Annotated in this window: 49 protein-coding genes (2 of these 49 cut by a window edge); 34 read left to right on the forward strand and 15 right to left on the reverse strand. The window is 59.8% G+C overall.

Annotated features, from left to right (window positions below):
• Both ICL81_RS00235 and ICL81_RS00240 read left to right on the forward strand, forming a co-directional pair.
• A protein-coding gene (locus ICL81_RS00235; RefSeq protein WP_188033020.1) for a TadE/TadG family type IV pilus assembly protein crosses the window boundary here: on the forward strand, positions 1-245 show its 3' portion. Its footprint begins 133 nt before the window's first position; 245 of the gene's 378 nt are visible here — the last part of the coding sequence; its start codon lies off the left edge, out of view; its stop codon occupies positions 243-245.
• Complete coding sequence (locus ICL81_RS00240) at positions 242-565, forward strand: Rv3654c family TadE-like protein (protein ID WP_188022972.1); 324 nt, start codon at positions 242-244, stop codon at positions 563-565. Before ICL81_RS00235 ends, ICL81_RS00240 begins: the two co-directional genes overlap by 4 nt.
• Positions 566-698: 133 nt before the next feature.
• Here ICL81_RS00240 and ICL81_RS00245 read toward each other — a convergent pair whose 3' ends face one another.
• Entirely contained in the window at positions 699-1,076 is a 378-nt protein-coding gene (locus ICL81_RS00245; protein WP_215394720.1) for a hypothetical protein, read from the reverse strand.
• 812 nt (positions 1,077-1,888) lie between these two features.
• On the opposite strand from ICL81_RS00245, the gene ICL81_RS00250 reads away from it, so the two are divergent.
• The 16 genes from ICL81_RS00250 (at position 1,889) to ICL81_RS00325 (ending at position 26,070) form a co-directional block, all read left to right on the forward strand.
• The gene (locus tag ICL81_RS00250; RefSeq protein ID WP_353055369.1) at positions 1,889-3,535 is read left to right on the forward strand and encodes a helix-turn-helix domain-containing protein; all 1,647 of its coding nucleotides are present in this window, start codon (positions 1,889-1,891) and stop codon (positions 3,533-3,535) included.
• 221 nt (positions 3,536-3,756) lie between these two features.
• Positions 3,757-4,704: a C-terminal binding protein gene (locus ICL81_RS00255; protein ID WP_188033021.1), complete on the forward strand. Its 948-nt coding sequence runs from the start codon at positions 3,757-3,759 to the stop codon at positions 4,702-4,704.
• Positions 4,705-4,723: 19 nt separating this feature from the next.
• Complete coding sequence (locus ICL81_RS00260) at positions 4,724-6,004, forward strand: aminotransferase class III-fold pyridoxal phosphate-dependent enzyme (protein WP_188022969.1); 1,281 nt, start codon at positions 4,724-4,726, stop codon at positions 6,002-6,004.
• A gap of 19 nt (positions 6,005-6,023) precedes the next feature.
• Positions 6,024-6,917 (forward strand): fumarylacetoacetate hydrolase family protein, encoded by an 894-nt coding sequence (locus tag ICL81_RS00265; RefSeq protein ID WP_188022968.1) that lies wholly within the window; start codon positions 6,024-6,026, stop codon positions 6,915-6,917.
• Between the two features lie 54 nt (positions 6,918-6,971).
• Complete coding sequence (locus tag ICL81_RS00270; protein WP_188022967.1) at positions 6,972-9,053, forward strand: hydantoinase/oxoprolinase family protein; 2,082 nt, start codon at positions 6,972-6,974, stop codon at positions 9,051-9,053.
• Between the two features lies 1 nt (position 9,054).
• Complete coding sequence (locus ICL81_RS00275) at positions 9,055-10,818, forward strand: hydantoinase B/oxoprolinase family protein (protein WP_188033022.1); 1,764 nt, start codon at positions 9,055-9,057, stop codon at positions 10,816-10,818.
• Positions 10,819-10,999: 181 nt separating this feature from the next.
• A complete protein-coding gene (locus ICL81_RS00280; protein WP_188022965.1) occupies positions 11,000-12,142 on the forward strand; it encodes a Gfo/Idh/MocA family protein in 1,143 nt (380 codons plus the stop codon).
• 125 nt (positions 12,143-12,267) lie between these two features.
• Positions 12,268-13,722, forward strand: coding sequence for a PucR family transcriptional regulator (locus tag ICL81_RS00285; protein ID WP_188033023.1), 1,455 nt, complete (start codon positions 12,268-12,270; stop codon positions 13,720-13,722).
• Positions 13,723-13,837: 115 nt separating this feature from the next.
• Positions 13,838-15,784: a 3D-(3,5/4)-trihydroxycyclohexane-1,2-dione acylhydrolase (decyclizing) gene (gene iolD, locus ICL81_RS00290; protein ID WP_188033024.1), complete on the forward strand. Its 1,947-nt coding sequence runs from the start codon at positions 13,838-13,840 to the stop codon at positions 15,782-15,784.
• An 85-nt stretch (positions 15,785-15,869) separates the two neighbouring features.
• Positions 15,870-17,273, forward strand: a complete 1,404-nt coding sequence (locus ICL81_RS00295) for an aldehyde dehydrogenase family protein (RefSeq protein ID WP_188033025.1) — start codon at positions 15,870-15,872, stop codon at positions 17,271-17,273.
• Positions 17,274-17,332: 59 nt separating this feature from the next.
• A complete protein-coding gene (locus tag ICL81_RS00300) occupies positions 17,333-18,295 on the forward strand; it encodes a D-2-hydroxyacid dehydrogenase (RefSeq protein ID WP_188033026.1) in 963 nt (320 codons plus the stop codon).
• 224 nt (positions 18,296-18,519) lie between these two features.
• Positions 18,520-19,911 carry an APC family permease gene (locus ICL81_RS00305; RefSeq protein WP_370566820.1) on the forward strand — a complete coding sequence of 464 codons (1,392 nt, stop codon included), beginning with the start codon at positions 18,520-18,522 and terminating at the stop codon, positions 19,909-19,911.
• Between the two features lie 205 nt (positions 19,912-20,116).
• Positions 20,117-20,989: an ATP-binding cassette domain-containing protein gene (locus ICL81_RS00310; RefSeq protein ID WP_188022960.1), complete on the forward strand. Its 873-nt coding sequence runs from the start codon at positions 20,117-20,119 to the stop codon at positions 20,987-20,989.
• Positions 20,986-21,978 carry an ABC transporter permease gene (locus tag ICL81_RS00315; RefSeq protein WP_188022959.1) on the forward strand — a complete coding sequence of 331 codons (993 nt, stop codon included), beginning with the start codon at positions 20,986-20,988 and terminating at the stop codon, positions 21,976-21,978. The genes ICL81_RS00310 and ICL81_RS00315 overlap by 4 nt, the downstream gene beginning before the upstream one ends.
• A gap of 41 nt (positions 21,979-22,019) precedes the next feature.
• Positions 22,020-22,991: a sugar ABC transporter substrate-binding protein gene (locus ICL81_RS00320; protein WP_188033027.1), complete on the forward strand. Its 972-nt coding sequence runs from the start codon at positions 22,020-22,022 to the stop codon at positions 22,989-22,991.
• Between the two features lie 124 nt (positions 22,992-23,115).
• Entirely contained in the window at positions 23,116-26,070 is a 2,955-nt protein-coding gene (locus ICL81_RS00325; protein WP_188022957.1) for an FAD-binding and (Fe-S)-binding domain-containing protein, read from the forward strand.
• Between the two features lie 79 nt (positions 26,071-26,149).
• Here the strand turns inward: ICL81_RS00325 and ICL81_RS00330 are convergent, their stop codons facing one another.
• Entirely contained in the window at positions 26,150-27,922 is a 1,773-nt protein-coding gene (locus ICL81_RS00330) for an IlvD/Edd family dehydratase (protein ID WP_251364434.1), read from the reverse strand.
• Between the two features lie 228 nt (positions 27,923-28,150).
• Between ICL81_RS00330 and ICL81_RS00335 the strand changes: the two genes are divergently transcribed.
• From ICL81_RS00335 to tmk, 3 genes are all read left to right on the forward strand, one after another.
• On the forward strand, positions 28,151-29,332 hold the full coding sequence (locus ICL81_RS00335; protein ID WP_188022956.1) for a Gfo/Idh/MocA family protein: 1,182 nt from the start codon (positions 28,151-28,153) through the stop codon (positions 29,330-29,332).
• Positions 29,333-30,151: 819 nt separating this feature from the next.
• Positions 30,152-32,971, forward strand: coding sequence for a type I DNA topoisomerase (gene topA / locus ICL81_RS00340; protein ID WP_188033028.1), 2,820 nt, complete (start codon positions 30,152-30,154; stop codon positions 32,969-32,971).
• A gap of 12 nt (positions 32,972-32,983) precedes the next feature.
• Positions 32,984-33,616 (forward strand): dTMP kinase, encoded by a 633-nt coding sequence (gene tmk / locus ICL81_RS00345; RefSeq protein WP_188033029.1) that lies wholly within the window; start codon positions 32,984-32,986, stop codon positions 33,614-33,616.
• A gap of 11 nt (positions 33,617-33,627) precedes the next feature.
• On the opposite strand, the gene ICL81_RS00350 is transcribed toward tmk, so the two are convergent.
• Positions 33,628-33,978, reverse strand: a complete 351-nt coding sequence (locus tag ICL81_RS00350; RefSeq protein ID WP_188022953.1) for a multidrug efflux SMR transporter — start codon at positions 33,976-33,978, stop codon at positions 33,628-33,630.
• 248 nt (positions 33,979-34,226) lie between these two features.
• On the opposite strand from ICL81_RS00350, the gene ICL81_RS00355 reads away from it, so the two are divergent.
• Entirely contained in the window at positions 34,227-34,523 is a 297-nt protein-coding gene (locus tag ICL81_RS00355; protein ID WP_188033030.1) for a hypothetical protein, read from the forward strand.
• A 248-nt stretch (positions 34,524-34,771) separates the two neighbouring features.
• On the opposite strand, the gene purL is transcribed toward ICL81_RS00355, so the two are convergent.
• Positions 34,772-37,093, reverse strand: coding sequence for a phosphoribosylformylglycinamidine synthase subunit PurL (gene purL / locus ICL81_RS00360; RefSeq protein WP_188033031.1), 2,322 nt, complete (start codon positions 37,091-37,093; stop codon positions 34,772-34,774).
• A gap of 183 nt (positions 37,094-37,276) precedes the next feature.
• On the opposite strand from purL, the gene ICL81_RS00365 reads away from it, so the two are divergent.
• Both ICL81_RS00365 and ICL81_RS00370 read left to right on the forward strand, forming a co-directional pair.
• The gene (locus ICL81_RS00365; RefSeq protein WP_188033032.1) at positions 37,277-38,380 is read left to right on the forward strand and encodes a hypothetical protein; all 1,104 of its coding nucleotides are present in this window, start codon (positions 37,277-37,279) and stop codon (positions 38,378-38,380) included.
• Between the two features lie 144 nt (positions 38,381-38,524).
• Entirely contained in the window at positions 38,525-39,028 is a 504-nt protein-coding gene (locus tag ICL81_RS00370; RefSeq protein ID WP_188033033.1) for a GNAT family N-acetyltransferase, read from the forward strand.
• 234 nt (positions 39,029-39,262) lie between these two features.
• Here ICL81_RS00370 and purQ read toward each other — a convergent pair whose 3' ends face one another.
• From purQ to ICL81_RS00385, 3 genes are all read right to left on the reverse strand, one after another.
• Positions 39,263-39,964 (reverse strand): phosphoribosylformylglycinamidine synthase subunit PurQ, encoded by a 702-nt coding sequence (gene purQ, locus ICL81_RS00375; protein WP_188022948.1) that lies wholly within the window; start codon positions 39,962-39,964, stop codon positions 39,263-39,265.
• 2 nt (positions 39,965-39,966) lie between these two features.
• On the reverse strand, positions 39,967-40,224 hold the full coding sequence (gene purS, locus ICL81_RS00380) for a phosphoribosylformylglycinamidine synthase subunit PurS (protein ID WP_188022947.1): 258 nt from the start codon (positions 40,222-40,224) through the stop codon (positions 39,967-39,969).
• 91 nt (positions 40,225-40,315) lie between these two features.
• The gene (locus ICL81_RS00385; protein WP_188033034.1) at positions 40,316-41,236 is read right to left on the reverse strand and encodes a phosphoribosylaminoimidazolesuccinocarboxamide synthase; all 921 of its coding nucleotides are present in this window, start codon (positions 41,234-41,236) and stop codon (positions 40,316-40,318) included.
• A gap of 223 nt (positions 41,237-41,459) precedes the next feature.
• Between ICL81_RS00385 and ICL81_RS00390 the strand changes: the two genes are divergently transcribed.
• The gene (locus ICL81_RS00390; RefSeq protein WP_188033035.1) at positions 41,460-41,942 is read left to right on the forward strand and encodes an SRPBCC domain-containing protein; all 483 of its coding nucleotides are present in this window, start codon (positions 41,460-41,462) and stop codon (positions 41,940-41,942) included.
• Between the two features lie 240 nt (positions 41,943-42,182).
• On the opposite strand, the gene purD is transcribed toward ICL81_RS00390, so the two are convergent.
• Positions 42,183-43,457: a phosphoribosylamine--glycine ligase gene (purD, locus tag ICL81_RS00395; protein ID WP_188033036.1), complete on the reverse strand. Its 1,275-nt coding sequence runs from the start codon at positions 43,455-43,457 to the stop codon at positions 42,183-42,185.
• 62 nt (positions 43,458-43,519) lie between these two features.
• On the opposite strand from purD, the gene ICL81_RS00400 reads away from it, so the two are divergent.
• The 3 genes from ICL81_RS00400 to tatA all read left to right on the forward strand — a co-directional run bounded on the left by ICL81_RS00400 (position 43,520) and on the right by tatA (position 44,730).
• Positions 43,520-43,879 (forward strand): sterol carrier family protein, encoded by a 360-nt coding sequence (locus ICL81_RS00400; RefSeq protein ID WP_188033037.1) that lies wholly within the window; start codon positions 43,520-43,522, stop codon positions 43,877-43,879.
• Positions 43,880-44,002: 123 nt separating this feature from the next.
• Positions 44,003-44,428: a hypothetical protein gene (locus ICL81_RS00405; protein WP_188033038.1), complete on the forward strand. Its 426-nt coding sequence runs from the start codon at positions 44,003-44,005 to the stop codon at positions 44,426-44,428.
• Positions 44,429-44,514: 86 nt separating this feature from the next.
• Entirely contained in the window at positions 44,515-44,730 is a 216-nt protein-coding gene (gene tatA / locus ICL81_RS00410; RefSeq protein ID WP_188022941.1) for a twin-arginine translocase TatA/TatE family subunit, read from the forward strand.
• A gap of 141 nt (positions 44,731-44,871) precedes the next feature.
• On the opposite strand, the gene purF is transcribed toward tatA, so the two are convergent.
• A complete protein-coding gene (gene purF / locus ICL81_RS00415) occupies positions 44,872-46,332 on the reverse strand; it encodes an amidophosphoribosyltransferase (protein ID WP_188033039.1) in 1,461 nt (486 codons plus the stop codon).
• Positions 46,333-46,455: 123 nt separating this feature from the next.
• Between purF and purM the strand changes: the two genes are divergently transcribed.
• A complete protein-coding gene (purM, locus tag ICL81_RS00420; protein ID WP_188033040.1) occupies positions 46,456-47,565 on the forward strand; it encodes a phosphoribosylformylglycinamidine cyclo-ligase in 1,110 nt (369 codons plus the stop codon).
• A 105-nt stretch (positions 47,566-47,670) separates the two neighbouring features.
• Here the strand turns inward: purM and ispF are convergent, their stop codons facing one another.
• From ispF to ICL81_RS00435, 3 genes are all read right to left on the reverse strand, one after another.
• Positions 47,671-48,156, reverse strand: coding sequence for a 2-C-methyl-D-erythritol 2,4-cyclodiphosphate synthase (ispF, locus tag ICL81_RS00425; protein WP_188033041.1), 486 nt, complete (start codon positions 48,154-48,156; stop codon positions 47,671-47,673).
• The gene (ispD, locus tag ICL81_RS00430; RefSeq protein ID WP_188033042.1) at positions 48,153-48,944 is read right to left on the reverse strand and encodes a 2-C-methyl-D-erythritol 4-phosphate cytidylyltransferase; all 792 of its coding nucleotides are present in this window, start codon (positions 48,942-48,944) and stop codon (positions 48,153-48,155) included. Before ispD ends, ispF begins: the two co-directional genes overlap by 4 nt.
• 122 nt (positions 48,945-49,066) lie before the next feature.
• Entirely contained in the window at positions 49,067-49,552 is a 486-nt protein-coding gene (locus ICL81_RS00435) for a CarD family transcriptional regulator (RefSeq protein ID WP_188022936.1), read from the reverse strand.
• 162 nt (positions 49,553-49,714) lie between these two features.
• On the opposite strand from ICL81_RS00435, the gene ICL81_RS00440 reads away from it, so the two are divergent.
• Positions 49,715-50,287: a DNA modification methylase gene (locus ICL81_RS00440; protein ID WP_188033043.1), complete on the forward strand. Its 573-nt coding sequence runs from the start codon at positions 49,715-49,717 to the stop codon at positions 50,285-50,287.
• 486 nt (positions 50,288-50,773) lie between these two features.
• On the opposite strand, the gene ICL81_RS00445 is transcribed toward ICL81_RS00440, so the two are convergent.
• Both ICL81_RS00445 and ICL81_RS00450 read right to left on the reverse strand, forming a co-directional pair.
• Complete coding sequence (locus ICL81_RS00445; RefSeq protein ID WP_188033044.1) at positions 50,774-51,472, reverse strand: response regulator transcription factor; 699 nt, start codon at positions 51,470-51,472, stop codon at positions 50,774-50,776.
• Complete coding sequence (locus tag ICL81_RS00450; RefSeq protein WP_188033045.1) at positions 51,469-52,674, reverse strand: cell wall metabolism sensor histidine kinase WalK; 1,206 nt, start codon at positions 52,672-52,674, stop codon at positions 51,469-51,471. The genes ICL81_RS00445 and ICL81_RS00450 overlap by 4 nt, the downstream gene beginning before the upstream one ends.
• Before the next feature lie 184 nt (positions 52,675-52,858).
• Here ICL81_RS00450 and phoU point away from each other — a divergent pair, with 184 nt between their 5' ends.
• From phoU to rlmB, 3 genes are all read left to right on the forward strand, one after another.
• Positions 52,859-53,500: a phosphate signaling complex protein PhoU gene (gene phoU / locus ICL81_RS00455; RefSeq protein ID WP_188033046.1), complete on the forward strand. Its 642-nt coding sequence runs from the start codon at positions 52,859-52,861 to the stop codon at positions 53,498-53,500.
• Positions 53,501-53,573: 73 nt separating this feature from the next.
• Positions 53,574-55,034 carry a cysteine--tRNA ligase gene (cysS, locus tag ICL81_RS00460; protein WP_188033047.1) on the forward strand — a complete coding sequence of 487 codons (1,461 nt, stop codon included), beginning with the start codon at positions 53,574-53,576 and terminating at the stop codon, positions 55,032-55,034.
• Positions 55,031-56,023: a 23S rRNA (guanosine(2251)-2'-O)-methyltransferase RlmB gene (gene rlmB, locus ICL81_RS00465; protein ID WP_188033048.1), complete on the forward strand. Its 993-nt coding sequence runs from the start codon at positions 55,031-55,033 to the stop codon at positions 56,021-56,023. The genes cysS and rlmB overlap by 4 nt, the downstream gene beginning before the upstream one ends.
• On the opposite strand, the gene ICL81_RS00470 is transcribed toward rlmB, so the two are convergent.
• Positions 56,024-56,503 (reverse strand): Rv3235 family protein, encoded by a 480-nt coding sequence (locus ICL81_RS00470; RefSeq protein ID WP_188033049.1) that lies wholly within the window; start codon positions 56,501-56,503, stop codon positions 56,024-56,026.
• 207 nt (positions 56,504-56,710) lie between these two features.
• On the opposite strand from ICL81_RS00470, the gene ICL81_RS00475 reads away from it, so the two are divergent.
• Positions 56,711-57,671: the 5' portion of a sensor histidine kinase gene (locus tag ICL81_RS00475; protein ID WP_188033050.1), read on the forward strand. The gene runs 545 nt beyond the window's last position; only the first 961 of its 1,506 coding nucleotides appear in the window; it begins with the start codon at positions 56,711-56,713; the stop codon falls past the right edge of the window.

Genomic DNA, 57,671 nt, shown 5'->3' on the forward strand with positions numbered 1-57,671 from the left:
CGCTCGCCGCACACCGCGTCGGGCTCACGAGTCTCGCTGCCGAGGTGGCGCGGCTCGAAGCGCGGGGCGATGCCGCGCTTGCCCAGTCGCGCATCGCTTCGTTCCCCGGGAACCCCGGTATTCAGCGCAGCCAGAGCGGAGGCATTCTCTGCGTCACAGCCATCACGAGCCCTGGCTCCGGGCTGCTGCAGGCGATCCGCCTCACTGCTCGTGGCTGCGCAGCCGTGATCGAAAGTGACTCATGAGCGTCCCCATCGCGATCGGCTGCGTGGCCGCGATCGTCATCTGCGGCGGAATCATCCTCGCCGCCACCCACCACTCCATCGCCGCGGCCGCCGCCGCCGGCGCTGCAGACTCTGCTGCGCTCGCTGCAGCCGATGCCCTCGCTGGCTATCTCGACGCAGAACCGTGTGCCATCGCCCAAACGGTGGCCGCCGCAGTCGGTGCCTCGATCACGGAATGCGTTGTGAACGAGGTCACTGCATCCGTATTAATAGGGGCGCGGATCCCGACAGCCCTCGGTGGGGTCAACGGGACGGCGCGTGCTGGCCAGCCGGTGACATGATTATGGCGTGCGTCTAGTACAGCCCTGCGCGCGTCCACCCGAGGCGCCTCATCGCGCCGTCGATGCGGTCGTACACGAAGCGACTGTCGAAGTCGACGGCCTGGACGCCGTCGAGCGTCAGATAACGGCCCTTTTACACGTGGCGGACCACGCCGTACTGCTTCTGGAACGACGCCCCAAATCCTAGGCTCTGGGCCAGCGCGCTCACGTACCCGTACCTGCGGGTGGCCTCGTCGAGGTACACCAGGACGTCCATCTCAACTCGGAGCGGCGACAATACGAGGACGACGCCCTGCGTCGGGTTCACACTGACGACCTGTACCTTCACCGTCGCCGGGTCCTGCCACTCCATCTGCAGGGAGGGGCTGCTGAGCGCCAGCACTGCAGTCGCCGCTTCGTCCGTTGCAGGGCCGCCAGGGCCTGGCCGCATCACCATTCCATCGAGCACGCGTGAGACGATCCAGAACACCAGCGCAACGATCAACGACGTGAATCCTAGGATTCCAGACACCAGGCCCCACGGCAGGAGTCGCTCCCACCGGCCAGAAGTCTCGAGTGAGGCAGCCGTTGCACCGTCAGCGCCAAGCCCCAGCCTTGCAATCCCTGCGAAAGGAATACTGCGAACGCGACAAAGAGCACCCCACCGGCGATGCCGACGATCTTGGCTGCTGTCTTCAAAGTTGGCCCCCACTCCTCGTAATCTCACCAGTTTGGCACAGCGCAAGGCGGTGCTTCGTCCTGCGGCTTGACAGCTTCGAGTTCTAGCTGCGCGCTCGGCTGCGCCTGCCGTCGTTGAGGCCATCGCCAGGTATCTTGCTTCATTGCCCAAGCGGTTGCAGCCGGATTCGGGGCCTTGAGAATTCAGCATCCAAAGAAGCATGGTGCGTCATCGGTTGAAACATGTACACCCAACTGTCCGCACCTCGAAGATCAAGATGCGATGCTCGCCGCCTCGCTGCAGCTCAGGGGTGTAGTACCCGCTCTAACCTGGGCTTTCCGCAGAGCCGCTCTCATCGCCTACCTAGCCTTCACCTCACCAAACTGCCAAATTGGATGTCTCGCTAATCGCCGTGTCCAGTTTTCGATGTTTCCAGAAAGCTGGGCGAAGTGGTTCTGTGTTAATTTCGTCGTATATTCCGTCACTCAGTGTGGAGATTCAGGAGGTACGCGATGAATGGCCTAATCGTCGCTTCGGCCCGACGCATAGATGAGATCCGAGCCGCGGATCGAGCGCGAGACTCGATTCTGGAAGCGTTAGATGCTGAGATTTCTGGGGTGCGCCCGCTGATCGCAAGGTCCTGGTACCGCAGCAGGGCCGCTGGTGTGGACGGTTCGACCGATCGAGGCATGTTCGATGCCGGTCGAGTCGACGAGTACACACTTAGCGCTGCAGAACCTCACCTACGCAAGCTCGACGAGGTTGCGTCGGATCTTGGCGGCTACGTAAGTCTGACTGCTCCGAACGGGGCTCTCATCCATCCAAAGTTCTTACGGTCGGATGACAGCTTTCCTGAAGGGTATTTGCTGCTCGAGGAGAACTGCGGCAGTAACGGTGAGGGTCTTGCTTTAGAGGAAGGGCGGGGCGTCTGGCTCGCGCCTGAGGAACATTTCCGCGAGGATATGCGTGGGAACTGGTGTTTTGGCTCTCTCATTAGAGACCCATTCCACAATCGAGTACGTGCGGTCGTGGGGCTAACCTTTCCAGCGGCAGGTTTGTCCCGAATGGACCCCCGTTCGACGCTACTCATGCTCGAGGGCGTGTCTTCTCGAATCGAACAGGAAATCGCAACCAGGACCTCTTCAAAAGAGCGAGCATTACTTGATCAGTACTTGACGATGACTCGACGACGAGGTGATACTCCGATCATCGCGATGGACGGAAAGAATTCGCTGATGAATGCCACTGCAATCTCGCAGCTTCAGGATAATGACTTAGCAATCATCGAGGGCTATGCGAAATCCGTCATGTCTTCTGGCCGATCGAGCACGGTAACGGCGACGCTGGGGAGTGTTGGGTTAGCTGAACTGACGCTGATTGCGGTGCAGCTTCCAGGTGCAAGCGTTGGGGCTATCGTGACGGTGCGGGCTCGAGGCGTTCAGCGGACACTGCGTCGTATGAAGAGCGCAAACGTGATGCCAGAAACTGAGCCAGAATCATTCGCTCTGACTCAGTTGCGTCAACGCTTTGTAGGTGCAAGCGACGAGTTCGAGGCGATGATCGGCATGGCTGCCCGTGCAGTTGAACAGTCCCGGTCAGCGGTCATCATAGGTGAAGCCGGCACAGGGAAACGCCGACTTGCCGGAGCTATCGCTGCTCTCCGCGGCAGCAGCGTGTTTGTTGACGCGCGTCACCGCAGCGGCTCGATGTCGTTGACAGAAGAAGTGACAAAGTCGCTCGTAGCAAGTCCTGACACACTGGTGATCGGCCATGCTGACGAATTGAATCAGCTTGATGGGATTGATATCGTGCGTGCGCTTGGAGCGCACCCAACGACGAAGGTAATTCTTACCGCCTATCGAGCAACTCCCACCACTCTCCGCATTGCTGAGTTTTGTGGAGCTCTCGAGGTCGAAATTGCTCCGCTGCGTAATCGCCGTGAGGACATCCCGCTCTTGGCGAACGCTATCGCTGCTGATCTCGGCGATAAGACGATCTCACGGAAAACGTTGTCGGCCTTTATGAATTCTGAATGGGAGCGCAACATCGAGCAGCTGCGCTCCGTCGTAATCAACACGGTTGAACGTGCCCGTGGTGTCGAGGCGACAATGGACGATCTGCCGATCTCGTTCCAACGTGTGGTTTCGACGGGGCGGTTGTCCCGACTTGAAGAGGCCGAATACAGCGAGCTGCGCAGCGCCCTGCGGGAGGCAAAAGGCAACCGCCGTCTTGCAGCTTCGATGCTGCAGATCGGTCGCTCGACGCTGTACCGACGGATGGACTTCTTCCGGAGTCGGGGTCTCGACCTCTAACTCGATCTGCATTCGCTGCTGAGGCAGCTTCCCGCATAGGCGTACCGCTGAGACCGTGCTTTCCACGGTCTCAGCGGTACGCCTATTTTTGCGCTTCCAGGTGTACCGATCTGGGACGTTTCGAGCACGCCGGTGGGAGATGAAATAGACACGCCCCGCGAACAGAACATTGTTTCGGCCGCGAATGAAACTCGTCACAGAAGAGAACAGGAATGCTGCACATGAACAGCGAAAGACAGGGAACCATCCTGGTTGCGCCCCACCACTTCCCCGATCTCGACCGCGAGCACGCTCTCGCAGAAGAACTCAACTACGAATTGGTCGCCGCGAGCGATGAGGAGGCGTTCCACGAGAGTCTCGTCGATGCGGATGTCGTGATGATCACGCCCTACGCCAAACTGACGGCCAGCGATTTCCCCACTATGAAGCGTTGCAAGGCGGTGATTCGATACGGGATTGGCTACGACAACATCGACGTTGACGCCGCATCTGCATCGAGCATCCCCGTCTCGATCGTGCCTGGCACTGCTTCAGAAGAAGTCGCCTCGCACGCCTTCTCAATGGGCCTGGCACTTGCTCGACGACTTCCCGCAGGTGATGAGGCGATTCGTGATTTCGCTTGGGGCGGCATTATCGGCTACGACACCCCTGTGCTATCGCAACTCGAAGTAGGTGTTGTAGGACTTGGCCGCATCGGTGCACATGCTGCGCGCATGTACGCTGCGGTAGGCGCTCAGGTGCGCGCCTACGACCCGTTTGTTGCGGAGAGCGAATTCGAACTTGCGGACCTCACCGACATTCTTGAGAACTCGGATGTGGTGTCGCTTCATCTCCCTCTCACTGATAGCACCTGGAACCTGGTCTCGGGCAGTGTACTTGCGCGTATGCGCCGGGGCTCGGTCATCGTGAATGTGTCCCGCGGCGGACTTGTTGACGAAGTGGCGCTAGCTGAAGCACTGATCAACGGCCATATCGCTGGTGCTGGAATCGACACGTTCGCACAGGAGCCGCTTGACGCCGAACACCCGCTGCGAAATGCACCGAACACGATCCTGACACCACATATTGCGTGGCGGTCCAACCGATCTACGGGTGCGCTGCAGGAGGGCGCGGTCGACCGTGTCCGCCGCGCACTCACTGGCAAGCCGCTGATCGACCTCGTGAATTGAAGAACTGGGAGCTAACGACGTGAATACAAACCCCGCCATCGAACGCCGCGCTCATGACGTGCTGGTGGAAGATCCACACCTTCGCCGCGGACCGCGCGGCTTTCCCCTGCTGCCAGGCGGCTACGGCCGGTCGACCTATTTCACCGGAGAACCTAGTCCGTACGCGATTCGCGGCACTGGGTTCCGGGTGTGGGACGATCGCGGACGCGAACTCTTCGATGCAAACAACAACTTCACTTCGCTAATCCACGGGAACGCACACCCTGAGATCACAGAAGCCGCCATAAAAGCGCTCTCGGCAGGCTCCAGTTGGGGCATTCCGAACCTTTGGGAGTGGGAGCTTGCTGAACTTCTACTGAAACGGCTGCCATCACTCGACCAGGTCCGCTTCACGAACTCCGGTACGGAAGCTGTGATGTCTGCGCTGCGTATTGCAAGGGGCGCCACCGGACGTGACAAAATCATCGCCACCAAGGGCGGGTATCACGGCACCTCAGACGTCGCGTTGGTGCCAGGCGGACCTGCTTACACCAAGGGTGTACCGCAGGGGGTCATTGACGATGTGACCTCTGTGCCTTTGAACAACATCGAGTTCATGACACAGGCCATTGAATCGGCCCCTGACGAGTACGCAGCAATCATCCTAGATCTCCTGCCGAACAGGGCTGGCCTGATTAGCGTCTCTGAAGAGTTTGTGCGTGCAGCGCGCGAACTCGCCACCAAGCACGGAATAGTGCTGATCATCGATGAGACGATCAGTCTCCGCCTCGGGTACAACGGTTTGAGCGGCGAATATGGTGTGGCACCCGATCTGCTTACGACCGGGAAGCTCATCGGCGGAGGCTTCCCAGTCGGTGCGGTTGCTGGTCGCGGCGAGCTAATGGCACAAGTCGATCCAACCCGCGCGGGCAGCTTGCCGCATGGTGGAACGTTCTCAGGCAACCCAGTGAGCATGGCCGCAGGAGCCGTTGCTGTGCGCCTCTACGACGAGGGGCAGGTGTCCCGTCTGAACAGTCTCGGCGACGCAGTACGCGAGACCGTCAGCAAGCGCATCACTGATGCAGGATGGGAGGTTCGCGGACGCGGATCCTTGCTCCGCGCGGTACCCGCTGGGGCCGAAAAAATGACCGAAGAGTTGCAGCATCGCCTTTGGTGGGCGAGCTACGAACGTGGGCTGCTCGGCTCCCCAGCGAACTTGCTCTCACTCTCAACAGCTATGGACGGCAATGTTTGCGCGGACATTGCTGATCGACTCGCTGATGCCGTTAACTCCGTAGCCGCTGGCACCGACCGCGTCTGATCAGAAAGCAACGAACACAATGAAACTTGTTTCCTACATTCACACCTCTGGAACACGTGGTGGAGTACTCATTGGCTCAACCGTTCATGACCTTGAACGGCTACTCGCGAGCAGCGATGCAGCCGATCGCGGAGCACCGAGCTCTGTCAAAGAGTTCCTTTTAGTCTATGGAGATCGCCTCTCCGAATTCGGGGATGCCCTAGTCAGCGCCAGCGCGAACGAACTTAGTACCCGTGTTGGCCTGATTTCTGAGGTTGGACTCCTTGGCCCGGTGACAGATCCGGCAAAAGTGCTGTGCGTTGGTCTTAACTACAAAGATCATGTTGCCGAGACAGGTCGCGCGCTGCCCAAGTTCCCCGACATATTCACGAAATTTGCCTCTACGCTTATCGGCGCGTTCGACGAGATTCGCGGTGCTGAGATCAGCGACAATCTTGATTTTGAGGGTGAAGTCGCCGTAGTAATTGGGCGCAAAGCATCGATGGTCAGTGAAGACGACGCCCTCGACTACGTTGCCGGCCTCGCGCCGTTGAACGATGTCACCGCACGTGACCTGCAGTACCGCGGCACACAGTGGACAGCGGGCAAGGCAGTCGACGGATCAACTCCATGGGGCCCGGCGCTCGTGACCCTCGATGAGATCGGCGACCCACAGACGCTCGAACTTGTTACGCGTGTGAACGACGTTGAAATGCAGCGCTCGAACACGAGCCATCAAATCTTTCCGATCGCCACGATCATTTCGTACCTCTCAAGTTTCCTCACGCTTGAACCTGGGGATGTGATCGCCACGGGTACCCCACAGGGGATTGGTGCCAAGCGTACCCCGCCCGTTTGGATCACCCCTGGTGACACCGTCGAAATTGAAATCGAACGCGTTGGCACATTGCGCAACCGCGTTGCCTCGGTCTGATCCGAATCTCGGCAAGCTTCCATTACGTAACCTACCCACGAAAGCGCACACATAATGAGTCAAATTCTCACGGGCACCGACGAAGCCCGATATCGCATCGCCGTCGACACCGGTGGTACCTTCACTGACGTCGTTGTTGGCTCCAGCCTCGGGGGCATTGCTGTCGGCAAGGCGCTCACCACCTACGATCGTGTCTTTACCGGATTCGAAGCCTCAGTCCGTCGCGCAGCCGAGTCTGTCGGCTGGGATAGTGACACTGTGCTCCGCAACGCGGATGTCATCGTCTATGGCACAACCCACGCCACTAATGCCGTGCTCACAGGCAAAGTGGCGAAAACCGCACTGCTCACGACAGCTGGATTTGCAGACACCCTGCTACTCCGCGAGGGGGGTCGTCGTGAAGCATTCGACTCCAAAGCTGCATACCCGCCGGCATACATTCCACGAAACCAGACTTTCGAAATCACCGAACGGCTATCTGCCGAGGGTGAAGTGATCGTGCCCCTCGATGAGGAGCGTACCCGCGAGGTACTGCGCACGCTTGCCGCAGACGGAACCGAAGCGATCGCGGTTGGCTTCCTCTGGTCGATCATCAACGATGCGCACGAGCGTCGCGTCGGCGAGTTGATCGAAGAAGAGCTGCCAGGCATTCCGTATACGCTTTCGAACGAGGCAAATCCAACCATTCGTGAATACCGACGTACATCAGCAGCCGCGATTGATGCGTCGTTGAAGCCGTTGATGGCGGCTCACCTTGGCAATCTTCGAGCTGACTTGCTCGAATGTGGCTTCTCGGGCGACCTACTGGTCGTGACTTCTGAAGGCGCCGTGCTTGATGTAGCAGACGTGCTCAACCGCCCCGTGCTGCTGCTCAACTCCGGTCCCTCGATGGCGCCGTTGGTCGGCGCCGCTGCCGCTCCGGATCGCGACACCGTTGTCGTCTGCGACATGGGAGGCACGACGTTCGACGTCTCCCTGGTTGAGAACGGCCTCGTGCGACACACGCGCGAGGCATGGCTCGGAGAACCGTTCGTTGGCCACCTCACAGGCCTGTCTTCTGTTGCAGTAACAAGCATCGGTGCAGGTGGCGGCAGCATTGCGTGGATCGATAACGGCGGGCTGCTGCGCGTTGGCCCGCAGAGCGCTCGCAGTATTCCTGGACCAGCGGCATATGGCCGGGGCGGTGAAGAACCAACTGTGACCGATGCCTGCGTTGCCCTTGGATACCTCGACGCACAGGGATTCGAAGGCGGGTTTGTTCTTGACCGGGAAGCAGCAACGCGAGCGATTGAGAGCCGGATTTCGGGAGCTCTCGGCCGGGACGCTCTTCAGTCTGCTCAGGCAATCCTCGATGTGTCGGCGAACCACATGGCGACTGCGATCCGTCAGTCATCACTTGAACAGGGCGTCGACCCACGCGGTGCTTTGATTGTCGCTGGCGGAGGCGCTGGCGCGATGGTGGCAGCAGCCATTGGTGCTCTGCTCGAAGCAGACACAGTGTTGATTCCGGCAACCGCTGGTGTGCTCGCAGCTTACGGCGCGCATCGTGCGCCGATTGCGACCGAATTCCTCTCGCCATTACACAATGACACCCGTGCATTCGATGTGAAATCTGCGGCCGAGGCACTGCGCGATCTTTCCGGCAAAGCTGCAGGCTTCGCTGATCGTTTCAGAGGTACCGACGCAGCGATCTCTTACTTCGTCGATGCGCGGTACCCCGGTCAGGCTTGGGACCTCCGGGTAATTCTTGATGAAGCGCCTGCCGCGGAACTCGCGGCAGAGATCGTCGAACAGGCATTCCACGTCGAGCACGATCGCCGCAACGGAACCCATGATCCAGACAGCCGTGTTGAGATCATTACCTGGGGCGTACGCGTCGAGATTCCGCGCCCGGAACTGGCCGCACACACTAGCTCCAGTGTTTCCACGCCCGAGGTTCATCGCACTGACGACATCGTGTTCGGCGGTAAGTCCTACTCAACCGCTCGCTACCGCGGCGTGACATTGAGCCCAGGTGAGCGGATTTCAGGCCCTGCGGTCATCGACCAGCCAACGACCACCATCGTGGTTCCACCGGAGTGGGACGCCCAGCTCGACGACCGATCCAACATTTACCTCACACGCAAGGAGGCGTGACATGACACGCGAATTCGACCCGGTGAAGCTCTCTGTGCTCGCCAATGCTTTTGACGGCATCGTCCGTGAAATGACGAGTGGACTGCTTCGTTCCGCACGATCATCAGTGATAAACACCGCGCGTGACTTTTCGTGTGCGGTGCTCACCGCCGACAACCAGCTGCTGGCAGCGGCCGAAGGGGTGCCAGTGCATGTGTTCGGTGCCGGCCCGTTGGGTGAAGACATGGTGGAACTCCACGACGACATCCGTGAAGGTGACGCGTTTCTCCATAACGATCCCTACCGAGGTAATTCACACGCCGCCGACCACTGCATTCTGGTCCCGATTTTTATCGAGGGACGCCACCTCTTCACCGCGGTGACAAAGGCGCACCAGGCGGACTGTGGCAACTCGCTCCCGACCACTTTCTTCGCGACCGCTCGCGACGTGTACGAAGAAGGTGCGCTCATCTTCCCATGTGTGCGAGTGCAGCGTGATTACAACGACATCGACGACATCGTACGTATGTGCCGGGCGCGGATCCGCGTTCCTGACCAGTGGTTCGGCGACTACCTCGCCTCGGTTGGTGCATCACGTATTGCCGAGCGACGTATCCAAGAACTCGCTGAAAAGTTTGGAGCAGACGACCTGGTCGAGTTTGTTGACGCGTGGTTCGATTACTCGGAGCGGCTGACCCAGGCTGCGATTGAAACGCTGCCAAGTACGGAACTTCACGGAGCATCTGCGCACGACCCGTTCCCGGGCACCGGTCCTGAAGGGGTACCACTGCAAGCAACGATTGCGGTGAAACCGGGAGAAGGACGAATCTCTATCGACCTGCGTGAAAACCCCGACAACTTGCCCAATGGCCTTAACCTAACGCGGGCAACGGCAACCGGGGCCGCGCTCGCAGGCATCCTCTCTGGTATGCCTGAAAACCTTCCGAGTAACGCTGGCACGTTCCGACGAATCGAGGTACAGTTGCGCGACGGTTGCGCCGTTGGCGTACCCCAGCACCCGTTCTCATGCTCCTCAGGAACAACTAACCTCGCAGATCGCGTGGTGAATCTAGTGCAGGCAGCCTTCGCGCAGATCGATGACGGATATGGTGCTGCAGAGGGTGCTGCCGGGCAAGCCCCGGCGAAGTCTGTGATTTCGGGCGTTGATGAGCGCAATGGCAACGCTTACGTGAATCAGATCCTTGTTGGCGGCGTTGGTGGCCCTGCAACCCCATTCGTTGATGGCTGGCCGACTTACCAGCGTCCAGTATGCGGTGCGCTCCTTTACCACGACAGCGTCGAGGTCGACGAGCAGCGCTACCCGATCTTGGTGCACGAGCGCACGCTTGTTGCAGATACTGGCGGCGCAGGTCGCCAGCGCGGTGGTCTCGCGACGCGAGTTGTGTTGGAAGCACGCGATGATGAAGTCACCCTGACATACGGCATTGAAGGAAAGTTGAACCCGCCAAAGGGAGTTCGTGGCGGACACGGCGGTTCTGAGCCAGAAGCGTGGGCTATTGACCCTGCATCGGGCGAGCGAAAGGAGATCCCAATTGTTGGTCGCTATGACTTGCGCCGCGGAGAAAAGGTAGTCTCGATTACCCCCGGTGGTGGCGGCTATGGTGATCCGCTGGAACGCGCAGCAACGGCTGTGCTGATCGATGTCGAGGATTTGCGTGTGACGCTTGAAACCGCCCTCGAGGTCTACGGCGTTGTCATCTCCGATGGCGTGATCGACACTGATGCAACGTTTAAGCGACGACGCGAGCTTTTGGCTGCGCGTTGACGGAGTGTCCCAGAATGGGACATGCACAGCCCGGATAGTTCTGAGACTGTAGTACCACTGAACGGGCGGACCGCTAAGGTTCGCCCGTTCGTTTCTCAGGACAGTGAACACTTTGCTGTCCTTCCCACGAGTCGTAACGAAGTGTGCGGCTCATCGAGAAATGTTATTGACGGAGAAAAACATGGAACCCATTCGAGTCGGAATCATTGGCGTCGGAAACGTTCTGAACCAGTACCTCGACAAAATCGGGGTACACCCTGATGTTCACATCGTTGCCCTGGCGGATGTGAACGAGGCAGCGGTCATCGCGCGTGCGCAGGAGTACGGTGTGAGTAAGGCCTTGAGCCCAGACGAACTACTAGCTGATCCTGAGATTGAGCTTGTGCTCAATCTCACCCCGCCTAGGCTTCACGCCCCGGTGAGTTTGCAGGCGATCGCTGCGGGAAAGCATGTGCTGTCTGAGAAGCCGTTCGCTACCTCTCTTGAGGAAGCACAGCAGATCCTCGACGCAGCTAAGGCCGCCGGTGTATATGTCGGTTCTGCGCCGACCACCTTCTTGGGTTCTGGTGCCCAGACCAGTCGCAAGTTGATCGACGATGGTTGGATCGGCGAACCAATTGCGGCATTCGGATCCTTTGTGAATCGCGGCTACGAGCACTGGCACCCGAACGTTGACCCGTTCTACAGTCCAGGCGCTGGACCGATGCTCGATATCGGGCCGTACCTCATTACGAACCTTGTAAATATTTTCGGGCCAGTGCAACGTGTTTCGGCTTCCGCGGCGAAATCTTCAGAGACCCGGCCTCGTCCTAACGGCACCGGTGGATACGAAGGCGAGATCGTGATTCAAACCCCGACACATATTTCGGGATCGATTGACTTCGAGTCGGGAGCTGTTGCCACAGTGATACTGAGCTGGGACGTATGGAACCACAATTTGCCCCACTTCGAAATCTATGGCACGGGAGGCTCAATCTCGGCGCCGAACCCGGATCACTTCGACGGAGCACCCGTTCTGCGTCGCGGTGAAGCACGTGATTTGTCGCTCGACATGACTCCTCCAGGAGGCGGCGACTGGCGCGAGACCGCGTTGACACATCGTGATGATGCGTATCGTGGGATCGGACTTGCCGAGTTCGGGCATGCGATTCGCGCAGGCGTTGAACCGCGAACGGGCGGAGCTTTCGCTTTTCACGTGCTCGAAGTGCTGCTCGCGTTTGAGCAATCATCTCAGGGCGGTCACCACGTCGACATTGCTAGCACCTGCGAACGCCCGCGTCCGCTTCCCTCGGTTGGGCCGCACGAACCTTATCGATTCGACTGATATTAGAACAGTACGCCCCGGCCTCGGCCGGGGCGTACTGTTCTCTCAACAATGGGAGAAGACCGATGCTACAACGTAGAGTTCAGAACAGGTCAGCCCGTGGTCAACTGACTGTTGGCGAACTAGTGTCTAGGCCGCACCTTGGCCTTGAACTCGCTGCGGGGGCTGCCGGACTTGAACGGCGGGTTCAATGGACGCATACGTCAGAACTCGAAGATCCCGGTCCGTGGCTTGAAGGTGGTGAGCTGCTGATAGTCAATGGCTTTGGGATTCCGGAAGATGCTCCTGGCCAGACTGAGTATGTTCGTCGCCTCGCCCGACATCGGCTTGCTGGTGTTGCAGTGAGTGTTCGCGCCCCGGAGCTTACTTCGGAAATGCTCGCGGTTGCGGACGAACTTGGTTTCCCAGTGATGAGGATTCCACGCCAGGTTCCATTCATCGAACTCTCGTATTTCGTCGCCAATGCGAGCGAACGCTCGACTCGAGATCGGCTCGCCAAGCACCTCCATATATTCGATACGCTCCGGTTGCGGAACACGATCAACAGTGATGTCCCAGACATCTACCGCCAGCTCGAACAAATCTCCGGGTACCGGCTTGCGCTTGTTTCTCCTTCCGGCCAGGCATTGCTTGATGAATGGCCATGGGTACCTGAGATCGATTGGGGAGATCGACTCGACTCGACAGACCTGAGGGTTGTGCCAGGTGGTTATCTAGTCCCGCTCGTTGTCGGGGATCGGGTCACTGCCTATCTTGTGGGCATTGAAGACAACGACCTGTTACCTGAGGGGCTTGCAGCGCTTCAGCACGTGAGTACGCTCGCTGCTCTGGACGCCGTTGAGGATCAGCGCAGGCGTGAGTCTGAACACCGCATCGGGGCTTCAGCTTTGGCCAGAGCGTTGGAACAGGAAACGCCGCAGGAGGAGATCGAGCGGGAGCTTTACGAATCTGGACTTGTCAGGGAAGTGCCGTTCCGGCTGATTGCGTTCGGTCGGATTGCGCATGCAGTTCCCGAAACGCGCGCGCGGGATTGGCTCGCGGATCGACGGATTCGCCATGCGATTCTCTGGCAGGAACAACTCATCTGCATGCTGCAATGTGATGACGCGCAGCTCGCCGAGCTCAGTAGCGCTTTAGACGTCTCCATCGGTGCGAGCCCAACGAGTATGAACGTCGCTGAGATTCCGAGAATGCTGCGGCAGGCACGCTGGTCGTTGAGCCTTGCCGATGAGCATCAGGCTCCTGAGATTATTTTTACCGAGCAACAGCTTGGGCTTGCGCGTTGGCTGAATCCAGATGCCAAGACGATAGATCGGATTGCCGAAGATACCCTACGGCCGTTGTTCGAACACGACACTAGTCACGGGTCCGATCTTGTCGACACACTCGCTGTGTATTTCAAACAGAACGGTCGCATGCGAGCGGCTGCCGGTGTGCTTTTTGTGCATGAACATACACTGCGATACCGGTTGAGCCGAATTGAACAACTAACAGGCAAGAGTTTAAAGACTATGCGTGAATCATTCGAGCTCTGGCTCGCAGTAGAAGTTCAAGATCTGTTCGCTCGCAACGAGGAATAGCGCCCCAAACCGCTGGTATCAAAGTGGGACACTTTCGAGTTCATACGAAGTGGGAGCCTAAACCGGTACGCGTCGTCACCGGTCGACGACCCCGCTTCGAACTTTAGGAGAACCCATGAACAGCACGGCCGCAGCCGTCGCAGGTATTGGTGACCCCAAGGCGCCTGTTCGGCGTCGTACCGTCGCCCAAGCGATTATCGAATATCTACAGGTGCAGTACAGCGATTTCGACGGTGAACGCCGTCGTTTGATTCCCGGCATGTACGGAATCTTCGGCCACGGGAACTCTGTCGGGCTCGCGCAGGGCATTGACGAATATGGCGTTGACTTCCCACATTATCCGGGCAAGAACGAGCAGAGCATGGTGCACGCAGCCATTGGCTTTGCGAAAGCATCAAACCGTGCCGCAACACTCGCGTGTACCGCTTCAGCCGGCCCCGGCTCAACGAATATGGTGACCGGTGCTGCAACAGCCACGACGAACCGGTTGCCTGTGTTGCTCTTCCCGGCCGACACCATTAACAATCGGTTTGGCGACCCAGTGCTGCAGCAGATTGAGCATCCGATCGAACGCGATGTATCGGCAAACGACTGCTTCCGGCCGGTGAGTAGATACTTCGACCGTATTACCCACCCTGGCCAGCTGCTTTCCACGCTTCCTGAAGCAATGCGTGTGCTGACAGATCCCGTCGAGACAGGCGCAGTCGTTGTCTGTCTTCCTCAGGACGTGCAAGGAATGGAGTTCGACTTCCCGGAGGCATTCTTTACTCCACGAGTCTGGCACATTCGTCGCCGTTCCGCAGTAGAGGAAGAACTCATCGGTGCGGCTGAGATTATTGCTGCATCGAAGCGGCCAATCATTGTGGCCGGTGGTGGAGTGCGCTATTCAAAAGCGCAGAAGGCGTTGGCTGATTTTAGCGATCGCTTTGGCATCCCGGTCGTTGAGACCTATGCAGGCAAGGGCGCAGGCCCGATTGGTGCGCTCGGTCTCGGCGCTCTTGGCGTGACCGGTACCGTTGGCGGCAACCAGATTGCAGGGGACGCCGATTGCGTGATTACGGTCGGCACTCGTCTGCAAGACTTCATTACCGCATCGCACTCGATTTTCAGTCACCCTGACGTGAAGATCGTGAACCTGAACGTCGGTTCGTTTGACGCGCATAAGATGGGCTCATATCCAGTAGTTGGTGACGCGAAACGCTCATTGCTGGCAATACACGAGAAGCTTGTTGAGATTAACTTCGCTCCGGTTGATTCATACCCGGAGGAGATTGCGGCGGCTCAGGAGAAGACTCGCAAGGCACGCGAGTACGACCTTCAGGATTTTGCCAACGAGAAAATGAGCCAAGCTCAGGTGATCAATGTGCTCAACGAGCGCATCACCGCACAGGATGCGCTTGTGCTTGGCTCGGGCGGTGTTGTCGAGGGTATCCACAAGGCTTGGGATCCTTCCAACGGCGCTGAGATTCACTTCGAATATGCGAACTCCTGCATGGGCCATGAGATCCCAGCTGGACTCGGCTACAAGCTTGCCCAGCCTGATAGTGATGGCGAGGTGTATGTGCTGATCGGTGACGGCACCTATTACATGCAGCCGACCGAGCTCATCACTGCGGTGCAGGAAAAGCAGAAGATCATCGTGATCGTGATTGATAACCGTGGGCACCAGTGCATCTGGCCGCTCCAGGCTGCCAAGGGCGGCGGGCAGGAATTCGGTACTCAGTTGCGCGAACGTAACCCAGTTTCCGGACGGCTTGACGGACCGATCGTAGACGTCGACATCGCGGCGAACGCTGCGAGCATGGGTGCTGCAGCGTGGTCAACCAACACGGTCGAAGAATTCACAGCAGCTCTCGAAGAGGCGAACTCGGTCTCCGGCCCGGCCGTCATCGTGGCAAACGTCGAACAGTTCCGCTATTTGTCAGGAAATGGCGCGTTCTGGGATGTTGGTGTGCCAATGACCTCCCAGCGTGAAGTTACTCGTGAGGGCGTCGCGAAGCATCTCGCCGGACGCGAACGTCAACGCTATTACAGCGCGACGGTTGCTCCAAGCGAGAACTAGGAGCGCGGTAAGTAAACGCAGGGCGGGCTGAATCTAATCGTGATTCCGCCCGTCCTGCATGTGTTTTAACGAGGAAAGAGAGATTATGGGTTCATTCGTTGTTATTAACCCAGCAACCGGTGAAGAGGTAGCTGCATACCCTGCCGCTACCGATGCTCAAGTCGACGCCGGAATCGCAGCTGCTGATCATGCATATCGTGGCTGGGCACGCAACACGACGCTAGAACAGCGAACGACCGCCGCAGCGCGATTGGCAGAGTTGTTCGAGGAACGAGCGGAAGAGTTCGCAGAGACCATTAACTGTGAAATGGGAAAGCCCATTGCGCAGGGGATCGGTGAGACCAGATTCTCTGGAGCGATTACTTCGGCCTACGCCCGCAAATCGGCAGAATGGCTTGCCGATGACGCGGTGGAAGCCGAAGATGGGCTGCGAACCTTCGTACGTTACCAGGGCATTGGAGTGCTACTCGGGGTGATGCCGTGGAATTTTCCGGTGTATCAGGTCGTGCGTTTTGCTGTTCCCAACTTGATTCTCGGTAATACCGTACTACTGCGCCACGCCTCCCAATGCCCCGAATCCGCTCTGGCGCTCGAACGAATCTTCCGTGATTCTGGTTTCCCGGAGGGCGCCTACGTGAACCTTTTCGCGACCCATGACCAGATCGCAGAGATTATTGCGGACGATCGGGTTCAGGGTGTCTCGCTCACTGGATCGGAGCGGGCAGGTGCTGCCGTGGCCGCACAAGCTGGTAAGCATCTCAAGAAGTGCGTGCTTGAGCTCGGCGGTGCTGATGCGTTTTTGGTGCTCGACACCGAGGACCTCGATCACGCTGTGGAGCACGCGGTGCGCGGACGGATGGACAACAGCGGCCAGAGCTGCACCGGGTCCAAACGCATCGTCGTGCTTGACAAGTACTTCGACGAGTTCTCTGCGAAATTTGTAAGCGCACTCGGTGAGCAAAATCTCGCGAACGGTGACTTCGGCCCGCTTTCGTCGAGCGCGGTGACTCGTGAGCTCGCGGAAATGGTAAATGGCGCGGTTGCACAGGGCGCCGAGATCCTCGTCGGCGATGGGGACCCAGTGTGTAACGTCTTTACCCCAACGATTCTCGCTGGTGTCACCCCGGCCATGGATGTGTACCGTCAGGAGCTTTTTGGGCCTGTTGCGCAGCTCTACCGTGTGAGCACTGATGAAGAAGCAATTGAACTTGCAAATTCATCGCCATTGGGCCTCGGCTCAGTCATCATTTGCGATGATCTTGAGCGAGCAGAGCTGGTTGGATCACAGCTTGATGTCGGAATGGTGTTCATCGGCGCGGCAGGCCTGAGCGCAGCTGATGTGCCGTTCGGCGGCGTAAAGAAATCTGGGTTTGGTCGGGAAATGGGACGAGCTGGGCTCTTGGAATTTGCCAACAGGAAAGTTTTCAGGTTCGCAGAAAGAGCCGATCTGCCCCGTGCTACGGCGCAGATCAATTCAAATTCTGGCTGAGTTCATAGCAGGCAGGAAGCTCAAATGAGCATCAACGAAGAACACACAAGAGGAGCACCATGTCCAAATCACGCGCGATCCTCATCGTGCCAGAGGATCGACCAGCACCGCCATTGGAGTCATTCGCGAATGAGACCGAAGTGACGGTGGTGAGAACTGCGGCGGAGTTTCGGGAGGCGCTGCCAGGAACCGAGATTCTCTTCTTGAATGATTTCCGTACCCAGTTGCTCCGAGAAGTCGGGCCAGGCGACTTGAAGTGGATTCATACCTCAAGCATCGGAGTCGATGCGTTACTCACCCCCGAAATTGTTGACAGCGAGATTTTGGTGAGTAATTCACGCGGCGTCTGTGAGCGGCCGATCGCTGAGTGGATACTCGGGGTCATCGTCATGTTTGCAAAGGATCTGCGACGCACCGTAGAACTGCAACTCCAACGGAAATGGCTACACAAGGAGACTGAGCCAATTCTCGGACGAAAGGTACTAGTAGTCGGCCCTGGCCCAGTAGGACAGGAGACTGTGCTGCTTCTGCGTGGAGCAGGAATGGAAGTCACAGTGGTCGGACGAACTGCAAGGATCGACGACCGAATCGGTGAGATTCACGCGTTCTCGGATCTTGACTGTTTACTCGGAGGCGCTGACGATGTTGTGCTTACGATGCCTCTCACAGAAGAAACGCGTGGGCTTTTCAACCGCGAGCGTTTTGCGCGCATGCGACCGGGAGCACGACTAGTGAATGTCGGACGAGGGGCGGTCGTTGTGGAGGCGGATCTCCTTGACGCTATTGACTCTGGCCACCTCGCTGGAGCTGCCCTTGACGTGTTCGAACAGGAACCTCTCCCGCGCGATCATCCGTTCTGGTTGCGACCAACGATTCTTGTCTCTCCGCACGCTTCAGGTGACCTCGCCGGCTGGCGGGGTCGCGTCGCTGAATGTTTCGCCAAGAATCTGCTGAAGTGGAACGCCGGCCAGCCATTGGACGACGTTGTTGATTTGAAACGTATGGGGATCATCGCTGGTTAATTCGATACATGAAATGATGTGAGCCAGATGAATGGGGAATCTGGCTCACACGTGTTTCAGGCTGGGACATTTAGGGATGCCCTGCGGTGTCTAGGGTTGCTCTGCAAGCAAGATTGTTCAATGATGAGGATTCAATGACGCGCGTAATACAAGACTTCTCAGCGGAAGCGACGAGTGCCGGAAATACAACCCCAGTGACGAGCAAAATCTCGCTCAAAGGCAATATGGGAGTGGGCGAGCTCGTAATGAGTGTGCTCGCATTCTCATCACCATTGACCACAGTTGCTGGAACTCTACCGGTTCTACTTATTTTCAGTGGGCAGACCGCCCCTGCAATTTATATGTTACTCACACTGATGTTGGTGGTGTTCTCCGTGGGGTTCGTTCGGATGAGCCGGAACGTGAAGAACCCTGGCGGCTTTTACGCGTTTGTGACTGCTGGAATCGGGAAGCCTGCAGGTCTGGGTGGCGCCTTGCTGGCGCTCGTTGGTTACGTGTTTATTGGGTTCTTTGCCCCATCGCTGTTCGCGATTACGCTCCAAGACTGGGTTGTTAACGCCTTGAACGGACCTGATATCCCGTGGTACTGGTATGCGCTTGGAATCATTGCTGTAACCACGTATCTTGCATACAACCGAATCGATCTGTCTGCCAAAGTGCTTACGACAGTCATGGTCTTGGAAGTCATCGTGGTCGTGGTGTTTGACGTGCTCGCATTTGTGAATTCCGGGGCGAAAGAGCCCGGGGGCCTAGGGCTTGCATTGCCGAGTTTGACGGACGCGAGTATTGGTTTGGCGTTGCTCTTTGCCGTTGGAAATTTCTTCGGCTTCGAAGCCACTGTGATCTACCGAGAAGAGGTGAAGAACCCAGAACGAACCATCCCTCGCGCGACATATCTTGCCGTCGTTGGAATTGGGCTCTTTTACGCTGTTGCGGCCATCGCCTACATTGCCTTCCTAGGCGGTTCAAATGTGCAGGCCGCCGCCGAAGCCAATACAGTCAACCTGTTCGACGACGCGTTACGTGCATTCGCAGGGAACCTATTCGCTGATATCGCAGTGGTGCTCTTGATGACCTCGATTCTTGCCTCAATGCTCTCAATTCAGAACATTGCCGCACGTTACAGCTTCTCGCTAGCCGTTGATCACGTGTTGCCGCGACGCCTAGCGCGTGTGCACCCGGCGCACGGCTCCCCACACATCTCAGCTCTTTCTGTTGGTGCGCTTTGGGCGGTTGCCACCGTGTTGTTCTCAGTTCTCGGCATCGCACCCGAGAAAATCTATCCTGTAGCCAGCGGTAGCGGTACGTTCTCTGTGCTGCTCCTGCTGTTTATTACCAGCATCGCTATTTTCGCGTTCTTCTTGCGTCCATCAGCACGGAAGGGGACAGCGGCTTGGAAGGTGCTTCTTGCTCCGGCGATCAGCGCGGTCTTCTTCGGTATCGTGACGTTCTTGGCGATCAGGAACTTTTCGGCGTTGATCGAAGGTTCAACGTTGATGACAGGAATCTTTATGTCATTCACCTTTGCACTCTTCATCGGCGGCATCGCTTACGCCCTGTATCTGCGTAGGCAGAAGCCTGACGTGTATGCGCGATTGGGCCGCCAGAGCGTATAAGGCCTCAGCGCAGCAGTGCCCCAGACAGGGATCAACATTCCTGCCTGGGGCACTGCTGCGTGTGGGCAGCGGCTTATTCGTCTGCAGTGTCTCAAAGCGGCACAAACTCCTTCGCGGCACTTGCTCGATAGTTATGTAACCGCAGGAAGCTCGCCAGTAACGGCGTCTTGCAGCGGGCCAGAGATCCATCAACGACGAGGATGATATGACTGACGCGCCCTCGGTGACCACTCCATTGGTCGCCCTGAACAACATCCAGAAAACCTTCGGTGCAGTAACTGCGCTTCGCGGCGTGAGTATCGATGTACTCCCGGGAGAGACATTCGCTCTACTTGGGGACAACGCGGCTGGAAAATCGACGCTCATGAAAGTGCTTACTGGTGTGTACCAGCCCGACCAAGGCACAATTCGCATGGACGGAGAACAAGTCGCTTTCTCGAGTCCTGCAGCGTCACGATCAGCCGGCATCGAAATGGTTTATCAGGACTTCGCCCTGGCCGACAATCTCGATGTGCGCACCAACATCTTCCTGGGGCGTGAACCACAGAGGAACGTCCTTGGGCCTTTGGTTCGTGTTGTTGACAGGAAGAAAATGGAACGCGAAACAAATCGCGTACTTGAGCGCCTCGATATTCCGATTAATCCGCGGTTGAAGGTAAAGCGGCTCTCCGGCGGCCAACGGCAGGCGGTGGCCATCGGTCGTGCGCTTGCCTTTGACGCGAAGCTCATCATCATGGATGAGCCAACGGCGAACTTGTCCGTCGCCAAGGTCGACAAGTTGATCGAGGTTACACAGAAACTCAAAGATCTTGGGATCGCGGTAATCATCATCACGCACCGCCTCGATGAAGCGTTCGCAGTCGCTGACCGCTGCGCCGTGATGCGGCAAGGCGAGGTGGTGGGGCGGTACCGGATGGATGAGGTATCTGAATCTGAGATCGCGCACCTGATTTCCCAGGGAAATCTCGACGCGTATGAGTCAGCCGAAACGGATATTCCCGCCGAACGTCGCCGGATAGGCAGCACCTCGGCAGTCACACACTCTGAACAGATTCCGACGAACGGGAGCGACGCATGAATACCAACACTGTCGCAGTCATGCTGCGTGAGATGAAGCAGGACGGTCCAACGCCAGCAACGCGCTTCAAACACTTCATTGGAGATTATGGAATTCTCCTCATCTTCGCGGCACTGCTGATCTTTCTAGCGTTCGCGGCTCCGAACTTCCTAACGCTCGATAACATCGTGAACGTCGTCCGGCAATCGTCAATCATTGGCATTGTCGCGCTCGGTATGACGTTTATTATGATCACTTCCGGCATCGACCTCTCGGTTGGTTCGGTCGTAGGCCTCGCGGGAATGGTGTTTGCGATTCTCGCCCCAGCGAGCGGGTCAGCACTGTGGATCCCACTGATCGTCGGCCTCAGCGTAGGTCTCCTGGTTGGTTTTCTCAGTGCGGCACTCGTTGTGTGGGGAAAAGTTCTGCCGTTCCTAGCAACACTGGCAACCATGGCGATCGCTCGCACTGCTGCTCTCGTCCTCACGGACGGTCAGGTGGTTTCTGGATTGAGTGGCCCTGCAGAATGGCTTGGCGCCGGTTTCATCGGCCCGATCCCAGTACCTGTGATCATTTTCATTGTCGCCGCGTTTATTTGCGACTTCGTTCTCAGCCGAACGAAGTTTGGATCTCACGTATACGCGGTCGGCGGAAACGAAGAGTCGTCGAGAAAGGTTGGCATTTCGGTCAGCCGTGTTTTGTTCACGGTTTATCTGATTGGTGGCGGACTCGCAGCGCTCGGCGGCTTGGTGCTGACTGCGCGTCTCAACGGAGCTGCCCCAACGGCCGGACTTACCTACGAATTGCAAGTGATCGCAGCGGTCGTGATCGGAGGTACCAGCCTCTTTGGCGGCGTCGGCACGATTCGCGGAACCGTGATCGGTGTCCTACTTCTCGGCGTCGTGATGAACGGCATGAACTTGCTTGGTGTTTCGAGTTATTACCAACAGGGCGTGCAGGGCGTGATCCTCGTTCTCGCGGTTCTGCTGACCCGTTGGAAATCTGACTAGAACGCCCACTTGTAATACCTAATTTTGAAAGGAACAGAACCATGAATATGCGACGACGCATGTCTACGGTAGCCGCTCTGATCGCTGCCGCCAGTCTCATCCTCACCGGATGCTCAAAGGGAGACTCCGGGGAAGCCGGGACTTCCGGCAATGAGGAACAGTACAACATTGGCCTAGTTGCGCTTGACCTGCAGGATCCAGATATTGCGCACATGGTCGATGCCATGCAGACAACCGCAGAATCGGAGAACGTGAAATTCCAGGTCGCTGACTCCAAACGGGACGTCTCGAGCGAGCTCAACCAAGTTGAGGATCTGCTCACACGTCAGGTGGATGCGGTCATCTTGCAACCACTCGACGGTGAGGCCAGCCAGAATGCTGCGAAGCGTGTCATAGACGCTGGTGTGCCGCTCTTTATCTTGTTGACGGAATTCGTTGAAGGTTCTGACATTGGATACGAAAGCTACATTGGCATTGACGATACGCTCGCGGGCAAGATGCAGGCCGAATACATGAACGAGTTGATGCCTGACGGTGGAGACATCGTCTTCGCCGCGGGTGCGTACGGTTCTTCGTGGACGGATCGTCGTAAAACAGGTTTTGCCGATGCGATCAACGATAACTTCAAGATCGTCGCCGAGTTCCAGGCGAAAGGTAGCCGTGACGAGGCAAAGCGCAACATGGAAGACGTGCTGCAGCGTTTTGGTGCTGGCAAGATCGACGCCGTTGTCGCGAACAATGACGAGATGGCGATTGGTGCGGCATCTGCCATTAAGGATGCCGGACGAACCGGGGACATCGGTGCGGTAGTCGGCGTGGACGGCACACCTGCCGCTGTAGCAGCAATTGAAGCGGGCGAGATGTCAGCGACCGTACGGCAGGACTCGGCTGGCCAGGGCGAAGAAGCTGTTCGCGTGGTGCACGCCTTCCTTGAAGGCGAAAAGGTTGAGAACCGGTACACGCTACCATTTACGCTAATCACCAAGGAGAACGCGGCCGAATTCGGTCAGTAGGACTGCGCTTCCGCCAGACGGGGTGCTCTTGCAGCAGCAGGGGCACCCCGTCCTGATCTGGCACAGATGGCACAGGTCTTTCACTGCATACACTGCGTGAGTAGGTAGTGATTGGGGTACAAGGATGTCGAATCAGACGATTAAGGCAATGGATAACACGCAGCTACTCACCAAGCTGCGAGCCTTTGGGATTGAGGTTGATGACGCATCGCGCCGTCGATCTGAGTATTCTTTCGACGCCTCGAACTATCGCATCCGTCCCAAAGCGGTGGTCTTTCCGAGGACTGTCGAAGAGATCAGGAATGTGCTTCGTGCAGCAAATGAAGCCGGCATGCCGGTCACTACGCGAGGTGGCGGCACCTCCATGGCTGGTAATGCCATTGGACACGGCCTCATCCTTGATCTTTCCCGGCGTTTTACTGCTGCTGCAGAAGTCAACATCGAGGATCGCACGGTGTGGGCGGATGCCGGAGTAGTTCTCGGTGAGCTGCGCAAGCTCGTTGAACGTACGACAGGCGGCGAACTAACCTTTGCGCCAGACCCGTCATCGCTCAGCCGTGCGACCGTCGGTGGTTCAATCGGTAATGATGCGTGTGGCAACCACTCTGTAGCCTACGGTCGTATGATGCAGCACCTGCGAGAAATTGAGGTGGTCACTGTTGACGGGGCGCACCTGCGGCTCGCACGCGGGAGCATCGAAGCGGTTGATCCGGAAGACGCGCAGTCGACTGCGCGCGCTAAGCAACTCACCACAGAACTCCGTGAACTGGTGCAGGCACATCTCGCTCCGTTGAGGGTCGAACTGCAGAGGATCCCTCGGCAGGTGTCGGGTTACCATCTCGGGCATTTGCTACCTGAACAGGGCTTTGATGCTGCGGCGGTGCTCGCCGGAAGCGAAGGTACTATTGCGGTCATTACTCGTGCATTGGTCGGGCTAGTGCCGCGCCCGGCGGCGGTGGCGCTATTGTGCCTCGGGTACGAAAGCACTATCGAATCAGCTCGCGACGTCATGAAAATTCTCGAGAGTCAGCCGACCGCAGTTGAAGGGCTTGACCGTTCCATTGTCGAGATCATGCGGCACCGGCGCGGCGCGGAGAGTGTCGCCGGGCTACCCAACGGCGGAGCGTTTCTCATGGTGGAGTTCTCAGCCAATGACGTCGACGATGCTCGGGTTCAGTGTGAGCGACTGCTCGAAGCGCTGAGCGTCGAGGGGCGGGCCATAGACTCCGCGGTCGTGACCGATCCGGCTACCCGTGCGAAACTGTGGCGTGTACGTGAGGACGGTGCCGGTCTCTCCTCACGTCGTGTCGACGGTAAACAGACATGGCCAGGTTGGGAAGACTCGGCCGTGGCACCTGAGCGGCTTGCTGACTACCTGGAGGAATTGCTCCCACTCGTTGAAAAATACCAGTACTCCGCGTTTATGTACGGCCATTTTGGAGCGGGCTGTGTGCATATGCGCCTCGACTACGATCTGAGGAGTCAAAGCGGCAGGAAAGACTTCGAAGCATTCACGCGAGAAGCTGCTGCACTCGTTGTCGCACATAGTGGCTCTCTTTCCGGCGAACACGGAGACGGTCGGGCCCGAAGCGAATTGCTCAGCGTGATGTATTCGCCTGAGATGATTCAACTTTTCGCGACCTTCAAGCGAATATGGGATCCCGAAAACCTGTTAAACCCGGGGATCATTGTTAGTCCTGATGCATTCACCGCTTCGATAGCGCTCGCTGGCATGCCTGCTCCGGGGGCAATACCCGGTGGCCAGTTGATCTCCGCTGAAAACGGGACCAAGGGTCTCTCCAACCAAACGCCAACGCAACTGCCTTTGGCTAGCCCGTATGTTGGCAATGCGCATGCGTGTATTGGCGTGGGACGCTGCCGTGCAACCAGCGGCGGGTTTATGTGCCCGAGCTACCGGGCAACCAAGGATGAGAAAGACAGCACCCGAGGTCGCGCGCGTGTCCTTCAGGAACTCACGCGCGCTAACAAGAACAGCGTTGGAGGCTGGTCCTCACCAGAGGTCAGGGATGCGCTCGATCTTTGCCTGTCATGTAAAGCATGTTCAAGTGACTGTCCAACCGGCGTCGACATCGCTGAAGCAAAGTCTGAGCTGATCGACGAACACTACCGGGGGAGGATCAGACCGTTCACGCACTATTCGATCGGCTGGCTACCACGGTGGCTACCGTTCATCGGATTGTTCTCAGGCATCGCTAACGCCGGATCCCGGATCGGTGTGCTCCGCCGCGTTGCCGATTGGCTTGGCGTAAGCGCCAGGCGGAGCCTGCCCACTTTCCGCTCTCGCAGCGAAATCCGTACACGTCTCAAAGAAGCGGCGTTCGAACCAGACGGAGCAGTCCTTCTGTTTGCTGACAGCTTTACGAAAGCTTTCCGGCCAGAAGCGATCCCTGCCGCGGCACGTGTGCTTGGATCTACCGGAACTACTGTTGGATGCACGGCAGAAGCCTGTTGCGGCCTCACTTGGATTTCGACCGGTCAGCGTGATGCTGCACGCCGGCGGCTTGAACGTCTGATTCGACGTTTCGACGACGGGACGGATCGCGACATCGTTGTGCTCGAACCGAGCTGTGCGGCAGCAATCCGTGATGAGGGACCCAAAATGGTCGGAAGCGCTGCAGCTGATCGTGTTGCTGCGCGAGTGCGTTCGTTCTCGGTTGCGGTTGACGAAGCGGTTCAGCGCGGATGGCTTCCGACCGCGCCTGCGCCGGAAGCCGCTGTGCTCCAAACTCACTGCCATGAGCACGCTGTCTTCGGTTCAGGCGCACAGAAACGAGTGTTGGGGGCGTGGGGTGTCCCTCAGATTGTCGAATCTTCGTCATGCTGTGGAGTCGCGGGAAACTTCGGATTCGAGTCGGAACACTTTGACATGTCGATGCAAGTGGCTGAACACTCGCTCGTGCCAGCACTGAGTCAGGCGCCCGAGGGGGCGATCGTGCTTACCGATGGGTTTAGCTGCACTATGCAAGTCTCACAAATCAATCCAGATCTTTCCGGGCAGCATCTGGCTCTCGCGCTTGATCCCGCCAGAGTAGTGATCTCAGATCCTTCGACGACGTAGAGGCTCTGGACATAGCTTCGGCGCTCACGACTGAAAAGACGTGAGCGCCGAAGCTATGTGAGATGCGAACAAAAGTGCGCTACCAGCCGCCCTGCCACCCGGTGAAGAGTCCGAAGGGAAGACGCTGCGGTTCCTCACCAGGAACCGCATGCAGGAAGTCGAAGTCGCACCCTTCGTCTGCCTGCGTCACATGGTCAAGGAAGAGGCGTCCGTAGCCACGCGTGTACTTGCGCTCCGGTAGCTTGAATTCTGCCAGTCGTCGTTCGAGTTCTTCAGCCGGAATGTCGAGGTCCAACCGTTTCATCGCGACATCAAGCACAATAGGATCGCCATCGCGCACCACTGCTAGTGGGCCGCCCGCTGCCGCCTCGGGTGAGACATGCAAAATCGTAGTACCGAATGCGGTACCGCTCATACGCGCGTCTGAGATGCGTACGACATCGCGAATGCCGCGCTTCAATAGCTTCTCCGGGATCGGAAGCATGCCCCACTCCGGCATGCCCGGGGCTCCCACAGGGCCGCAATTGCGGAGCACAAGTACTGATTCTTCGGTGATTTCTAGATCTGGATCGTCGATTCGGTTGCCGAGGTCAGTCATACTGTCAAACACGACAGCGGGACCGCGATGCGTGAGCAACTCTGGACTCGCGGCACTTCGCTTGATCACTGCGCCATTCGGGGCCAACGAGCCACGCACCACCGCGATGCCACCTGAAGTGTCGAAGGGAGTCTCGAGCTTGGAGATGACCTCGCCATCGGGGTCGGGCGCGTTTGCGAAACCTGCTGAGATTGATTCTCCCGTAACCGTGATCGCATCCTGCTTTAGGAATGGTGATAGCTCCTTCAACACTGCACCAATGCCTCCGGCATTGAACAGCTGCTGCACGAGGTACTCGCCAGAGGGGCGCACGTTGACGATGCGAGGTGTGCGCTCGGAGATCTGGTGGAAGCGATCGAGCTCGAGTTCATAGCCAACGCGGCGGGCGAGCGCGAGCAGATGGAGCACGGCATTCGTTGAACCACCGATCGCCATCAACAGCGTGATTGCGTTGTCGAATGCGTCGGGGGTGAGGATCTCACGCGGCGTTGGGCCGCCGGTCAGTGCCATCTCAACCGCACGGCGCCCGGTTGCTTCAGCTGCCTGAGCTCGCCGCGCATGCACCGCAGGAATCGCTGCGGTTGACGGGAGACACATACCTAGCGCTTCGGTGATTGAGGTCATGGTTGAAGCTGTACCCATTTCGCTGCAGTGCCCGGCAGTGGGTTTTGCTGAAGCTTCGAGCTCGTCGAAATCTGACTGTGTCATCCGGCCCGCGCGGAGTTCGTCGGCGTACTTCCAAGTGTCAGTTCCAACACCGAGCTGTTTACCTCGGAAAATCGCGGGCTCTTGGGGTCCGCCGGTGAGCATAATGGTGGGAATATCGGCGCTCGCCGCACCCATGAGCTGAGCTGGCACAGTTTTATCGCAGCCGCCGAGCAAAACGATCGCGTCTAACGGGTAGGCACGGATTGATTCTTCGACGTCCATTGCCATCAGGTTGCGGAACTGCATCGCTGAGGGCTTCATCAAGCTTTCGCCGAGAGAAATGGTTGGGAACTCGAGCGGCAGACCACCAGCCATCAGCACCCCACGTTTTACGGAGTCGGCCAAAAGCTTGAAATGTATGTTGCAATTGACAAGTTCTGACCAGGAATTCGCAATTCCAATAACCGGTCGATCCTTGATGGCAAAGCCGGAGAACCCCTCGGCTTGAATCGCTGTTCGATGTACGAATCCGGTGAGATCATGCGGCGCGAACCAGCGTGCACTGCGAAGGTCGGCCTTGGGTGAGTCTTCCATTTTGTTCTTCATTCCTTCTCATATCGGTGAGAAGACGAAATGCATTTGTGGAGTCAACATGGCGGGTGAACTCCAACGCAGCATCGCGTCGCCAATTGCAGTTCAGTACAGCAACCTACGAGCACTGAAACCTGTTCCAAAATGAGACATCCGCGTGCATTCGACGCCGACGTAATCTGACCTCAGACGCGGCGAGAGCAACGTCGGAACATCGGATTCGAAGACAAAGGGGTCGAAAAGGTGAGCAGTGAACGCATAGGTGTTGGGTTGATTTCAGTCGGCTGGATGGGACGCCTCCATGCGCGGGCATATCTGGCAACACGACAGTTCTACCCCGAACTCGAACGCTACCCCGAATTGGTAATCGCAGCGGATCCAGATGAGTCAGGGCGTGCCCATGCTGCTGATGCGCTCGGCTTCCGCGACACCACCGCCGACTATCGCGAGTTGCTAAAACACCCTGAGGTTGACGTCGTCTCGATCTGCGCGCCAAATTTCATGCACCACGAGATCGCCCTCGCCGCCATTGCGGCCGGAAAGCCGTTCTGGATCGAGAAGCCGATGGGGATCAGCGCAACCCAGTCCAGAGAAATCGCGCAGGGAGCCGCGGCAGCGGGTTTGATTACTGCGGTGGGGTTTAACTACCGTCATGCTCCGGCGGTAGCTGAAGCACGTCGCCTCGTTCGAAGTGGTGAGCTTGGCACGATCACAAATGTGCAGATGCGCCTGCTGACAAGTTACGCCTCAGACCGCCAACAAGTGTTTACCTGGAGATACGAGAAAGAACGCGCCGGTACCGGCGTGCTGGGCGATGTGCTCTCACACGGCTTCGATCTCGCCCAGTTCGTCGTCGGGCGGGTCGAATCACTGAATGCGATCACCGAGACCTTCATCCCGGAGCGCCCGCTCCCATCCGGGGGATCAGCGAATAGCTTTGCTAAAGGAGAGGCTTCCACGACCATGCGTGCGGTGGAGAATGAGGACTACGCGGCCGCGCTGGCCAGATTTGAAAATGGTGCTGTTGGGTATTTCGAATCGACCCGTGTCGGTGTCGGCCCCCATGCTGAATTTGTTCTTGAAGTGTATGGGACCGAAGGTTCGCTGCGGTGGAATTTTGAGCGCATGAATCAGCTGGAAATCGCAAAGGATCTGCGCGGTTACCAGACAGTGCTTGCCGATGCGACTTTCGGGGAGTTCGGCCGATTTCAACCGAACTCCGGTCCCGGGATCGGGTTCAACGATCTGAAGACTATTGAGGCCGCGCTGTTTATTCGGTCAGTCATCGAGAAAGAACAATTCGCGCCATCGGTCGCGGATGGATGGTCGGCATCCGAGCTGGTTGACGCCTCGGTTCGAAGCGCTGCCTCAGGGGCATGGGTGAAGGTTCCGGAGGTTACTGGAGTCACGACCTACGATCGCTGAAGTCGACGTCTAGGCCAGCGCCACCCTAACGCTTCTTAATAGCCCATCCACCGACGACCTCGTTGGGCGCTGGCAGCCGCATCTATTTGATGAGCGAAGCCAAGATGGCCACGTCGACGATGATGCCCGGAATCCTGACTTACAACTCATTGAAATGGGCCAGCTCGACATCTAAATCCAGGCCGAAGTAGGACTCCGGTGCAAGCGGTCAACCCCTGACCGAACGGAATGGTGGCCCCGTAGCACTCAGATTCCCCGCCAGGCGCCGATACCTCGAAAACGAACCCTGTAGCAAGTTACCCAACTTGTGGCCGCTGTCGTCGGTGCCTCGCTCGCGGTATACGTTGTGAACAAGGTAACTTTTCCGTTATTTATATAGAGGTAGCGGACCGCGGCAGTGTTCGGCGAGGTCGTCGGGGTTTGCAGGCGGACTTACTTGATTCGGGCTGAGCTTATTGCCAGAGAATCTTGCTACAGATATGGTGAAATCAATATGACATTCCCGCTTCTCGAGATGAGAGGCGGGTTTGTTCTTTCCAAGCGGAGTGATTCGCGGGGCCCGCGGCGATTCGGAGCGCTCCGGCCATCCAAAATGAGGCATTTCTGTTGGCAGTGCTGGCTGGACGCAAATGCCCGAGAATCGCAAAAGCACTGGGTCAAGTTCTTTGCACAGCTACACCAGCAGTACTATGCAAGAGTGTGTGACCTGCTCCACTGTTGGGGCGCTTGTGTGAATAACGCCAGTCAAGGGTCGCGTAAGCCCGGCTGTGTATCGTAGCCTTGCAGGCACTGCCTACCGCCGTCGTCAGGAGGGTTCCCGTGGGGGAGACAAAGAAACTCGTCATTGTCGAGTCACCGACCAAAGCAAAAACCATTGGTGGGTATCTTGGCGACGACTACGAAGTCATCGCTTCGGTCGGTCACGTCCGTGACCTCGCTGAGCCTTCGGCGCTCCCGGCAGAGCTCAAGAAGGGGCCCTTCGGCAAGTTCGCCGTTGACGTCGATAACGGTTTCGCACCGTACTACGTCGTCAACGACAACAAGAAGAAGACGGTCTCGGAACTCAAGCGTGCTCTGAAGGAGGCGGACGAGCTCTGGCTCGCAACAGATGAAGACCGTGAGGGTGAAGCCATCGCGTGGCATCTGCTTGAAGTTCTGAAGCCCAAGGTTCCCGTGCGCCGAATGGTGTTCCACGAGATCACCAAGGACGCAATCGAACAGGCAAAGGCGAACACCCGTGACCTCGATCACGCGCTCGTCGATGCGCAGGAGACCCGTCGTATTCTCGACCGTCTCTACGGCTACGACATTTCGCCCGTGCTGTGGCGCAAGGTCGCTCCCAAGCTTTCCGCTGGCCGCGTGCAGTCGGCAGCAACCCGTCTCGTTGTTGATCGTGAGCGCGAGCGTCTCGCGTTCGTCACCTCCGAGTACTGGAGCCTCACCGCACGCTTCATGCCCGGCGATGATGCGGTTGACCGCGTCCCATTCGACGCGAAGCTCGCTCGCCTTGACGGTAAGCGCGTAGCAACTGGCGGCGACTTCACCGACCACGGTGAGCTGTCTGAGAAGGCACAGCGCGCAGGCGTTGTCTGCCTCGACTCGGCGCGCGCCAACGCGCTGCAAGCTGCAGCCGAGAACGCGTCGGCAACCGTCGCGTCGATCGAGACGAAGCCGCATACTCGTCGTCCCGCAGCACCGTTCACCACCTCGACCCTGCAGCAGGAGGCGTCGCGTAAGCTCCGCTTCAGCTCGCGCCAGACGATGTCGTTCGCGCAGTCGCTGTACGAGAATGGTTACATCACGTATATGCGTACCGATTCGCCGACGCTCTCGCAGCAGGCAATCGCGGCGGCCCGTTCGCAGGCTGCCGAGTTGTACGGCGCGCAGACCCTTCCCGAGAAACCCCGTGTCTACACGGGCAAGGCGAAGGGCGCACAGGAAGCGCACGAAGCAATTCGTCCCGCTGGCGACAAGTTCGCTCGTCCGAGCGAGCTCAAGGGCAAGCTCACTCAGGGTGAGTTCGCGCTCTACGACCTCATCTGGAAGCGCACCGTCGCAAGCCAGATGGCAGATGCCAAGGGCTCGACCGACACCGTGACCCTCGCTGTCTCGCTCGCAGAGAACGGTGCGCAGACCCGCGCAGAATTCACCGCAAGCGGCACTGTCATCACCTTCCCCGGCTTCATGCTTGCGTATGAAGAAGGCAAGGACGAGAAGCGTGGTGACGCAGAGGCGAACATCTCGCTGCCGCAGCTGCACGAGGGCCAGCCCCTCGGCATCGCGCATCCCGAAGCTAAGGGTCACCAGACGAGCCCGCCGCCCCGCTACACCGAGGCAAGCCTCACGAAGCGCCTCGAAGAGCTCGGCGTTGGCCGTCCTTCGACCTACGCGGCAATCATCTCGACCATCATGGACCGCGGCTACGCGACCAAGCAGGGTCAGGCACTCGTGCCAAGCTGGATCGCCTTCTCGGTCGTCCGCCTCCTCGAAGACCACTTCTCAGAGCTCGTGAACTACGACTTCACCGCTGAGATGGAGAGCGACCTCGATGAGATTGCTGCCGGGAAGACCGACCGCGAACAGTGGCTCAAGGAGTTCTACTTCGGTAGCGACAACCACCCGGGTCTGCGCGGCGTCGTGGACAACCTCGGTGAGATCGATGCGCGCGCGATCAACACGATCCGCATCGATGACCAGATTTCGCTCCGTAACGGCAAGTACGGCCCGTACCTCGAGGTCTTCGACGAGAAGAGCGAGGTTGACGAGAACGGTGAGCTGAAGCCCCGCAGCGTCAACATTCCTGACGGTATGGCACCAGATGAGCTCACGCCAGCAAAGGCGCATGAGCTCGCCGATGCTGAGCCTGCAGAGGATCGCGTCGTCGGCCTGCATCCCCAGACCGGCAAGCGCATCATCGCCAAGAACGGCCGCTTCGGCCCGTACGTTCAGGAGATCCCGAACGACGACGAAGAGCTGCCCAAGGGCGAAAAGCCGCGCACCGCGTCGCTCTTCAAGAGCATGGATCCCGCGACCGTCGATCTCGACACCGCAGTGGCGCTCCTGGAGCTGCCGCGCGTGGTTGGTGCAGACGCGGAGTCCGGCGCCGAAATCACCGCGCAGAACGGTCGCTACGGTCCCTACCTCAAGAAGGGCACCGACACCCGTTCGCTCACGAGCGAGGACGCGATCTTCACGATCGATCTCGCGAGCGCACAAGAGCTCTTCGCGCAGCCCAAGTATGGCGCTCGCAAGGCTTCTGCTGCCCTCAAGGAGTTCGAGGCGGATCCCGTCAGCGGCAAGCCCATCAAGGTCAAGGACGGCCGTTTCGGTCCGTACGTGACCGACGGTGAGACCAACGCGACGATTCCCCGCGGCGACAGCGTCGAGGACATCACCTTCGAACGCGCGGCCGAGCTGCTCGCGATCAAGCGTGCCAAGGGCCCCGCGAAGAAGAAGGCGCCCGCGAAGAAGGCTGCTGCCAAGAAGCCTGCCGCGAAGAAGACCGCTGCCGCGAAGACCGGCGCAGCCAAGAAGGCAGTCGACCCTGCGCGATCCGCCGCTGCGAAGAAGGCAGCAGAGACCCGCAAGGCAAACGCTGCGAAGAAGGCTGCCGAGGCAGCCGCAGCCGCAGCCGAGTAAGGCACCGGCAGAGTGCGCGGAGTATTCATCACCTTCGAGGGCGGCGACGGCGCGGGTAAGACCACGCAGGTTCGCCTCCTCGAGGAGTGGCTCACCGAGCGCGGCCAGGAGGTCGTGCGCACCTTCGAGCCGGGCGCGACGCCGCTCGGCGCCGAGGTACGCCGTCTCCTCCTGCACGGTGGGGACGAGATTGGTGAGATCGATCCGCGCGCAGAGGCGTTGCTCTATGCGGCGGATCGCGCACAGCACGTCGCCCAGGTTGTCCGGCCTGCCATTGCCCGTGGGGCTGCCGTCGTGCAGGATCGCTACATCGATTCCTCGCTCGCGTACCAGGGCGCTGGCCGCGTGCTCGACGTCGAAGACGTCCGCCGCATCAGCGAGTGGGCAGCCGTCGGGCTGTGGCCCGAGCTGACCGTACTCCTCGACATCGACGCTGAGACTGCGGCTGAGCGCCGCCGTGAGCGCGGGGGAGCGGCGGATCGCCTCGAGGCCGAAGCCATCGAGTTCCACGAGGGCGTGCGCGCTGCCTTCCGTGCGCAGGCAGACGCGGATCCCAGCCGCTTCCTCAAGCTCGACGCATCACTGTCGATAGAGGAGTTGCAGCAGGCGATCCGCGCCCGCGTCGCGAGTTTGCTCGACGACTAAGCCAGCGACAATTAGACCATCGGCAGCGCTGCGGCCGACTCGTGATCGCTCACGAGCTTCAGGCCGATCACGCATGCCACAATGCCGAGCAGCAGCAGAATCTTGAGCAGGCTTGCCTGTTCAGCACCGGTGATCATGCCGTAAATTACCGTCAGCGATGCGCCAATTGCAACCCATACCGCATAGCCGGTACCGGTCGGAATCTCACGCAGCGCAAATGCAAGACCGCCCATGCTGATGACCACAGCGACGCCGAAGACAACCGACGGCCAGAGCTTCGTAAAGCCCTCGGACTTGCCGAGAGCGGTAGCCCAGACGGCCTCGAAGGCACCAGAAATAATGAGAATGATCCAAGCGAGCACGCTTACCTCCTGTGGCAAGTCTTGTCGCTGTCGGGGTACTTGACCGTCGTCCCGTGGTTCGGATCAGAACCTTCTTTCACTGTACCTGATTTCGAAGGATTTGGCAGAGCGGCCGGTGCGAGGCAGGCTGCGGCTACTGCCAACACGCATCAGCGGTGAAGCACATTGCCGCAAGCCCTTGTGGCGCCTGCAGCACATTGGGAGTTTGGAAAGCAACCTGCACCGACTGCCCCGGAAGGCTGATCCACATGGCTTCAAGACATCGCGACCGCCAGCAAAGAATTCAAGCCGAGCTTGACGCGGCTCTGGCTGAATTACAAAACCACCCGTATAACCGCACCGAAATTGTCGCGGCTAGAGAGATCATTGACGGCTTAGAGGGCGAAGATGCCAAGACCATTAATGATGAACTGACCGCACAAAACCTGCCTGACCTCGTAGAAGTAGGCAGGGTGACTGCAAGGTACCTCATGTCATTCGCGAGGCTCCACCGAAGGCGCGTGAAGCTTGAAAACAGGCTTCGCCGTATGCAAGCGAAAGAATAGGGGCAATAGGCGCTCTCGTGCCCCGCCAACCCCGCGAAACATCCCCTTTCCCCCGAAACCGGTAGTTTCTACGCGCTGAAACCTCTGTTTTCGGGGGAAACTATCCTTTTCGCGGGGTTGGGGCGGAGCACGGACCGCGCAGCCGCGATCCGCCAACAAAAACAACGAGGCCCCCACTCACCGAAGTGAGCAGGGGCCTCGCCGCAATGCGCCGACTAGCGAACTAGCCGATCACCAGCAATTAGCAATTAGCCGACTGTCGCACCGAAACGCTCGGGGAGCGTTGCGCGAACTGCGCCGCCGAGCTCAGCGAGCGGCAGCGTGAAGCGGTCCTGAACCTCGAGGGCAGCGTCTGCGCCTGCGAGGTCGGTGACACCGATGCGGAGAACGGGGAAGTCGCGACCTGCGCAGAGGCCACGGAACTTGACGTCTTCCTCGTGGGGAACAGCGACGAGCACGCGACCCTGCGACTCCGAGAAGAGTGCAGCGGTTGCGTCGACGCCGTCGCGCTCGATGATCTCTTCGATCCAGACGCGTGCGCCAACGCCGAAGCGGAGTACACCGTCGGTGAGTGCCTGTGCGAGGCCACCCTCCGAGAGATCAACAGCAGCCGAGAGGATGCCACCCTGCGATGCAGCGTGCAGCAGCTCAGCGAGGCGACGCTCGACACCGAGATCAACAACGGGGGGCTTGCCGCCGAGGTGATCGTGGATGGTGCCAGCCCATGCCGAGCCGTCGAGCTCGGTGCGAGTGGTACCGAGGAGGTAGAGGTGCTCGCCCTGGTCCTGCCAGCCCGACGGAACGCGGCGTGCCACGTCGTCGATGATGCCCATGACACCAACGACCGGGGTCGGATGAATGGGGCTGCCAGCGGTCTGGTTGTACATCGAAACGTTACCGCCGGTGACGGGAACCTCGAGCTCGAGGCACGCGTCCGACAGGCCTTCGACGACCTGCGAGAACTGCCACATGACCTCGGGGTCTTCCGGGCTGCCCATGTTGAGGCAGTCGGTGACTGCAGCAGGAACTGCACCCGAAGTCGCGACGTTACGGTATGCCTCTGCGAGTGCGAGCTGTGCACCTGCGAAGGGATCGAGCTGGCAGTAACGACCGTTTGCATCGGTCGAGAATGCGACGCCGAGACCCGACTCCTCGTCAACGCGGATCATGCCAGCGCCATCGGGGAATGCGAGAGCGGTGTTGCCGCCAACGTAGTAGTCGTACTGGTTCGTGATCCACGACACATCAGCCTGGTTGGGTGATGCTGCGACTGCGACGAGCTGCTCGCGCAGTGCATCGTTGTCTGCTGCGCGGGGGAGCGTTGCAGCGGTGTCTGCCTGGAGCGCGTCGATCCAGGTGGGGTATGCGACGGGGCGATCGTAGACTGGGCCGTCTACGGCAACGGTCGAAGGATCGACGTTCACGATCTCTTCGCCGCGCCAGTTGATGATGAGGCGGTTGGTGTCGGTGACTTCACCGAGCACGCTGGTCTCAACGTCCCACTTCTGTGCGACTGCGAGGAAAGCGTCGAGCTTCTCGGGCGCGACGATTGCCATCATGCGCTCCTGGCTCTCCGACATGAGGATTTCCTCAGCGGTGAGCGAGGGGTCGCGCAGGAGCACGCTGTCGAGCTCGATGAACATGCCACCGTCGCCGTTTGCTGCGAGCTCCGAGGTCGCACACGAGATACCTGCAGCACCGAGGTCCTGGATGCCCTCAACGAGCTCACCCTGGAACATCTCGAGGCAGCACTCGATGAGTACCTTCTCAGCGAAGGGGTCGCCAACCTGAACTGCGGGACGCTTGGTGGGGCCACCCTCTTCGAAGCTGTCCGAAGCGAGAATCGATGCGCCGCCAATGCCGTCGCCACCGGTGCGTGCGCCGAAGAGCACGACCTTGTTGCCGAGGCCCGAAGCGTTTGCGGTGTGGAGGTCTTCGTGGCGCAGGACGCCGACGCCCATTGCGTTCACGAGGGGGTTCTGCTGGTAGACCTTGTCAAAGACGGTCTCGCCGCCGATGTTCGGCAGGCCGAGGCAGTTTGCGTAAGACGAGATGCCCGAAACAACGCCGTGCACAACGCGTGCGGTGTCGGGATCATCGATGTCGCCGAAGCGAAGCTGGTCCATGACCGCAACGGGGCGAGCGCCCATCGAGATGATGTCACGGATGATGCCGCCGACGCCGGTCGCAGCACCCTGGAAAGGCTCGATGTACGAGGGGTGGTTGTGGCTCTCCACCTTGAAGGTGACAGCCCAGCCCTCGCCAATGTTGACGACGCCTGCGTTTTCGCCCATGCCGACGAGCAGGTTCTCCTTCATCTTGTCGTTGACCTTCTGGCCAAACTGACGAAGGTACTTCTTCGACGACTTGTACGAGCAGTGCTCGGACCACATGACGGAGTACATTGCGAGCTCGCCCGAAGTTGGGCGGCGGCCGAGGATCTCACGGATCATCTCGTACTCGTCCGGCTTGAGGCCAAGCGCCGCGTAAGGCTGCTCTTTCTCAGGGGTGGCAATCGCATCTGCGACGGTGTCAGGATGATGGCCGGGAACGGCAGAAAGGTCAGTCACGCTCGAATTGCTCCGTTTGTCGAATGTGGATCGGGCGGCTCAAAAGAGAGCTCCATAGACCAGTCTACCTGCCCTGAGCGGTTCCGTGGACCCGCTGTGAAACTCGCGCTGTGACGCGCCTGAGAACGGTGAAAAATCGCATAATATGTAGCTTTTTGCATCTGGCCACGTAAGACTGGAGTTATGACCGATACGAACATCCCGCAGCCGTCAGAGACGGTGAGCCAGCAGCAGTCTCCCGCACCGGTGAGCCCGCAGCGCCGCTCGCGTGCAAAGTCGGAAACCCAGCCGCGCAAGCTGTCGGGCTTCTTGAAGGTGAGCATCGGAATGCTTATCGTCATCACTTTGCTGGCGATCGTCATGCTGTTTGTCGACCAGATCGATGCCAAGTTTGAGCGTGTGTTCGCGACGTTCTTGCTGTTCGTCATCTTCTCGGTATTCACAGCGGTTGACACGTCACGTCACCGAGTCGCCGAGTGGTACGCACCAGTGGCGCTCATTGCCAACTCGTACATTCTCGCGATCTTGCTCGCAGTGATTTGGATGACGCCGAACCACTCGCTCCTGCTCATGGAGTTCTTCTGGAAGGCGCTGATCGTCATCTTCATCGTCCGCCTCGTGCTTGTTCTGAGCGAGATACTGATGACTGTGGCGGATCGCGCAGGCGAAACCGTCCTGCGCTTTGCGTTCATCTCGAGCGCGCTCGCAGTGCTCTCAGGAATCATGTTCACCGCCCCGCTCGGCGTTGAAGCTTTCGGTCTTTCGGTTCCCGACCTGTACTGGCGGATCGCAGTCTCGATTCTGATTCTCACCGCTCTCGGCCTGTCCGTGACGCTGTTGCTTCGCTGGGCGTACAGCTCAGACGAACGTGCGCATCGTCGTCAGCAGGCGCTCGAAGCGCAGCAGTTTGCGCAGCAGCAGGCCGCCGCGTACCGCGCGACACAGATGCAGCAGGCGGGCATTCCCGGCGTTCCCGCAGCGCCCATCGTGCCCGCTGCGTTGAGCACTCCCGCTGCTCCTCCCGCTCCCGCTGCTCCTCCCGCGCCCGCCCCTGTTCCTGCCGAATCGGGCCTTGCGGCGCCGACGCAGCCGGCAGGCGAAGCCAATCCCGCTGCGCCAGCTACCCCCGCTGCGCACGTTGCAGCGGTTGCTGTCGAGTTCCAGGTTGAGCAGCAGGCACCTACTCCTGAGGGACTGCTGCCTTGGCCCCGTTACGCAGATGGCACCCCGTTGCCGATCGGCCCAGACGGTCAGCCTGATTTCTCGGCTCACCAGCGTAACGGCTAGCCAGTGAATTTCTGTCGCTAGGGTCCGCGCCGGCAGGTCATCCGGCGCGTATGGTTCAAGCGATCCGTCAGGTCAGCGCCCCGTGCGTAGCTTCTTTGCGATGCTCCACACGGGGCGCTGATCTGTACCCCGTAGAATCTTCATGTGAATGACGCGCCCCTGATCCGCCGTATTACTGCGGAAGAATATGAGCCCGTAGGCCGATTCCTGCGTGAGGCAAATGAGCAGGACTACGATCTGCCCGAGAGCTATCTCTCGCAGATGCAGCGCACCGCAGAGCGTGATGAGACAGCCGCGGTGATGGTTGCGGTCGATCGTGATTCAGGTGAGTTGCTCGGAACCATCACCCTTCCATTCGCTGGTGAACGGCTGCAGGACGACACAGACGAGGATGAACTCGACATTCGGCTGCTCGGTGTGGCCCATGCGGCACGTGGCAAGGGTGTTGCGAGGCACATGCTTGCGTACTGTGCTGAAATTGCCCGCGAGCGGGGACTGCGTCGTGTCGTCCTCCACACGGGATCGCATATGCCGGGCGCACAGCGGCTCTATGAGCGCCTCGGATACCATCGCATCCCGGAGCGTGACTTTGAGATCTTCGAGCAGGGCGAGCGGCGCTTCGTGATCTCCTACGGGCTCAACGTGTAACAGTCGCTCGCTTCGTGGCCGCCCGACCTGGGACGTGCCCAATCCGGCGAAAATGCCCGATTCTCCCGAAACACCCACTTTCTACACGGAGAAACGGTCCATCTCGGCAGAAACACCCCTTCTCGAAGGGCTGCCTCGGGCTGTCAGGCAACAAAAAACCTCGGCCCGCCAGCCCCCCGAAGAGGACTAGCAGGCCGAGGTAAGTAACCGAGCAAGCCCGGCTAACGCAAGATCTTAGATCTGAGCGAGCGAGCGCAGAACGCTCGTGAAGAAACGGATGCCGTCTTCGCCCGAACGCATTGCGTCGGGCATGTCAGGACCGAAGCCAGCCTCGATCGCGTGCTCGGGGTGCGGCATGAGGCCGACCACGTTGCCGCGAGCGTTAGTGATACCTGCAATGTCATCGATCGAACCGTTGGGGTTGATCTCTGCGTAGCGGAAAGCGATGAGACCATCGCCCTCGAGCTGCTTGCGGGTCTCTTCGTTGGCAATGTAGCCACCGTCAGCGTTCTTGAGCGGGATCGTGATGGTCTCGCCCTGCGTGTACTCGTTGGTCCACGCGGTCGACGCGTTCTCAACGACAATGCGCTGGTCGCGGCGAATGAACTGCTGGTGTGCGTTACGGATCAGGCCGCCGGGCAGCAGGTGCGACTCAACGAGCACCTGGAAACCGTTGCAGATACCGAGAACGGGCATGCCCTTGTTCGCAGCATCAATGATGTCGGTCATGATCGGCGAAACAGCTGCGATCGCACCCGCGCGCAGGTAGTCGCCGTAGCTGAAACCACCGGGAAGAACGATGGCATCAACGTTCTTCAGATCGTGATCTGCGTGCCACAGGGGCACAACCTCTGCACCGGCAACGCGTACCGCGCGCTGAGCGTCGCGATCATCAAGCGAGCCGGGGAAAGTAACGACGCCAATACGAGCGGTCATTATTAACGTGCCTCGCCGTCAACGCTGATCGCGATGACATCTTCGATAACCGAGTTCGAGAGAATCTCGTCAGCTACCTGACGAACCTCTGCAAGAACCTCGTCGGTGACGGGGCCGTCAACGGTGAATTCAAAACGCTTGCCAATGCGAACGTTCTGGAACTTGCCGTGGCCGAGGCGGTTCAACGCACCGGTGGTTGCCTTGCCCTGGGGGTCGAGCAGTTCGGCCTTAGGCATGACATCAACAACAATCGTGGGCAAGGAGAGCCTCCAACTCGCAAGCGAAACAGTCTTCGAATAGTTTAGCCGGATATTTCGGGAGCAATTCCCACGCCTCGGCCAGAGCGTAAACCTAAGCGTTCTGCGGATCGTTTCCGGTCACGCGAACGTACAGTTCGCGGTACCGATCGTGCGTCTGCGAAACGATGCTTTCTGGGAGCTCAGGAGGGGTGCCCTGCTTGTCCCAGCTGGCTGCGAGCCAGTTGCGTACGATCTGCTTGTCGAATGACGACAGGCGATCCGCGCCCGTGAGCGCCTCATCTGCGTACACAGCAGCGTCCCAGTATCGCGAGGAATCGCTCGTCAGTACTTCGTCTGCCAGTACCAATTCGCCGGTGCGCGGATCGCGTCCAAACTCGAACTTGGTATCTGCCAGCACGACTCCGCGTTCTGCAGCGAGCTCGCGCGCGGCGGTGAAAATCTCAAGCGATGCCTTGCGCAGCGCAACCGCAACATCTTCGCCAACAATCTCAACCGAGCGCTCGAACGTGATGTTCTCGTCATGCTCACCGAAAGGCGCCTTGTATGCAGGCGTGTAGATCGGCTCGGCGAGCAGATCGCCATCGGTGAGGCCAGCGGGAAGGTCGATGCCGCAGACAGCACCGGTCTCAAGGTACTCCTTGTAGCCCGAGCCGGTCAGCGCACCGCGCACGACGCACTCGATCGGGTACATCTCAAGTCGACGACTCACGACCGCACGGTCTGCAACCTCAGCAGGAATCGCCGGAACGTCCTCGCCAGAAGCGAGGTGGTTTGGCATGTCGATCTCCGAGAACCACCAGTTCGACAGTGCTGTGAGCAACGCACCCTTGCCCGGAACCGGGGGCTCGAGAACGAAATCAAACGCGCTCACGCGGTTCGATGCCACGACGAGTAAGTAGGGTGAAGCCTCTGCGGTCTCTCCAACGGGTACGTAGAGGTCACGGACCTTGCCCGAATAGATGTGGGTCCAGCCCTCGAGGGGAAGTGGTGCGGGGAGCGTCTGCGTAGTCACCGGTCTATTGTCCCATTTGCGCGGGGTCGTTGCGACACGAGATCTGCGGGCTGTGGATATCTGTCCGCTGTACGGGGCGCGGGTCCGTCCTGCCTCCCCGCGACACGGCAAGGCGCAACTGCGATGTCAGTGGTCCCAGCTACCATCAAAGCATCACGTAATCGCCAGGCGTTGAGTCACATTATTGACATTTCTACAGCCAAAATAGTACGGAGTGTGCAGCATGATTCCTTTGGGTCCAGTCGTAGCTCGAACCCGTACTGTTGCCTCACGCGAGCTAGTGTGGGACTTCATCGCAGATGCTGAAAAGCGTGAGACCTGGTGGCCTGACCTCAACCTCACCGCTGAACTCGGGGCAGAGCTCACCGAGCAGTGGAGCGAGGGCGATGGTGATGCTGCTGTCGGTCGTGATGCATACGGCACCGTTGACGTGTGCTCGATGGGCCACGCGATCGGCTTCCGGTGGCGTGAGCGCGGCGACGAGACCGAAACCGCGGTACTTATCACGCTGCGTGCGTTCGACGGCGGCACGAGTGTGACCGTGACCGAGACTGGCTTCGACAAGCTCCCGAACGGCGCGGCCCGAGCCTCGGCTTCTCTGGAAGGCTGGAGCGCGTTGCTCCGCTACCTCATTGAGGCGCTGGCCGCGCGTGTGCCTAAGCCCGCATCGCCCGCATCCGAGCCAGCGGCCGAACCAGCCGCCTGAATTTCGCCTAGGTAGCGAATCGCGCCTTCGGTAGGACGGTTCACGCCGATTTCGTCTTACCGAAGGCGCGATCCAATACTGAAGCGTTGCAGCGCGGCCCTAAAACTGAAAATCGACCGTCGTCAGCACGAAAACTCAAGAATTCGTGCTGACGACGGTCGATTTCAAGACGCAAGACGAGGGAAAAGCCCGGCCAGAGCCAGGACTCGCCCGCAGCGGGAACCGCCAGTGGCGCCCTATTTACGCGACGCGTGCAGCGATGTCGGTACGGTGCTGCGAACCCTCGAGCGAGAGCTTGCCGACCGCGTCGTACGCGCGCTCGCGAGCAGCTGCGAACGACTCACCACGTGCAACGACACCCAGCACGCGGCCGCCGGTAGCGATCCAGCCGCCGTCTTCGGTGCGCGCCGTCGCAGCATGCACAAGGTGTACGCCTTCGCCTGCGCCCTCGACCTGGCCGGCCTCGGTGATGCCTGCGATGGGGCGACCCGAAACGACAGTTCCGGGGTAGCCTTCGCTCGCGACGACGACAATGACTGCGGGCTCGTCCGCGAACTCGGGAGCGGGAACCTCAGCAAGCGTGCCCTGAGCCGAAGCAAGCAGGTAACGGCTGAGCGGCGAGGTGAGGCGTGCGAGCACGACCTGGGTCTCGGGGTCACCAAAGCGCGCGTTGAACTCGATGACACGGATGCCCTTGGCGGTCACGATCAGGCCGCAGTAGAGGAGGCCCTTGAACGGGGTACCCTCAGCAGCGAGCTGGCGAACGGTCGGCAGCGCGACGGTCTCGGTGATCTCCTGGATGAAGGCAGCGTCGCCACCCGGCAGCCAGGGGAGGGGCGAGTATGCGCCCATGCCGCCGGTGTTGGGGCCTTCGTCACCATCAAAGATGCGCTTGTAGTCCTGTGCGGGAGTGAGAGGAACAACGTTCTCGCCGTCCGCGAAGAAGAAGAGTGAGACTTCCTGGCCGTCGAGGAACTCCTCAACAAGCACCTCACCGTGGGGTGCCCAGGTTGCGACGTGCTCGATGGCTGCGTCGCGGTCTTCGGTGACGAGCACGCCCTTGCCTGCTGCAAGACCGTCGGCCTTCACCACGTAGGGAGCGCCGAACTCGTCGAGCACCGCGCCGGCTTCCTCAGCCGATGCGACGCGTGCAGCACGGCCGGTGGGCACGTTTGCCTCGTCCATGATGCGCTTCGCGAACGCCTTCGAACCCTCAAGCTGCGCAGCAGCTGCGTCGGGGCCGAAGACGGGAACGCCTGCGGCGCGCAGCGGATCCGCCACACCAGCAACCAGCGGCGCCTCGGGGCCGACAACTACAAGGTCGAAGCCGCGCTCAGCGACGAACGCCGACACTGCGGTGGGATCGGTGTACGCAAGCTCTGCAACCTCGACACCGCTTGCCGCGATGCCAGCATTGCCGGGCGCGCAAACGATCTCGTGCTCGGCCTGTTCAGCGAGCAGAGCAAGGACGATGGCGTGTTCACGGGCACCCGGGCCCAGTACGAGAATCTTCACCTCAACAGGATACCCGGGCGGCACACCATTTTCGGCAGCCTGTGAGTTTGTAGGCTGGGGGTATGGCAAAACGGCGAATCTCAGTGGCTGACGGACTTTCTGCGTGCCGTGAAGTGCGGGCGGGAGAATCCGCGAGGACGGTGCGGGCGACCGCAGTGCGCTTCTTGCTGGAAGAGCTCGGGGAGCTTGCCCCTGGCCACACCGTTGAGGTGCGCGTGCCACCGTTTGGTGCTGTCCAATGTATCGAAGGCCCGCAGCACACCCGCGGAACGCCACCAAACGTCATCGAAATGGACGTCGACATCTGGCTTGGCCTTGCTCTCGGCTCGCTGACTTGGGATGCGGCGGTCGCTGCTGGCAGCGTTCGTGCCTCCGGGTCTCGCGCTGACATTCGCCAACTTCTCCCCATCATTCGCTTGTGAGCAACGCTGCCCCGGTAAATTCGAGCGTTGCTCACAGCAACTGGGGCGCGGATCGCTGACCCGCTCATCCACACTTCGGCAGGCCTGAACTGTACGTTCAGCGGAACCTGAGAGAATAGCGCCATGACGACGTCGAGTACTGAACCGACCGCTCCTGAGCAGGCACTGCCCGAGGCGGCACAGCCTGAGGCTGCGCAGGCAGCGGCCGCGCAGGCAGCGCCCGCACAGCCTGAGGCTGCGCAGGTCGAGGAAACGCACGAACCCATCGTGACTGAGACACAGCAGAACGTTGAGCTCGTTCGCTCGGTTCGCTACGGCCGCATTTTGGTCGTGTTCACCGTGATTGGTGGGCTGCTCGCGGCACTCGCCTGCGTGTTCTTCCCGGTGAATCCTGAGCAGCACTACACACTGGTTCAGATCATGGGTCTCATGGCTATGGTTGGCGCGGCAGCGGGCCTGTGCGTCGGTGGTCTCGTGAGTATCCTGTTGAATCTTGCTGCGAAGCGTCGTAAGGGCACCGCAGTTGCTATCCAGTCTGACGTGCAATAATCACGCACGGGGAGCCGGTCATACTATCCGGCGCATGGCCTTGCGTGCCATAATGAACGAACTTGTAATGATCGGAGAACACCGTAATGATCGGTAACCTGTCTGGCGCTCACCTGATCGTCATTCTCTTTATTATCGTGCTGTTGTTTGGTGCACCGAAGCTTCCCGGCCTCGCAAAGAGCCTCGGCCAGTCGATGCGCATCCTGAAGAAGGAAGTAGCGAGCAACACCGAAGACTCCCCGAAGGACGACGCGGCGAAGAGCGAGTCGGCTGACAGCGATAAGAAGGACGAAGCTAAGTAGTTTCTCTGCGCTCGGCGCATGTGTCAACGGCGCATGCGCCTTTTGTGCATCTCGCACTCAGAGCCGAGTGGTGAGGTAAGCACGCCGAAACAGCAGAAAGGCCCGGTCAGGAATTCCTGACCGGGCCTTTCTGCATAGCGATTAGCTCTCCTGAGTTGCCTCAACCCAAGCGAGGTACGCCTCGTCGATGTTGCCGGCGATGTATTCGCCGGTGAAGCAGCTCTCTTCGAGTCGCTTGACCTCGGTCTGGCCGTCGAGGATTGCACGGTTCATGCCTTCGACGGTCTGGAACACGAGGTGATCCGCGCCAATCTCAGCCGCGATCTCGGCTGTGGTGCGACCGTGCGCGATGAGCTCCTTACGCGACGGCATGTTGATGCCGTAGACGTGGGGGAACAGTACGGGGGGAGCAGCCGACGCGAACGTCACCGACTTCGCGCCCGCCGCGCGAGCCATGTCGACAATCTCGCGAGAGGTCGTGCCGCGAACGATCGAATCGTCAACGAGCAGGACGTTCTTGCCCTTGAACTCAATGCCCATGGCGTTGAGCTTCTGGCGCACGCTGCGCTTACGCACTGCCTGGCCGGGCATGATGAAGGTGCGGCCGACGTAGCGGTTCTTGAAGAATCCTTCACGATATTCAATGCCGAGCTTCTGCGCGACCTGCATTGCGCTCGGACGAGCGGAGTCAGGGATCGGCATGACGACATCGATGTCGAGGTTCGGAAGTTCTGCGCGGATCTGCTCTGCGAGCACGTTGCCGAGGCGAAGACGTGCATCGTAGACCGAGATGCCGCTGAGGACCGAGTCGGGACGCGCGAGGTAGATGTACTCGAACGCGCAGGGAATGAGCTCGGCGTTCTCGACGCACTGACGCGAGAACAGCTTGCCCTCGGGCGTAATCATGATCGCCTCGCCCGGAGCGACATCGCGGACGATTTCGAATCCACCAGATTCGAGCACGAGTGACTCAGAAGCGACAACCCAGTCGTCCTGGCCGTTCTCGTCGGTGCGGCGGCCGAGTACGAGGGGGCGGATGCCCTTCGGATCGCGGAATGCGACGAGGCCGTAACCTGCGATGAGCGCGATGGTTGCGTACGAGCCCTCGACACGCTTGTACACGTTCTGCACGGCCTCGAAGAGCTGCTCTGGTGAGAGCTCTGTGCCGCGGATGCTCGACTGCAACTCGTTCGCGAGAACGTTGAGCAGCAGCTCGGTGTCCGAGTGTGTATTGAGGTGACGACGGTCAACGTTGTACAGCTCTTCGGTGAGCTCGCGAGTGTTCGTGAGGTTACCGTTGTGCACAAGCGTGATGCCGTAAGGAGCATTCACGTAGAAGGGCTGTGCCTCTTCTTCGCGGTTTGCGTCACCCTTGGTCGCGTAGCGCACGTGACCAACGCCCATGTTGCCAATGAGGTGGCGCATGTCGCGGGTGCGGAAGCCCTCGCGTACCTGACCCTTGGCCTTAACCGAGTGGAAGAAAGTATCTTCAAGCGTCGTGATGCCAGTCGAGTCTTGACCGCGGTGCTGCAGAAGCAGGAGCGCATCATAGATCTGCTGGTTGGCTGGCTCCGAAGAGACGATTCCGACAATGCCGCACATAGTGGTGTGTTGCTCCCTGTGATTTCAATTGTGGTGAGCGCCGATGCTCCTCGCGTGCGGCGGGAGCGCGGCCTAACTTATCTAGTTTCTCACACCACCAGCTGAGCAGGGTACGCTTGTGGTGTGAGCGAACAGTCATCGATCTATGCGCAGTCCGGAGTAGATACCGCGGCGGGCGACCTTGCCGTCGAACTTATGAAGGCCGCAGTCTCTCAGACGCACGGCCCCGAGGTAGTTGGTGGTGTTGGCGGATTCGCCGGCATGTTCGACGCCTCTGCCCTGCTGGGCTACAAGAAGCCCCTGCTCGCGTCGTCGACTGACGGCGTTGGCACCAAGGTTGCGATTGCTCAGGCGATCGACAAGCATGACACCATCGGCCAGGACCTGGTCGCAATGGTTGTCGATGACATCGTCGTGGTGGGCGCGAAGCCCCTCTTCATGACTGACTACATTGCGTGCGGCAAGGTTGTTCCCGAGCGCATCGCAGATATCGTTCGCGGCATCGCAGAGGCATGTGCCGCAACCGGTACCGCACTCGTCGGCGGCGAAACCGCTGAGCACCCCGGCCTCCTCGGACCGGACGACTACGACGTTGCAGGCGCAGCGACCGGTGTTGTCGAAGCGGATCGCATGTTGCACGCAGGCCTCGTCCGTGATGGTGACGTCGTCCTCGCAATGGGTGCTTCGGGCATCCACTCGAACGGCTACTCGCTCGTTCGCCATATCCTTTCGGAAAAGGGCATCGGCTACAACGATCACTCGAACGAGCTTGGTGCGACCTACGGTGAGGCGCTCCTCACTCCGACCGCGCTGTACACCGGCCCGCTGCTGAAGGTTCTCGAAGATCCCTCGCTCGACGGCGCGATTCACTCGCTCAGCCACGTCACCGGTGGTGGCATCGCTGCGAACCTCGCACGCGTGCTGCCCGTTGGCTCGTGGGTTGAGCTCGAGCGTTCGACCTGGTCACCGCTTCCCGTCTTCCGTCACCTCGCTGATCTCGGTGGTCACACCCTCGAGTCGCTTGAGGGTGCATGGAACCTCGGCGTCGGCATGTTCGCTGTCGTGGAAGAGGCACGCGCAACTCAGGTTGCTGCTGCACTCACCGCGCAGGGCCTCGACACCTGGGTTGCCGGCAAGATCTCGACCTCGGAGCGTGACTTCACTGGCTTCGAGCAGGGCGCAAAGGGCGTCAACGGTGGCGCGGTGCGTCTCGTTGGTAACTTCGCAAACTAACTTCTGACACGAAAGCGGCCCCCGGGATCTTCCCTGGGGCCGCTTTCGTGTGTTTGGCACGGTGCCTATCGCGAACGTGGGGCGCGGATCAGTGCGCGGATCGCGTCAGCGCATGATGAGTGCCGTCGCAATGGCCGCGAGGCCCTCGCCGCGGCCGGTGAAGCCCAAGCGGTCGGTGGTTGTCGCTGAGAGGCTCACAGGGGCGCCTACGAGTTCTGACATGACTCGCTGGGCTTCCTCCCGACGGGGGGAGAACTTTGGCCGGTTGCCGACTACCTGCACGGTGACGTTCACGGGCTTCCAGCCCTCGGCTGCAAGCTTTTCGAGTGCGAGCCGCACGAAGCCGGTGCTCGCTGCGTTTTCGGTGCCAGGAAGGTCGACGCCTACGAGCCCGCCGATGTCGCCGAGGCCGGCCGCGGACAGCAGCGCATCAACGACCGCATGGCAGACGGCATCGCCATCGCTGTGACCAGAAAGCCCGGTCTCGCCCGGCCAATCGATACCGGCAAGGCGCAGCGGCGACTCAGAATCGTACGCGTGCACGTCGAAGCCATTGCCGACACGGATGTCGGGGAAGCTCTGCGCGGTCATTCGCTCACCTCTACTGCGTCGATGTTTGCGGCAAGGAAGTGTTCGAGCACCGCCAGGTCTGCCTTGGTCGTGAGCTTGTGTGCGCGCTGTTCGCCAAGCACGGTGCGCACGGCGCCACCATTACGCTGGACGACCTCCGCATCGTCGGTGGGGAGGGATGCGTTGCGCGGATCCGCCCCCTGCAATTGCGCGGTCTCATGCGCAGCAGAGAGCGTCTCAAAAGGGAAACCCTGGGGTGTTTGAACCGCGACCAGCGTGCTGCGATCGACGGTTTCGTGCACCACGCCATCGGCGTCAACGCGCTTGAGGGTGTCGACAACAGGGAGCGCAGGAACAACAGCCTCGCCAGTGCGTTGCACTTCGGCAATCACGCGATCGAAGAGTGTGACACTCGCGAACGGGCGTGCAGCATCGTGCACAAGAACCGTCTCAATGGTCTCTGGGAGGGCAGCAAGGCCAAACCGGACGGACTCGTGACGCTCACGGCCACCGGGCTGGACCGAAATCTGCCAGTTCGAGTTGGCAGGGAGAATCTTCTGGGCCATCTCGAGGGTCTGCGCCGCGTAGGCCTCAGGAACGACCACCACGAGGTGGCCAGCGTGGGGAAGCGACGTAATGACGCTCATGCCGAACTCGATGAGTGGCCGGCCATGCAGCTCAACGAATGCCTTCGGCACGTCCATGCCAAGACGCTCGCCGCGCCCGGCGCCGACGAGTACGGCCCCAAGTGTGGGCAATTCGTGCGGCGTAGCACCGCTCGCCGCCTGTTCATTGTTGAGAACGCTCATGGCCCCCAGGTTACCGGTGACGGCGACCTGGAGGCCATGAAATGTGTGCGTGTTAGACGCGTGCGCCAAAAGTGTTTGGCGTGTGGCTTGCACCTGTTATCGGGTGCGCCCCAAACCTAAACTTAGGAAGCAAGAACCTCGTCGAGAAGCTCCGAAGCCTTATCTTCATCAGTCTTCTCAGCGAGCGCGAGCTCCGAAACGAGAATCTGACGTGCCTTAGCGAGCATTCGCTTCTCGCCAGCAGACAGCGACTTTACTTCCTGATCGCGGCGCCAGAGGTCGCGAACAACCTCGGAAACCTTGATGACGTCACCCGAAGCAAGCTTCTCGGTGTTCGCCTTGAAACGACGCGACCAGTTGGTTGGCTCTTCAGTGAACGGGGTGCGAAGCACCTCGAATACCTGCTCAAGGCCGTCCTTGTCGATAACGTCACGAACGCCAACGAGGTCGCAGTTCTCTGCGGGAACCTCGATCGTCAGGTCGCCCTGGTCGACCTGCAGCTTCAGGAAGAGCTTTTCTTCGCCGCCGATCTTGCGCGTCCTTGCCTCAATGATCTTGGCTGCGCCGTGGTGGGGGTAGACAACCGTCTCTCCAACCTCAAATTGCATTGAGTCACTCCTTCTTCAGTCCAACGACTAGAATACCACAGCCATGGCTATAGACTTAGGTAAACCTAAGCTGCGCCTGATATGCGCATGTCGGTAAGATAAAATCAAACTGTCGCCCCGGAACTACAAGCGGGCGTGGAACCTACGGCTCGGAGGAACCCTTTGAAGATTCGGATTGCCGCATCGATCGCACTCGCAGCTGGCCTCGCACTCGGTGCAACCGGCTGCAGCCTCATGGCACCGGTGGCTACCGTTGATCCCTACGCTCCCAGCGACGGCATCACGGTGTCGGCTGACGGCGTTGACGTTCGCAACATGATCCTCGTTGCTGACGAGACCGGTGAGAACCAGAACATCGTCTTCGGCTCGGTGAACAACACGGGTGCTCCCGCAACGCTCACGGTGAAGTTCGTTGTCGATGGCTCGGCTTCATCGACCGCTACCTTCGAGCTTGAAGAGGGCCAGCAGCTCTTCGGCAACCCCGAGGCCCCTGAAAGCGTTCAGCTGGTATCGATCGACGCTATCGCTGGTTCGACCGTGAAGGCGTACTTCTCGGTTAACGGCGGTGCTGAGGTCGAGCACAACGTGCCCGTTCTCGATGGCACGCTCAAGGAGTACCAGGCGTACGTTCTCCCCGCAACCGGCATTGCCGTAGACGAGGAAGACGCAGACGCTGCTGACAAGGGTGCTGCTGACAAGGCAGACGCAAAGGCAGAGACTCCCGCAGCGGAGTAATCCTGTCGGGGTTAGCCCCGTTGCAGACACGGTCTGTATCTCCAAAAGCGCCTCGCTCGAAAGAGCGGGGCGCTTTTGCGTGCCTGGGCGCACGCCCGTTGCTGGGCTCGGACGCCCGTTGTCTGGCCTGACCTAGCCGATCGCATGCGGGCGCCGTGAAGAATGGGTGCGCGCGCCGCGCGCTCTGTGTAAATTCAAGCCCAGGCGACTCGGCCCATAGTTGGTTCAGAGCGGCTTCCTCGAACGTGAGGTGCGCTGGCGCTGGCGTGAAGCGTTATGGAGACCCCGAGAAGCGGCTTGAGCGTGTCACGTAGGGTTAACCCCTCGAAACAGGGGGTTTCTCACAAAAACATGCGTTTCTGGCGTATGAAAGTGCCAGCTGTGCGAGAAAGGCCCAGTTTCGTGGGGTTGAGACAAAACCGGGGCTGGTCGCAGGGGCTGCGTCAAGACCGCCGCACCCTCGGGCCTAGCCCCGAGAACACCCAATCACCCGAAGCGGTAGCCGACGCCGCGCACGGTCGAGATGAGCTTGGGTGAGCCCGGCTCTTCCTCCACCTTCGCGCGCACACGCTTGATGTGTACGTCGAGCGTCTTCGTATCGCCGAAATAGTTACTGCCCCACACGCGGTCGATGAGCTGACCGCGCGTGAGCACGCGTCCAGCGTGCCGCATGAGCATTTCTAGGAGTTCGAACTCGCGCAGGGGCATGGTGACCTCTGCTCCGCGCACCGATACCGCGTGCCGGTCGATGTCGAGCCTGATACCGTGTTCCTCAAGGATCGCGTCGCCCGCGGGCTCGGGTTCTGCAACGGGAGTGGGGGCGGATCCGCGCCTCACTGCCGCCCGCACACGGGCGAGCAACTCACGGCTCGAGTAGGGCTTTGTAACGTAGTCGTCTGCGCCGAGTTCAAGGCCGACAACGATGTCGATTTCGCTGTCCTTCGCGGTGAGCATGATGATTGGGACTTGCGAAGTCTGGCGAATCTCCCGGCACACCTCGGTTCCCGGGAGCGAGGGGAGCATGAGATCGAGGAGCACGAGATCTGCGGGCTCGGCCGTGAATGCGCGCACCGCCTCTGCGCCATCGTCGACGACGGTGACGCGGTATCCCTCGCGCTCGAGAAGGAATGCGAGCGGAGTCGAGATCGATGGTTCGTCTTCAACCAAGAGAATGTGTGCGTTCACGCTGATTCTCCCTTCACAATTCGTTTGGCAAGTTTGAGGCGCTTGGCCTGCTTTTCTTTCGCTCGGCCCTTGTGGACCGGGAAAGTGAGAGTAAACGTTGAGCCAACGCCCGGCTGCGACCAGACCGAGACGTCGCCGCCGTGGGCGCGCATGCTGTGGCGTGCGATGCTGAGACCGAGGCCGGTGCCGCCGTCTTCGCCGCGGCGGGTGCGCGAACCGTCGACTCGGTAGAAGCGCTCGAAGATGCGGGTCTGATGCTCGCTTGAGATGCCCTGGCCCTGGTCGGTGACTGAGACCTGGAAGCCGTCGCGATCGACGTACATTCCCACACCGACGTGACCTCCTTCGGGGGAGTAGCGGACGGCGTTAGACAGCAGATTTGAGATCGCAGAGGCGAGCGCAGTTGGACGGCCAAGGATGACTGGGTCTTCGGCTGCCTTGGCGGATCCGCGCGTGACATCCGTCATCGTAATCTCAACGTTGTTCTGCACCGCGTACTCGCGTATCGCGTCAACCTGTTGTTCGACGAGGGCGACGAGATGGACCTCTTCGCGATCTTCCGGACGGAGGGTCGACTGCGCTTCAGAGAGCTGGATGATGTCGCGCGAGAGCTCACCGAGTCGGCGTGACTCCTTGATGAGGCTCTGGGAGAAGTTCTTGACAATTTCTGGCTCGTCTGCGGCCTCGTGAACGGCCTCCGAAAGCAGGCTGATAGCCGCGATCGGGGTTTTCAGCTCGTGCGAGACGTTCGCAATGAAGTCGCGACGCATCGCGTTGACTCGCTGCTGTTCGCCAAGATCCTCCGCGAGGACTACCAAGAACCTGGTTTCTACCCGCACCACCGAAATGCGCACGGTGTCGTGCGGATCGTTCGGATCTGGCTCTTTCGTGTAGGGAGCGCCTGTTGTGAGTACGCTCCGCGCCTGGGTGAGGAAGTACTGACTCTGCAGCTGGTTCGCGTTCACGAACCGTTCAACTCGCGCAATCGAGTTTGCGTAGACGGGTGTCAGTGACGCATCGAGAATGACCGCGAAAGTGTCGATTGCATCGAGAATAGACGTCGCAATCACTGGCAACTCGGGGCGCATGGCTTCAGCTCGTTTGCGTCCGGTCGCGCGAGCGATCGTAATCGCGGCGACGAGTGCTGCTCCGGCGATAACGCCAAGCGCTACCGAGAGAAGTACAAGCGCGGTTGGTGTCATAGTTCTTATCGTAGGGCGAGCGCCGTGTGATCACTGGGAGAAATCTTTGCTGTTCAGTCGTTGTTCACTTTGCGGATAGGTGGGGTTTACCGGAGCCATTCACAGTAGATTGAGGAAACGGGCGTACGTGCCCGAACCGGATCGCGTGCGAAAACGCACCAGCACCTACCAAGAAGGGGTACCGATGCGCGAGGTATTTCAGCAGTCGCTTCAGGAAGTTCAGGAGCGCCTCGTCGGCATCGCCGAACTCGTTGAGCAGTCGATCACGCAGGCGACCGCGGCGTTCGGGAAGTCCGACGTAGCGCTCGCAGAAAACGTCCTTGATGAGGCAGAGCAGATTGGCGAGCTGGTGCTCGCGCTTGATGAGCTCGCGATCGACATTCTCGCGCGTCAGCAGCCCGTCGCATCAGACCTTCGCCTCGTTGTGGGCGCTTTGCGCATGGGAGCTTCATTGCAGCGCATGGGTGACCTCGCCGAGCACATTGCGCAGCTCTCGCGTTACCGCTACCCGGAGAGTGCCATTCCCAAGGGTCTGAGCAAGACGTTCGCGCGCATGGGTGAACTTGACGTTGAGATGGCGCAGCTTGTTGTGAAGCTCCTCTCGACGCAGGACCCCGAGGTGATTGAGGCGATCCGCGATCTCGATGACGATCTCGACGAACTGCACGCAAAGGTCTTCGAAAAGGTCCTGAGCGACAAGCTCGCAAACAACCCGATGGGTGTTGTCGATGCAACCCTCGCAAGCCGCTACCACGAGCGATTTGGCGACTACGCGGTGAGCGTCGCGAAGCAGATGCGTTACTTCCTCGTTGGCGAGCTGGCCTAATCTCCGCTTGATCTGGCCTGACCTGGGGAACAACTGAACGCCGGCGCTTGCGCCGTGCGGGTAAGCTAGTGACGTGAAACAACGCATCTACGACTCGCGCGCGCAAGACGTCGTCGACTTTATCCCCCTTGAAGCGGGCAAAGTTGGCATGTACGTCTGTGGTCCGACCGTGCAGTCGGCGCCGCACATCGGGCACCTCCGTAGTGCGCTCGTGTACGACCAGATTCGTCGATGGCTCGCTGCGACTGGCCACGATGTGCGTTTGATCCGCAATGTCACTGACATCGATGACAAGATTCTCGACAATGCGCGGATCGCGCAGGCCGACGGATCTACCGAAACTTGGTGGGCGCTTGCCTACCGCGTTGAGCGTGAGTTCACGGCAGCATATGACGCCCTTGGCGTACTCGCACCGACCTACGAGCCGCGTGCGACCGCGAACATTAGCGAGATGATCGACCTGATCGCGCTGCTCATCGAGCGCGGTCACGCGTACCAGGCGAACGATGGCACGGCGAACGTGTACTTCGACACCGCGAGCTGGTCTGAGTATGGCGCACTCACGCGTCAGAAGGTCGACCAGATGGAAGACGCGGCAGACTCTGAGCCCATGGGCAAGCGAGCTCCGCAAGACTTTGCGCTCTGGAAGTCGCACAAAGCGGCAGAACCCGAGAGCGCTTCGTGGGATTCGCCGTGGGGCCGTGGTCGTCCAGGCTGGCACATTGAGTGCTCGGCGATGGCTACGCGCTACCTGGGCGAGCACTTTGATATTCACGGCGGCGGCCTCGACCTTCGCTTCCCGCATCACGAGAACGAGCTGGCACAGTCTTCTGCTGCCGGTCACGGCTTTGCGAATCACTGGATTCACAACGGCCTCGTGAACACTGGCGGCCAGAAGATGTCGAAGTCGCTTGGCAACTCGCTGTTTGCGGCCGACTTGCTGAGCTCCGCGCGACCGATTGTGTTGCGCTACTTCCTGGGATCCGCGCACTACCGATCGGTACTCGAATACTCGACTGACTCTCTCACCGAGGCAGCAGCGGCGTTTGGCCGCATCGAATCGTTTATTGATCGCGCGAGTGAAAAGCTCGCTGAATCGGGCACTGGAGTGCCCGTATTCGGCGGCGGCGCAACGGTCGCTGAACTGCCTGAGGCGTTTGCCAAGGCGATGTTTGATGACTTCGCACTGCCGCAGGCGCTTGCTGCGATCCACGACGCCGTGCGCGCGGGTAATTCCGCGATTGACGCTGGCGATGCCGTCACGACGGCTGCTCGCGCCACTGAGGTGGCTGCGATGCTTGACGTGCTCGGACTTGATCCGCGCGCGAACGAGTGGGGTGACGGTGCCGCAGGTGAATCGAGCGATGCCGCTTCGGCCGCTCTTGATGAATTGATCACGGCGCTCATTGAGGAGCGTCGCGATGCCCGTGCCAACAAGGACTTCGCCACAAGCGATGCGATTCGCGACCGACTCGCGTCTGCCGGAATCGCCCTTGAAGACAGCCCGACCGGAACCCGCTGGAGCCTGACATGAGTAATAAAAGTAGCCGTACTGGAGCAGTCCGTAAGAAGGGACTGGGCAAGGGCGTAGGCTCTGGCGGCCAGGGTCGCCAGGCGCTTGAGGGCCGTGGCCCCACGCCCAAGGCAGTGGACCGCGAGTACCACCCCGCACACAAGGAAAAGATGGCGCGTGAGCGTTACGAGGCTGCCAAGGCACGTCGTGCCGGCGGCCGCAACACCGCTCCCGTGAAGCGCAAGTCTGGCGACGAGAGCGAGCTCGTGACCGGCCGTAACGCTGTGCTCGAGGCGCTGCGTACGAAGATCCCCGCGACGACGCTGTACATTGCTGCGCGCATCGAGATGGACGATCGCACCCGCGAGATCCTTCGCCTTGCGACGAACCGCAACGTTCCCGTGCTTGAGATCATGCGTCCTGAGATGGACCGCATGGTCGAGCGCGACACCGTGCACCAGGGCATCGTGCTCAAGGTGCCGCCGATGGAGTACGAACACCCGCTCGACGTGCTGCAGAGCGTCATCGCGAAGAACGAGACTCCGCTGCTCGTTGCGCTTGACGGCGTGACCGACCCGCGTAACCTCGGTGCGATCATTCGTTCGGTTGCTGCGTTCGGTGGCCAGGGCGTCATCGTGCCCTCGCGTCGTTCGGCAAGCCTGAACTCGGCAGCATGGAAGACCTCGGCAGGCGCTGCCGCTCGTATTCCCGTTGCACGTGCAGCAAACCTGACCCAGACCATCAAGGAATTCAAGAAGCAGGGCGTCTTCGTGATCGGCCTTGACGGTGGCGGCGACGTTATGATTCCGAACCTCGAGCTGGCTGACCGCCCGCTGCTCGTTGTCGTTGGCAGCGAGGGCAAGGGCCTGTCGCGTCTCGTCACCGAGACCTGCGATGCAGTTGTATCGATCCCCATCTCGTCGGCAACCGAGTCGCTCAACGCAGGTATCGCCGCCAGCGTTGCGCTCTACGAGATCTCGAAGCTGCGCGCGGAGCGTTCGGCAGAGTAACTACAAAACAGTGACTGCGGTCACGCGCCACCGACCTTTGTCGTGTTCAGCGCGGATCGCAACAGCTATGGCAGAGGCCGCGGTGTTGAGAATCACCGCGGCCTCTAGCGTTCCCTGGACCGGTGACGTGAGGTGCACGCCCTGTACCGTCGGCACCACACGCTTGGCACCCGAACTCGCAAACCTCGTTTCTGCTCGAACCGCTCGCAATTGTGAGAGGTTCTGCGCAACGTCGTAAGTGACAAGTTTTCCCAGTTGGGCGACGAGACGCACGCCGGTGATGACCTCAAACACCATGATGGCGATCCGCGCAATGAGTGCGGCGCTCGGTAATTCTGGTGCGCTCCCGACGATCGCGATCGGTGCGACCGGATCTGGTCGCCACGCGCGAGCGGGCGCGGATCGCCCCGCCCGCACCGTCTGCGTCTCGACGCGTGTGTGCGGCGGTGAAGGGGCAAGCAGTGATTGCGCAGCGGGCATAAGAGGCTCCTTTGGAAGTGTGCGATCGCCGTGCCAGATCCCCGGTTTTTTCTGGTGTGAGCGTTCGCGGCGTGAATGGAGCACCAACGATAAAGGCAGGCGATTAGGGGTCGTCAACGGAACCTTTGCCTTGTGAAATTTCTCCTAGGTGCCGTCTTCTTTCGCTATCTAGCCGCGAGGGCTTGCACACTTGGTTAGGCTTATGGCATGCCAACGTTGCGCTCACTCACCACGAAGTACTCGACTCTTTCGACGGAAGAGATCGATTGGCTAGAGCGCCTTGGTCTTGACCTCCCGCTGCTCGCTGACCTCTCGCTCAGTGACGTGGTGCTGTGGGTGCCGACGGAGGAGAATAGCTACCTCGCGATCGCGCACAGCCGTCCCGCTGGGTCGATCACGCTCTTCTACCGCGACATCATCGGTGAGTTCCTGCGCCACGACTGGCGCGAGGTGGTCGATAAGACCATGGAAACCGAGAAGCCCGCCGCTTCGACCTCGCCTGCTTGGTACGAGGAGCACCCGATGCGCCTGACGGCCTACTCGGTGAGCCGTCGCGACGAGCAGGGTGGCGTGCACGGTCCGTTCGCTGTCCTCACGGTGCACACGAGCGCTGAGGAGACACAGGTCGCCTCGCGCATCGCAGCCGCTTCGAAGGAGATCGCTGAAGACCTCTTCGGAATGGCACAGACGGGTCTCTTCCCGTCCATGAACTCTGAGTGGGGCAGCGCACAGGGTGCGCCGCGCGCCGCTGACGGTCTCGTGCGAATCAATCTCGAGGGCACTGCGACCTTCGTGAGCCCGAACACGCAGACCACCTTCTCCATGCTCGGCTACCGCGACGAGATTGAGGGTGAAAACTTCTCTGAGGTCATTGCCGAGATCGTCAAGGGCCAGTTCGACACCAACGAGTCACTGCCGCTCATCGCGCAGGGCAAGGTGGCGCGCCGTCATGAGATCCACGCACGCGGCCGTTCGGTGACGCTGCGTTCGATCCCGATCTACCACGGCAACACCCGTGTCGGTGGCGTGGTGCTGTCGCGCGACGTGACTGAGGTGCGTCAGCAGGCGCAGGAGCTCATCACGAAAGACGCGACGATCCGCGAGATTCACCACCGCGTGAAGAACAACCTGCAGACCGTGGCCTCGCTGCTGCGCGTGCAGGCACGCC

This window comes from Leucobacter sp. cx-328 (assembly GCF_014530035.1).
Taxonomy (GTDB): domain Bacteria; phylum Actinomycetota; class Actinomycetes; order Actinomycetales; family Microbacteriaceae; genus Leucobacter.

Coding starts and splice junctions, on each gene's coding strand:
- ICL81_RS00240 (WP_188022972.1), top strand. CDS start 242: ATGAGCGTCCCCATCGCGATCGGCTGCGTGGCCGCGATCGTCATCTGC.
- ICL81_RS00255 (WP_188033021.1), top strand. CDS start 3,757: ATGAACAGCGAAAGACAGGGAACCATCCTGGTTGCGCCCCACCACTTC.
- ICL81_RS00265 (WP_188022968.1), top strand. CDS start 6,024: ATGAAACTTGTTTCCTACATTCACACCTCTGGAACACGTGGTGGAGTA.
- ICL81_RS00270 (WP_188022967.1), top strand. CDS start 6,972: ATGAGTCAAATTCTCACGGGCACCGACGAAGCCCGATATCGCATCGCC.
- ICL81_RS00275 (WP_188033022.1), top strand. CDS start 9,055: ATGACACGCGAATTCGACCCGGTGAAGCTCTCTGTGCTCGCCAATGCT.
- ICL81_RS00280 (WP_188022965.1), top strand. CDS start 11,000: ATGGAACCCATTCGAGTCGGAATCATTGGCGTCGGAAACGTTCTGAAC.
- iolD (WP_188033024.1), top strand. CDS start 13,838: ATGAACAGCACGGCCGCAGCCGTCGCAGGTATTGGTGACCCCAAGGCG.
- ICL81_RS00295 (WP_188033025.1), top strand. CDS start 15,870: ATGGGTTCATTCGTTGTTATTAACCCAGCAACCGGTGAAGAGGTAGCT.
- ICL81_RS00300 (WP_188033026.1), top strand. CDS start 17,333: ATGTCCAAATCACGCGCGATCCTCATCGTGCCAGAGGATCGACCAGCA.
- ICL81_RS00305 (WP_370566820.1), top strand. CDS start 18,520: ATGGGAGTGGGCGAGCTCGTAATGAGTGTGCTCGCATTCTCATCACCA.
- ICL81_RS00310 (WP_188022960.1), top strand. CDS start 20,117: ATGACTGACGCGCCCTCGGTGACCACTCCATTGGTCGCCCTGAACAAC.
- ICL81_RS00315 (WP_188022959.1), top strand. CDS start 20,986: ATGAATACCAACACTGTCGCAGTCATGCTGCGTGAGATGAAGCAGGAC.
- ICL81_RS00320 (WP_188033027.1), top strand. CDS start 22,020: ATGAATATGCGACGACGCATGTCTACGGTAGCCGCTCTGATCGCTGCC.
- ICL81_RS00325 (WP_188022957.1), top strand. CDS start 23,116: ATGTCGAATCAGACGATTAAGGCAATGGATAACACGCAGCTACTCACC.
- ICL81_RS00330 (WP_251364434.1), bottom strand. CDS start 27,922: ATGAAGAACAAAATGGAAGACTCACCCAAGGCCGACCTTCGCAGTGCA.
- ICL81_RS00355 (WP_188033030.1), top strand. CDS start 34,227: ATGGCTTCAAGACATCGCGACCGCCAGCAAAGAATTCAAGCCGAGCTT.
- ICL81_RS00365 (WP_188033032.1), top strand. CDS start 37,277: ATGACCGATACGAACATCCCGCAGCCGTCAGAGACGGTGAGCCAGCAG.
- purQ (WP_188022948.1), bottom strand. CDS start 39,964: ATGACCGCTCGTATTGGCGTCGTTACTTTCCCCGGCTCGCTTGATGAT.
- ICL81_RS00390 (WP_188033035.1), top strand. CDS start 41,460: ATGATTCCTTTGGGTCCAGTCGTAGCTCGAACCCGTACTGTTGCCTCA.
- ICL81_RS00400 (WP_188033037.1), top strand. CDS start 43,520: ATGGCAAAACGGCGAATCTCAGTGGCTGACGGACTTTCTGCGTGCCGT.
- ICL81_RS00405 (WP_188033038.1), top strand. CDS start 44,003: ATGACGACGTCGAGTACTGAACCGACCGCTCCTGAGCAGGCACTGCCC.
- tatA (WP_188022941.1), top strand. CDS start 44,515: ATGATCGGTAACCTGTCTGGCGCTCACCTGATCGTCATTCTCTTTATT.
- purF (WP_188033039.1), bottom strand. CDS start 46,332: ATGTGCGGCATTGTCGGAATCGTCTCTTCGGAGCCAGCCAACCAGCAG.
- ispF (WP_188033041.1), bottom strand. CDS start 48,156: ATGACCGCGCAGAGCTTCCCCGACATCCGTGTCGGCAATGGCTTCGAC.
- ispD (WP_188033042.1), bottom strand. CDS start 48,944: ATGAGCGTTCTCAACAATGAACAGGCGGCGAGCGGTGCTACGCCGCAC.
- ICL81_RS00435 (WP_188022936.1), bottom strand. CDS start 49,552: ATGCAATTTGAGGTTGGAGAGACGGTTGTCTACCCCCACCACGGCGCA.
- ICL81_RS00450 (WP_188033045.1), bottom strand. CDS start 52,674: ATGACACCAACCGCGCTTGTACTTCTCTCGGTAGCGCTTGGCGTTATC.
- phoU (WP_188033046.1), top strand. CDS start 52,859: ATGCGCGAGGTATTTCAGCAGTCGCTTCAGGAAGTTCAGGAGCGCCTC.
- rlmB (WP_188033048.1), top strand. CDS start 55,031: ATGAGTAATAAAAGTAGCCGTACTGGAGCAGTCCGTAAGAAGGGACTG.
- ICL81_RS00470 (WP_188033049.1), bottom strand. CDS start 56,503: ATGCCCGCTGCGCAATCACTGCTTGCCCCTTCACCGCCGCACACACGC.